The organism is Nocardia paucivorans NBRC 100373 (genome assembly GCF_000308675.1).
Taxonomy (GTDB): domain Bacteria; phylum Actinomycetota; class Actinomycetes; order Mycobacteriales; family Mycobacteriaceae; genus Nocardia; species Nocardia paucivorans.
Genome location: NZ_BAGE01000039.1, coordinates 57,017 through 106,763, shown reverse-complemented (window position 1 = coordinate 106,763; position 49,747 = coordinate 57,017). Strand labels below are relative to the sequence as shown.

Genomic DNA, 49,747 nt, shown 5'->3' with positions numbered 1-49,747 from the left:
ACACGGCCTCGCGGGAGCGCGCGAACTCGTCCGCCACCACATCGCGACCTCGGGTCAGCGCCGTCGCGAGCGTGACGACCTCGTGCACTTTCTCGTCGCCGAAGGCCAGCCACGACCGCAGTCCGGCGTCGAGCCCGGTCTCCGCCTCGAGGGTGTAGGGCACATGCAGTAGCGAGCACGATGTCGATACGGCCAACGTTCCCACGCTGCCCAGCAGGGTGCCGAGTGTTCCGAGGGCGGCATCGAGGTCGGTGCGCCAGACATTGCGACCGTCCACGACTCCCGCCACGACATGTTTGCGCGTGAGCGCGGGCACCGTGGCGAGGATGTCGGAACCGGCGACCAGGTCGACGGCCAAACCCTCCACCCCGGTCTCCGCGAGAGCGGGCAAGGCGTCGCCGAGGCCGCCGAAATACGAGGCCACCAGGATCGCCGGACGTTCGGGGACCGCCGACAGCCGGTCGTAAACCCGTCGGGCGACCGCGATTTCCTCCGCCGTCCGGTCGGCCACCAACGCCGGTTCGTCGATCTGCACCCACTGGGCGCCCGCCGCGGCGAGTTGGCCGAGGAGCTCGACATACAGGGGTAGTAGTTCGTCGATCCGGGTGAGCAGCGACGCATCCGTGCCCACCGCCTTCGAGAGCAGCAGAAATGTCACCGGGCCGAGGACCACGGGCCGGGCGGGAATATCCAGCGACCGGGCCTGCGCCAATTCGTCCAGGAGCTTCGTGGCGTCCAGGGTGAACACCGTGGTGGGGGTGATCTCGGGGACGAGATAGTGGTAGTTGGTGTCGAACCACTTGGTCATCTCGAGCGGGGCCACGGTGTCGGTGCCGCGGGCCGCCGCGAAATACCGGTCGAGTGGATCGGCGATCCCGGCCACCCGGTCGGGTAGCGCGCCGAACATGACGGCGGTGTCGAGGACATGGTCGTAATACGAGAACGTGCCCACCGGAATCGAGTCGAGGCCCGCCTCCCGCAGATGTATCCATTGAGCGCGGCGCAGTTCGGCCCCGACGGCTTCCAGTCCGGCGCGGTCGAGCCGACCGGCCCAGTAGGCCTCGACGGCCTTCTTGAGTTCGCGATTCGGACCGATACGAGGTGAGCCCGGTACGGTCGCGGTGAAAGTAGCAGTCACGGTGTCTCCATGTGCTGTTGCGTGAAGGACCACCACCGGCAAACGGGTACACCCCATGGCCGCGGCACGAACCGCGGCGCACGAAGATCTACGCGCCTATTCCCCGAGGCGGTGGACCGACGGGCACGGCGTGCCCGCCACAGCGGGCAGGTCTTCGGACTCGCGGGCACCCGACGTTTCCGCCGGAACCTACTGGCCGTCGCTTCCCAGGCCGAATGCCCAGTGCTGATGACGGCGGTCGTTCCCACTCACCGCTGCGGGACAGTCCCGGACTCTCACCGGGTTCCCTCTCACACCCGACCCACGGACCGGGTGCTTCGACGCTCGATCCGGTCTTCGGGGCTCCTCACGACCGGGCCGGGCGAACCAGCTGCACCGATCAGCGTAGGCCACCGCTACTCGATATCGATACCTCCCACCCGGAACGAACCCCGTTTGCGGAGCGAGGTCCGTGCGATGCACTTCGGCGCGACTTTTGACAGACTCCTCTGTGATTGCCGATTGCCACGGGCGATCCGCAGGACGAGAGGAAGGGACTGAGCATGGGCGTCTATGCGGTAACGGGGGCCGCCTCCGGTATGGGCAAAGCCGTCGCCGAGAAGCTGACGGCCGAGGGACATCGGGTCATCGGGGTCGATGTCCAGGAATCCGATATCGTCGCCGACCTCTCGACACCGGAGGGGCGGCGCGCCGCCGTCGAGGGCGTGCTGACCGCCACGGACGGCCGACTCGACGGCGCCGTGCTGGCCGCCGGACTGGGCCCGGTGCCCGACCCGACGCGGCTGCCGTTGATCGCGAACGTGAACTATCTCGGCGTGGTGGAGTTGCTGGAGGGTTGGCGCGAGGCCCTCGCGGCGACCGGTTCCGCCCGGGTGGTCGTGTTCGGCAGCAACTCGACCACCACCACACCGCTCGTACCCCGCCGGATGGTGCGCGCCTTCCTCGCGGGAAATACCGCGAAAGCGGTGCGGACGGTGCGGATCCTCGGCAAGAACGCGGCTCCGTTCGTCTACGCGGGTTCCAAGATCGCGGTGAGCCGCTGGGTGCGCCGCCACGCGGTGAAACCCGAATGGGTGGGGGCGGGTATCCGGCTCAATGTCATCGCGCCCGGCGCGATCCTCACCCCACTGCTCGAGCGACAGCTCGCGACCCCGGCCGAGGCCAAGGCCATCAATTCCTTCCCGGTTCCCACCGGTGGATTCGGCAAACCCGACCATATCGCGGACTGGGTACTCATGATGCTGTCCCCGGCGGCCGAATTCCTTTGCGGCAGCGTGATATTCGTCGACGGAGGCTCGGACGCCTATTTCAGGGCGAACGACTGGCCACGTAACGTTCCGCTGCGTCGCATCGTCGGCTACCTCAGGAAGTTCACGGGGTTCGCCGCGAACCGCTGAGGACACGGAACGCCGCAACGACAGCCACGATGTATGCGGTGAGCCGCTTACCGACCGAGAGGCGAGCCGAATGGCCGATTCCGACTGCAGTAGGTTCGAAAGGTTCGATGCGTCAGTAGGGCTCAACACGTTGACCGCAGTGCACGGTATTTCCGTCGATATCCGGACACCCGATGGTGTCGCCGACGCGTATGTCGCCTACCCCGACGACGGCGCCGCCCATCCGGGAGTGCTGGTGATCCAGGACGGGTTCGGACTGCGGCCGAGTCTGCGGGCGCTGGCCGATCGTATTGCCGCCCACGGCTACACCGTTCTGACGCCGAACGCCTATTATCGGCACGGTCGGGCACCGGTGATCGAACTACCGGACCTCATCGACCCGGCGGAGCGGCCGGAGATCTTCCGACAGGTCTTCCCGATGATCCGCGAGCTGACACCGGAGCGCCTGCGTTCCGATGTCGGCGCCCACCTCGAGTGGCTGGCAGCGTCGCCGCAGGTAGCCGCGGGGAAAGTCGGCCTCACCGGTTACTGCATGGGTGCGCGGCCGGCGGTGCCGGCCGCCGCCATGTTCCCCGATCGGGTCGCGGCGGTGGCCGGATTCCATGGCGGACCGCTTGTCACCGACACCCCGGACAGTCCCCACCTGACCGTCGGGAACATCACGGCGGAGCTGTACTTCGCCCACGCCGGCGAGGATGACCACATGACTCCGAAGCACATCGCCCAGTTCGACGAGGCACTCGATGCCGCGGGCGTCCGCTACCGCACCGAGGTCTACGAGGGGGCCCAACACGGCTACACCCAGGCCGATACCTCCGCCCACGACCCCGAGGCCGCCGACCGGCATTACCGCGAACTACTGGCCCTGTTCGACCGCAATTTGCGCGGGTAGTCGAGCCGGGCCGCACCCGAGGTCGTTACGCACCGGCACAGCGGTACCGACACGGCACTACGGCGGACACCGCCCCGCGAGCCGTCAGCGGACCGCCGGCGGGCTCTCCACATGTACGACCTTGACGGTGGTCATCTCGTCCAGCAGCTCGGGGCCGTGGCCGAACCCGGTACCGGAACGGCCCCGAGGCTGGGCCGCACCGCCCGGCGCACCGCCGAATACCGCGTTCACCTTCACCGTCCCGACCGGGAGCATTCGCCACGCCCGCTGGGCATTCGCCATCGAACCGGTCAACACCGTGGCCGCGAGACCGTGGGTGTCGGTGCGCGCCTCATCCAGGGCCGCCGCGAAATCCGGCACCACTCGCACCGGCGCCACCGGCCCGAATGTCTCCTCGCGCAGCACCCGCATTTCCGGCAGGCATTCGGTGAGCACCGTCGCCGGGTATACCGCGGCATCCCCTTCGGGGATGTATCCGCCCACCAGCGCACGCGCCCCGCCCGCGACGGCGTCGACGACGTGTTCGTGCACCTGGGCCCGATGCCGGGCGTCGACCAACGGCTGCGGGTCGGCGTTCCACCGTTCGGCATGCTCGCACAAGGCCCTGATAAAGGGGGTGGCGACCCCGGAGTGGACATAGATCCGCTCCACCGAGGTGCAGATCTGCCCGGCGTTGGCGAACGCACCGAGCGCCGCCTGCTCGGCGGCCCATCCCGGGTCCACATCCGCGTCGATCAGCAGCGGATCGTTACCGCCGTTCTCCAACAGCACCTTCGCTCCCGTGCGTGCCGCGGCGGCCGCGATGCGACGGCCGGTGTCACTGCCGCCGACGTGTGCGATCACATCCGTCTCCGGCGATGCGGCCAGCAGGGAGCCTACTTCCCCACCGCCCGGCAGGGTTTGCAACACATCCTCCGGAACACAGTCGGCGATCAGTTCCCCCAACAGCATTCCGATGCGGGGACACCGCTCACTCGGCTTGTGCACCACCGTGTTTCCGGTGACCAGCGCCGCCCCGAGCAGACGGCACGCGGTGGCCACCGGATCGTTCCACGGTGTCAACGCGACCACCACCCCTCGCGGCTCGGGGATCATCAGATCGGTGGCGTCCTGGCTGCCATGCAGGGAACGACCTCGGTGGAGCGGTCCGAGTTCGGCGTACTGTTCCAGCGTTCCGGCTCCCGCCGCGATACTCGTCGATCCCGACGTGCGCGACCATCCGATCTCCCGTTCCAGCGTCGCGACGAGATCGTCGGCCCGAGCGCGCACGGCGGTCGCCGCCGCGCGCAGTATCGCACCTCGGCGCGCCGCCGGTACCCGCGCCCACTCCGCTTGCGCCGCACGTGCCCGACGCAGCGCCGCCGCGATCTCGTCGGCCGCGGTGGTCACGGGTGGCCGCACGCCGTCGACCGTACCGGGCAGCGGTGTCGAAGCATCGGTGATGTCGGTCATGACGCTCGGATACCGCCGCCTCCGCACGGGAAACCCCGTCGATGCCATCCGGGCGGGCATCGGCCGGTCCACACCTCGGAGACGTGTTCACCATCACGCTCGGTCGGGCACCCACCGGGTTCGGCAGACCTACTCGAGCCCGGCCTGTACGACACCACCCCGTATATGGCGGCACAACCGGGGCCACCGAGTACCGACGAGTACCGAATCGAGCAGAACCGTTCCGATACCGACCCCAGCTCGACCATGAAGAAGGCCCCCGACACCCGCCATCAGGCCGCTGTCACGGCCGTACTGTTCGAGGAAGACGAGCACACCCGAATGGCAGACGGTCATGATCGGCATGAACCCGCCGATGCGCGGTACGGCCGGGGTCAGTATGCCGCCGGGCCGGAGACCGCGCAGCCGCGCCCGCTCCGCCGCGACAGAAGTTCACCACCCACGCCGATACCGGCCATTCCCGTCCGCAGCTTCCGGCCGGCCCGTTCCATACGACTCCTTCCCTGCCGATTTCGCCAGGGATGCGAAACCCGCGAAATCACCACATGAAAAGAGGCGATATGCCTTCTATGAGAATCGCCATACCGGCCCTGGCTTGCGCGATGCGCGAGATGACGCTCTCGAATGCGGGACGAGGAGGAACGCACCGGCCGCGGGGACCGGCTCGATGATTCCGAGCGTTGCCGGCACGTTGCGGTATCACTCCGACAAACGGTAGTTTTGACCGCCAACGAAAATGTGTTCTTCGAGCAAGTTTCTGCCTTTGTGTTCGACCGTGCCCCCCGCAGTACCGATCTTCCCCACGGCCGTGATCCGCAGGAGGAGATACCCCGGCAACGAGCGCGCTGTGCGGTGGTGTCGAACGAGCAGACAGCTCTGAGGAAAACCTTCGAGCATTCGCCGGTTTTCCGTTTCCCACCTCTGGAGTCATGTCCTTGACCAGCCAACCTTCCCCTTTGCCCCGCCATCCGCTTGCCGCGAGCGGGCTGTGTCCCGTGCGGCACGGTTCACCGGTCGGCCCCGACGAGGAGCGGGTGCCGTTGTACGTTCCCGAGTTCTCCGCCGACCCGCATCGCGCCTACCAGGAGATGCGGCGGCGGTACGGCTCGATGGTTCCGATCGAACTCGCCCCCGACGTACCGGCCACCCTGGTGATCGGCTACAAGGCCGCGGTGCGCATCCTCAACGATCCCGATCATTTCCCGGCCGATCCGCGTGCCTGGCAGAACACCATTCCGGCGGACTCTCCCGTCCGCCCGATGATGGAGTGGTATCCGGCCGCGCGATACAACACCGGAGAGGCCCACGCCCGCTATCGGCAGGCCTCCGTGGACGCCATCGACGGGATCGACCTGCACACTCTGCCGTCCACGGTCCAGCAGGTCGCCGAACCGCTGATCAACGATTTCTGCGCGGCCGGTTCCGCCGACCTGGTGAGCCAGTACGCGTTTCCGCTCGTGCTACAGGTGCTCAACCATATGGTCGGCTGCCCCACCGACCTGGGGGAACAGGTGGCTTCCGGGATGGCCGCGCGCTTCGACACCGTCGATACCGCCAAGGCCGCCCGGGGTATGGGGATGATCAAGGAAGCACTGTTGGAGTTGATCCGACTCCGACGCGAACGGCCCGGCGACGATGTCACCTCCCGATTGGTCCGGCATCCCACCGAACTCGACGATGTGGAGATATTCGCGCAGCTGATGAGCTTCTACGGTGCGGGATTCGAAGCGCAACGCAACCTGATCACGAACGCGCTGCTGTTGATGCTCACCGATGACCGGTTCGGGTTCGGGGACGACTACGGCAGGAATCTGTCGACGATCGATGCCCTCGACGAGGTCTTGTTCGACGACCCACCGATGGCGAACTTCTGCACCACCTATCCGCGGCAGCCGATCATGGTCGAGAACACCTGGCTGCCCGCGAATCAACCGGTCGTCATCAGTCTCACCGGCTGCAACAACGATCCGGAGATCCGCAGCGATCCGGAGGTGACCGGGGGCAGTCATATCGGCAACCGCTCGCACCTGGCGTGGAGCACCGGACCGCATACCTGCCCGGCGAAGTCCGTCGCATACCTGACCGTTCAATACGCCATCGACACGCTGCTCGACGCTCTCCCCGAGATGCGGTTGGCCGGGCCCGCGGAGCGCCTGGCCTGGCGGCCGGGGCCGTTCCATCGGGCGCTGGCCGCGCTTCCGGTCGTGTTCCCACCCTCCCCGCCATTGTCCTTGGGATAACGCCCTTGGGATAACGCCTTGGGATAACCCTTGTCCAGGAGACGGTGGGGACGAACCACGATGGAGCGGAACCGGATCGGCTTTCCGGCACGCGTGGACGTAGTGTGCGATAGTCGAAACACATCGGTTGCCCGCGTCGCGAAATACCGCTCGAACAAGGCTTTTTCGGTTTTCGACCGAGAACCCTCCTCGAGTGGGGTTTCGAGGGTGGGCGCGATCGTATCGGAGCGAGCAAGGAGTCGTTGATGTCCGAACGCCGCGCACTACTGGTCGGCACACTGCCCGGAGACACCGCCGAGGACGCCATGCGCGCCGCGGTCGAGCGGTTGGGCGCGAGCCTGCGATATCTGCCGGATGGGGAGACCGGAGACCGCCGGGACTGGGTGGCGGGTCTGATCACGAGTTTCGCCGACCATACCGATCTGGAGATCGCCCGGCCCGGTAATTGGTCGAACTACAAGGATCAGCAGAACTACCGGGTGCGCAAGGGACATCACCTCCGTGGCGAGAACCTGGACCTGAAATATCTGAGCTGGTATCGGACCAACCGAAAGGTGTTCGACCGCTTGAAGAGCGAGCGGCCGGAGCTGTCCGATGTCGATTTCCAGGTGGGTATCCCCGGCGATCTCGACCTGACCATGTTCACCATGGGGCCCACACGAATGTTCGGTCATCGCGCCGCATTCGCCGAGGCCACCCTGCGCGATATCACCGCGATCCGCGAGGAGGGCGGTGACGATGTGCTGTTCCAGCTGGAACTGCCGGTGGAGACGGTGTTCGTCGCCAAGTCGGGGCCGCTGGGTGGGTTCGTCGCGAACCGGATGGCGGCCGGTGTCCACCGCTTGGTCGCTGCGACCCCGGCCGGTACCCGCTTCGGTGTCCACCTGTGCCTGGGCGACCTCGGGCACAAGGCGTTGACCGGAATCGGCTCCGCTCGTCCCCTGGTGCGCCTGGCCAATGCGCTGGCCGCCGCCTGGCCGGAAGGTCGCACACTGGAGTACGTGCACGCGCCGTTCGCCGCCGGAGACGAACCGCCGCAATCCGAACCGGCGTTCTACCGGGCCCTGTCGGGTCTGCGGTTGCCGGAGCAGACCAGGTTCGTCGCCGGGTTCCTGCACGAGAGCAGCACCCTCGACGAACAACGTCGCCTGCTCGACACGATCGAGACCGCCGTGGGCCGGCAGGTCGATGTGGCCGCCGCCTGCGGGCTCGGTCGCCGCACCCCCGCCGACGCGTACAAGACCATGGACCAGGCGCGCACCCTGTGTGAGCAGGACTGACCCCGTTGACGGGCGTGGGCCGATCGCCATCCGCACAACCGGCGACCGGCGACCGGCCCATGATCCCGCCTCCGTCGCCGACCGTAGGATGGTGGCCCGCCTCGGTACGTCGTCAGTGCAGCCGCGACGACCACCCCCTACCGGGATGTCACAGTTCGCCGGGCTGCGTCGTCGACCTCGGGACAGCGTAGCTCCCCGAAAGGATGGTGCCGTCGGCCATGGCAATCGATTTCATCAACCCGCCCGAACTCCACGATCCCCTCCCGTTCGGGTACAGCCATATCGCTCGCACCCGAGGTGAACTGGTGTTCATTGCGGGGCAGTACGACTCGGATTCGCAGGGGAATCCCACGAGTGACGACTTCGTCGAACAGGTCGATCACGCCTTCGCGAATCTGGGTATCGCGCTGACCGCGGCGGGGGCCGGCTTCGGTGATGTGGCCCAGTTGCGCACCTATGTCGTCGACCACGATCCCGGCAAACTGGCGATCCTCGGAAAAAAGGTCACCGAGATCTGGGGCGATCGACCACCCGCGCAAACCCTGCTCGGCGTCGCCACCCTGGCGTTGCCGGACATGCTGTTCGAAGTCGACGCGGTGGCCATCCGCCCCTCGTAGCCGCACACGACTCGGCCGCCGTTGTACGGCGGCCGAGTCACCGGCACGACACCGTGAGTTGCGGTGTCAATCCGCGGTCTTCGGGGTGTACTGGTAGGGGCGTTCGGTTCGGTCGATCCGCTCCTGCACGATACTGTCGTCGACGGGCGAATCCGGGTCATGCCATTCTTCGGCCGGACCGGCCCGGTTGGCGCGCGGTGTGCCCTGTAGTTCGTGGGCGAGTTCATCGTCTCGGGCGGGTCCGTGCTTACTACTTCCTCGCTGCATGGAGTCCTCCTTGTTGATGCGTCCTTGTTGATGCGTCCCGTGCGATACCGATTGCGATCACGGGGTCTCTGCTCGTGATCACGCTGCTCGCGGTGTCAGTTTCCGCAGCTGTTCGTCCAGTTGCTCGTGATAGAAGTCGAGGAAACCGTCCGGGTCGGGCCCGGCGTTCAGCATGACCAGATGATCGAACCCGGCATCGACATAGGGCTGGGCGGCAGCGAGGAAACGCTGCGGATCGGGGCCGCAGGCGAAGGCGTCGAGGATGTCCTCCTCACGCACGGTGCCGCTCGCCGCCGCGAAATTGGCCGGATTGGGCAGTTCGCTCATCACCTTCCATCCGGTTATCGCCCATCGGGAGGTTTTCAACGCGGCCTGTGCGGCGGTGTGTTCGTCCGGTGCCCAGGCCACGGGCACCTCGGCGTATCGGGGCCCGGTTCCACCCGCCTCGTGGTAGCTCGCGGTGATCGCCGGCTTCGGCTCGGTGGCGAACAGGCCGTCACCCAGTTCGGCCGCCAGCCGGGCCGCCCGTCGCCCACCGGCGGCTATTGCGATCACCGGCGGTTCGTCGGGCAGATCGAAGACCCGAGCCTCGGACAATCGCAGATACCGACCCTCGTACGATCGGTGACCGCCCTCCCACAGCAGTCGGATGATCTCCACCGCTTCGCGCAGCATGCGCTGTCGTTCCGCGACATCGACACCGAAGCCTGCACCCACCACATGCTCGTTGAGCCGCTCTCCGGAACCGAGACCGAGCGTGAACCGCCCCTCCGACAGTACGGCGAGGGTGGCGGCAGCCTGGGCGATGATCGCCGGGTGATAGCGCACGGTCGGGCAGGTGACCCCGGTGGCCAGGCCGATACGTTCGGTATTGGCGGAGATCGCGCCGAGCACCGTCCAGGCGAACGGGGAGTGCCCCTGCTCATCGAGCCATGGATGGTAGTGGTCGCTGATCTCCACGAAATCGAACCCGACCTCTTCGGCCCGGATGGCCTGCCGAACGAGCTCGGCGGGCCCGAAGGCCTCAGCGGCGAGCTTGTATCCGATCCGCATGGTTCCTCCGCGCTACGCAGGTGGTGTTGTCGGACGGGTACGCGGTACCCGCGGTGCGCCGCGGGAAACAGGCAGCCGGGTACCGCGACGAAGATATCCCCGGGCTCGATGCCCGCAGTCGGATGGGCAACCACGGCCGCTTCGGTGGCGACGATCGCACCGAGCGGTGGTGGGGTCACCGGCCGGCCCACAGTGCCGCATTGTCCGGGGGCGCCGGCCGCGTCGACCGATGCCGAGTCCGTAGAGCACGAAGTGAGCACCTCCGGTCGGAGTGACTCCGGTGGTATCGAACACTCCGCCCGACAGCAGCATCCCCTCGACCGCGGTGGGCCGGGAGCCGGCCTCCGATAGCCACCGGAGGTCGCGCCGGAGGATCGACGGGTGCGCGCCCACGATCCTCGTGGGTGCGGCGCGTAACACGGTAGGGTGTCGGTATTCGTCCACATATTCGTCCGCATTGGTATACCGCCCCGGGAGGGCCCTGTGGATTCCAACTCATTGCCAGGTCGCCTCGCACGCGGTTTCAATGCCGGTGTGGTGGGTTTGCTCGAAGCACCGATCGTCGGATCCCTGATGGGAAAAGGCTTCACGGTGATCACCTATGTGGGGCGGCGGTCCGGTAAAACGTTCAGCACACCCGTGAACTACCGTCGGCGTGGCGACGAACTCCTCATCGGTGTCGCCATACCGGACAAGAAGAGTTGGTGGCGGAATTTCCTCGGGGAAGGCGGCCCGATCACGGTGCGCCTGAACGGAGTCGACCGCACCGGGCACGCGGTGGCACGACGCGACGAGCGCGGCCGGGTCATCGTACGGGTACAACTCGAGGCAGAGTGATCCGAAAAGCTTCGTGCACAACGATTTACGGTATTTCGTTCAGCTGTAACGGTTCTCGGATCGAGCGAGCAGGAACTGTTCGAACGTGACTGTGCCATAGGGATTTTCGATTACGAGGTTCCACCCTTCGGAGTAGCCGCGTGCAATCGCGCCCGGAATATGCGGCGACACCACCGGCCGATGCCGCTTGACGATCGAGTGGTAGGCGCGGGCCAGTTCACGCATGGTACGCACCTGCGGCCCGCCCAGATCGGTTGCGCGACCGACGGGTTCACCCACGGCCAGGGCGGTCAGCCGATCGGCGACATCACCGATATCGATCGGCTGGAACCGAAAACCGGACGGAGCGACAGTGATCGGTAACCATCGCTGCCAGTGGAAGACGGTGGCCAATAGATCGTGAAATTGGGTGACACGCAGGGTCGTCCACGGTAGACCGCTGCCTGCGATCACTTCCTCGGCCGCGAGCTTGGCGCGATAGTAGGGCAGCGGAATCCGATCCACCCCGACGATCGATATGTTCACCACATGCGGTTCGCTGCCCCCGTGGCGCGCCGCCTCGACGAGCCGGCGGGCCGCCACCACATCGCCGCGACCGTTGGTAGTGGCGCAGTGCACGATCACCTCGACTCCGGCGACGGCCACATCGAGCCCGGTGCCCATACGCAGGTCCCCTACCACTCGTCGCACCGATGGCGAGTCCGCGGCCGGGGCGCGACTCAGCACGCGAATCTCGTGTCGTCCGTCGTTCAACCGTTCGACCACCGCGCGGCCCAGTTTCCCGGTACCACCGGTTACCAGCACCGTCGTCATTACTCACCTCGTTCCTCGGAGGCGGCGGCGCGGGTCGCCGTCCCGATACCGAGCGGCAAAGATCCGGTCACACCGCATGATCTTTCGGTCTTCCGGGCACAGCGGGGCGGAAAAAGCGTCGCGATTCCATATCGGGTGTCGGGTCGGGTTCAGGTATTTCGCCATCGCTCTAGACTTTGTTGATCGCGGGGACGGCCCACTCCCGACGGAATCGACGGGCGAGTCACCGTTGCTTCCTCGGCGCCACGTTCATCGTTACCGGCGTTTCCCATACCGACCGTAGCTCGGATAGACCACTTCGAACCGAAGGAGAATCCGATGTCCAGCTTCGACTCGACCCCCGGCTTCCGCGCCTCCACCACACTCGCCACCCATCTGCAGCGGGTCCTGGTCAACCTCATCGCACTCCATCTCAATGCCAAACAAGCGCATTGGAACGTCGTCGGCCACAACTTCCGCGACCTGCACCTACAACTCGACGAGATCGTCGACGTGGCCCGCGGCGCGAGCGACACCATCGCCGAACGGATGCGGGCTCTCGACACCGTGCCGGATGGCCGCCCTCGCACCGTCGCGGGGGCCGAGCAACCCATGATGGACCCGGGTGAACTCGACACCGCCGTCATCGTGGACGTGATCACCACGCAACTGCGGCACACCGCGGGGGTGCTCCGAGAAGTCCACGACGAGGTCGACGCCGAGGATCCCTCCACCTCCGATCTGCTTCACACCATCATCGATGACCTCGAAAAGCAGGCATGGATGCTGAGCTCGGAAAATCGCGTACGAGTCGCGCGATGACACCCTCAGCGTCGATTCGGCGCCCGAGGCCCGGCAGGCCGTAACCGATCGGGATGACCCACCGTTCGGGCACAGGCAAGGGAGGGAGCAATCCATGCGGATAGCGATCATCGGATCGGGCAGGATGGGCCACGTGCTCGCCGAGCGGTTGCTCGACACGGGCCACACCGTGCGCGTGTGGAACCGGACCCCGGGTCGGACCACACCCTACGGGCGCAAGGGGCCCGCATCATGCGCTCGCCGGACGATGTGGGCGATGAGCGAGATGTCGTCTTCTCTGTCCGGCCGACGACGAGAGCACCCTCGAGGTGGCGATTCCGAACGGTGAGGCCCGAGCGGGATGGGCGCAGACCTTGGTGGTCGATACGGCGACCGTCGCTCCCGAGGTCGTCACCGCTTTGGCGGATACCCATGGCGACAGATTCGTCGACGCACCGATCCTCGGCACCCCGCAGGAACTCCGCTCGGGCACGGCAGGCTTCGCCGTCGGCGGTCCGGCGGCGGCCCGGATGGCCTTGGCGCCCGTGTGGCAGGGATTCGCCGGCGCATTCGACGCGGGCGACAGTCCGCAGCGCGCGGCGGGGGTCGACGATGCCGGCCCGGCGGCCACCTTGCGCACATCGCCGCTGATGGCGGCGGGTCTGAGCAACCGTATCGACGGTTTCTTCGATCCCACCCACGCCGGTTGGTTCACCAGCACCCAGGCCGCCAAGGACGTGACATCGGCCTCGAGGCCGGCGGAAGGAGACATACCGCTGCCCGTCACCGAGGCCGCACGAGACACCTATCGGCAGCCGGCTCGGGACGGTTGGGAAACCGCAGGACGTCACCGCCCTTGTCGAATACGGACGGCAGCCCGCCACCGCAACGAGGTGAGCGGGCCGCTTCGGGGATGGATACCCGAAGTTCACGTCGGGAGACATGGCCGAAACACAACGGCCATACCGTACTCAGTGTGTATACGGCGTTGTATACAACGAATTCGATGAGGGAGCAGCGCATTCCGGCCCGCCCCCGAGCCGCCTCGGCGGCCGGCGCGGGTGCGGATTCGATCGGTTACGGGTGGTCGCCCGGGACCGGTCGGGTCGCCGCTGGTGCGAGAAAGCGAAAACCGAGCAGTCATGAGTGCAGGCCGAACCGAGCAGCCCACATCTGTCGAAACCAACCATCCCCCGCATGGCAACGATTCGCCACGCCGCGCACGGAAATTCGCACCGGTCCTGTCGGTGACACTGTGCGTGACCGCGTTGCTGGCCACCGCATGCGGTAGTTCGGCCACCGAGGATACCGCCCGTACCACCACCTCCTGCGTCGATACCTCGGGCGACACCATCAAGGTCGGCTCGCTCAACTCGCTGTCGGGCACAATGGCGATTTCCGAGGTCACCGTGCGTGATTCGATCGCCCTGGCCGTCGAGCAGATCAATGCCGACGGTGGTGTGTTGGGTAAACGGATCGAACTCATCGGCGAGGACGGAGCCTCGGAGCCGACGGTCTTCGCGGAGAAGGCCGAAAAGCTCATCAGCAGTGACTGTGTCGCGGCGGTTTTCGGCGGATGGACCTCATCGAGCCGCAAGGCCATGCTGCCGGTGTTCGAGGACAACAACGCGCTGCTCTACTACCCCGTCCAGTACGAGGGCCTGGAATCGTCGCCGAACATCTTCTACACCGGGGCCACCACGAACCAGCAGATCGTTCCCGCCCTGGACTATCTGAAACAGCGCGGCGTCAAATCGCTCTACCTGGTGGGCAGCGACTATGTCTTCCCCCAGACCGCGAATCGGATCATCAAGGCGTACGCGGCGGCGAACGGAATGGAGATCAAGGGCGAGGACTACACGCCACTGGGTTCCACCGACTTCTCCACCATCGTGAACAAGGTGCGCGCGGCCGATGCCGACGCCGTGTTCAACACCCTCAACGGCGATTCCAATGTGGCGTTCTTCCGGGAATACCGCAGCGTCGGCCTGACACCGCAGGACATGCCGGTCATGTCGGTATCGATCGCCGAAGAGGAGATTGCCGGTATCGGGCTGCGCAATATCGTCGGACAGCTCACCGCCTGGAACTACTACCAGACCGTCGACAATCCGGTGAACACCGCGTTCGTGCGCTCCTACCAGGCCAGATACGGGGCGAACAAGCCCACTTCCGACCCGATGGAGGCGGCCTACGTCTCGGTCCATCTGTGGAAGAACACCGTGGAGAAGGCGGGATCGTTCGCGGTCGCGGATGTGCTCGCGGCCGCCGACGGAGTCACTTTCGCGGCCCCCGAGGGCACGGTGACCATCGATGGCGAGAACAACCACATCACCAAGACCGCCCGGATCGGTGAGATCCGCCCGGACGGACTCATCCACCCGGTGTGGGACTCGGGACGGCCGATCGAACCGGATCCGTATCTGACCGACTATCCGTGGGCCGAGGGGCTCGGAGGCTGACGTCGCATACCGGCCGCCGCGCTCGACGAGAAACGAGATCTGACGTGGAAACACTGATCGGACAGATGTTCACCGGATTGAGTCTGGGTTCCATCCTGCTGCTTGCCGCACTGGGACTGTCCCTCACGTTCGGCCAGATGGGCGTTATCAATATGGCCCACGGTTCCTTCATCATGATCGGCTCGTACACCGCGTACACGGTGCAGCAGTACCTGATTCCCGATGCCGGTGTCTCCCTGATCGCCTCGCTGGTCATCGGTTTCCTGGTGGGCGGCCTGTTGGGCGCGCTGCTCGAGGTGACACTGATCCGACGAATGTACGACCGCCCCCTGGACACCCTGCTGGTGACCTTCGGGGTGGGGCTGATCCTGCAGCAGGCGGCCCGGGACATCTTCGGCGCACCGGCGGTGCGGGTGGTAACACCCGAATGGCTGGGCAGCGGCGTCGAGATCCTGGGCGCGGTGGTACCCAGAACCCGGATCTTCATCATGCTGCTCGCCGTCACTTGCGTGGTCGCTGTCGCGGTGACCATGAAATACACCCCGGTGGGGCGGCGGATCCGCGCGGTGGTGCAGCATCGCGATCTCGCCGAGGCCAGCGGAATATCCAGCCGCGCAACGGATATCACCACATTCTTCGTCGGTTCCGGATTGGCCGGGGTCGCCGGGGTGGCGCTCACCTTGATCGGTTCCACCAGTTCCAACACCGGGATGAGCTATCTGGTCGACGCGTTCCTGGTGGTGGTGATCGGCGGCCTCGGGCAGATCAAGGGCGCGGTGATCGCGGCGGTGGCGCTGGGGCTGCTCAATTCGTTTATCGAGTACAGCACGACGGCCTCGGTCGCGAAGGTTGCGGTTTTCGTCATCATCGTGGTCTTCCTGCAGATCCGGCCGCAGGGGCTGTTCACGGTCCGGTCGAGGAGTCTGGTGTGAGGAACTATTTCGCAACGCGCTGGAAGGTCTATTCGGGATTCGCCGTCGCGGCTGTCGCGCTCTTCGTGGTGGCGCCGGCGGCGCTCTCGGACTTCCGCCTCGCCCTGCTCGGCAAGTTCCTGTGCTTCGGCATCGTCGCCGTGGGCATCGGCCTGGCCTGGGGCCGGGGCGGAATGCTCACCCTCGGGCAGGGTGTGTTCTTCGGTCTCGGCGCCTACATCATGGCGATGCACCTGAAGATCGCAGACGCACAACTACGTGGTGACGCCGTCCCCGATTTCATGCGGATCGCCGGTATTCGGGAACTACCCGCCTACTGGGTTCCGTTCACCTCGCCGGTGGTGACGGTGCTGGGCATCGTGCTGATCCCGACCCTGGTGGCGGTTTTGCTGGGGTTCGGGGTGTTCATCCGCCGGGTCAAGGGCGCCTATTTCGCGATTCTCTCGCAGGCGCTGGCGGCTGCTTTCGCAATACTGCTGGTGGGACAGCAGAGCACCGGCGGCAGCAACGGCCTCAACCGTTTCCGCAGCTTCTTCGGGCTGGCACTCAACGATCCGGTCAATCGCCGACTGCTGTTCTTCATCGCGGCCGCGACACTGTTGGTGGTGGTCGCGATCGCCCGGCAACTCATGGACAGTCGCTACGGGGAGTTGTTGGTCGCGGTGCGTGATCAAGAGGAACGCGTCCGGTTCCTCGGCTACGACCCGGCTGTGGTCAAGGTGGTCGCCTATGCCGTGGCGGCGTTGTTCGCCAGTGTGGCCGGGGCGCTGTTCGTGCCGATTGTGGGGATCGTCTCCCCCGCCGATGTCGGCGTCGTGCCCTCCATCGCGTTCCTGATCGGGGTCGCGATCGGAGGCCGTACAACCCTGCTGGGTCCGGTGCTGGGGGCCGTCGCGGTCTCCTGGGCACAGACCGGCCTGTCGGAGAACTTTCCGTCGGGGTGGACCTACGCGCAGGGTGTTCTCTTCATAGTCGTGGTCGGGTTCTTCCCAGCCGGTCTTGCAGGACTTGCCACCCTGCGGCGGCGACGCGGGAAGGACGCCGATCGGCCGGCTCCAACCGATGAGGGGCTGGAGCCGGCACTCACCACTCCGGTAGGAGCGTCGTCATGACCGGACAGCGAACGAGTCTTACCAAGACCGTGGACCGGGGACCGACCGCCGGCGGTAACGCCGGTATGGGCAGCGAATACCTCCAGGTCCGGGGGCTGACCGTCGAGTTCGACGGGTTCAAGGCGGTCTCCGATGTGGATCTCACGCTGCTGCAGGGTGATCTGCGTTTCCTGATCGGCCCCAACGGCGCCGGTAAGACGACGGTCATCGATGCGATCACCGGCCTGGTGCCCGCGACCGGCTCGGTGCAGAAGTCGGGGGTCGAGCTCCTGGGCAAGAAGGTGCATCGAATCGCGCGGCTGGGAGTGGGTCGCACCTTCCAGACCGCCAGCGTTTTCGAACAGCTGACCGTCGCGCAGAACCTGGATATCGCCGCGGGGGCCGGGCGCTCGTGGTGGACGATGCTGCGCCGGCGGCCGGCCGACGTCTCCGAATCGATCGAGCGGGCCCTGGAGACCATCGGATTGGGACACCTGCGGGACCGGCCCGCAGGGGTATTGGCGCACGGGCAGAAACAGTGGTTGGAGATCGGCATGCTGCTCGTGCAGGACGCGTCGGTGTTGCTGTTGGACGAGCCGGTGGCGGGGATGAGTCACGAGGAGCGGGAGGAGACCGGTCGACTGCTGCGTCGGATCGGCGCCGAACGCACCGTGGTGGTGGTCGAGCACGATATGGACTTCATGCGCTCCTTCGCCACCTCGGTGACCGTACTGGCCCGCGGCCGGGTGCTCGCCGAAGGATCGGTCGCCGAGGTCCAGGCCGATCCGAGGGTGCAGGAGGTCTATCTCGGGAGCGCCGGGGGCGAGGAGACGGAACGGATCACGGTATCCGAGCGAAAGGGAGCGTGACACGATGCTCGAACTCGTCGACGTACACGCCGGTTACGGCCGCACCGAGGTCGTCCACGGCGTCGACCTCGAGGTGCCCGCGGATGGTGTCGTCGCCGTCATGGGACACAACGGCGCGGGTAAGACCACCCTGTTGCGGGCGGCAGTGGGGCTGGTGAAGACCACCCGGGGCAGAATCCTCTTCGACGGCGCGGATATCACCTCGCTGCGGCCGAGCGCCCGTGTCCGCCGCGGCCTGGCCTATGTACCGCAAGGGCAGCAGTGCTTCGGTCATCTCACCACGGCGGAGAACCTGCGGGTGGTGGCCGACGGGCGTAAGCGCGGTGGAACCCTGATCGACGAGGCACTGGATCTGTTTCCCGCCCTGCGGGAACTGCTCGATCGTCGCGCCGGGCTGCTGTCGGGCGGGCAGCGCCAGCAGCTGGCCATCGCCCGGGCCCTGATCACCGAGCCGCGCATGCTGATCCTCGACGAACCGACCGAGGGCATCCAACCGTCGGTGGTCGCCGAGATCGAGGACACCATCACCGCGCTCACCGCTCGCGGCGATCTCGGAGTCCTGTTGGTCGAACAACACATCGGGTTCGCGCTCCGGGCGGCCCGCCGCTACTACGTACTCGCCGGCGGTCGGGTCACCTCCTCGGGCGAGGGCGGAGCGGCCGCCGTCGCCACGGTGCGTTCCGCCATGACCCTCTAGGCTGCGCCCGTGTCAGAACTACGACCCAGACGACAATCGCGTGCCGACAGCGTGTATCGGGCATTGCGGGACGAACTCATGGCGGGCGGACTGTCACCCGACGAGCGGTTGGGGGAAGAGCGCCTCGCCGAACGGTACAACGTCTCCCGCACCCCCGTCCGGGAGGCACTGGCCCGACTCCAGGCGGACGGTCTCGTCGAACGCCGCGATATGGGCCTGTTTCCGTACCGGCCGCGGCTCGACGCTCTCGGGGACTACTACGAACTGCGCATCACCCTCGAGTCCCGGGGCATCGAACGCATACTCGCCGACCCCGATCTCGCACACGACCGAGCCGTGCTGTTACCGGAAGTGGAGCGCTGGCGGGCGTTCCGCGCCGCACCGCCCGACCCCGACGCGGGATTCGTCGACGCGGACGAGCAGTTCCACATGGTGCTGCTCGCGGCCTCCGGCAATCACGCGCTCACCGAGGCGCTCGCGACGGTGAACGCACGCATTCGGCCGGTCCGAATGTTCGACTACCTCACGCCCGATCGCATGCTGGCGACGATCGAGGAACATATCGCCATCGCCGAGGCCGTGCTCGACCACGATCTGGTCGATGCCAGGACCCGGTTGCTCGCGCATATCGACCAGTCGCGTCGGGTTGTGACCGACCGGGCCGGTCAGGTGCTGCAGCTGACCAGGTTGGCCCGCGCCACCAAGACCTGATTGTCGATTCCGATACGGGGCGCCCACGGCCCCGTTCCACGTCGAGAGGACCGCTCGTGACCGCATCCCCCCAGCAGCTGTATACAACGATGCATGCACCCCTGCCCGATCGTCTGCTGGTGGCGAATCGGGGCGAGATCGCCTGCCGTGTCCTGCGCACCGCGCGCCGGCTGGGCATCGAGACGGTCGCGGTCTTCTCCGACGCCGACGAGGGCGCCCCCCATGTCCGGATGGCCGAGCGGGCAGTCCGTCTCGGACCGGCACCGGCCGCCGAATCCTATCTGCGGAGCGACGCCGTGATCGAGGCGGCGCTGGCAGCAGGCGCGACCGCCGTCCATCCGGGCTACGGTTTCCTCTCGGAGAATGCCGACTTCGCCGCCCGGATCGAGGCGGCGGGTCTGACATTCGTCGGCCCGTCCGCCGAACACATCCGGTTGTTCGGCGACAAGCACAGCGCCCGGCAGGCCGCCGCGGCGGCCGGGGTTCCCCTGGTCGTCGGCAGCGGACTGCTCACCGGACTCACCGAGGCATTGGCCGAGGCCGAACGCATCGGCTATCCGGTCATGCTCAAGGCGGCGGGCGGCGGTGGGGGTATCGGCATGGCCGCGTGCACCGGACCGGACGAACTGTCGGACGCCTACCGTCGGGTGATACGGCTGGCCCGGAGCAACTTCGGTTCCACCGAGGTGTATCTGGAACGGTTCGTCACTCGGGCCCGCCATATCGAGGTGCAGATCTTCGGCGACGGCCGGGGTCGCGTGCTATCCCTGGGCACCCGGGACTGCACCCTGCAACGCAGGAACCAGAAGGTGATCGAGGAAGCACCCGCACCCGCTCTCCCCTATGCGGTGTCCGAACGGTTGCTCGAGTCGAGCCGCGCCCTGCTCGGCGCGGTCGGGTACCGGTCCGCCGGCACCGTCGAGTTCATCTACGACGTCGAACGCGCCGAGGCGTCGTTCCTCGAGGTGAACACCCGGCTCCAGGTGGAGCACCCGGTGACGGAAGCCGTGACGGGTATCGACCTCGTCGAATGGATGCTGCGTCTGGCCGGCGGCGACACCGGGTTCCTCGACGGCATACCCGACTCCGGACCGGCGCTCACCGGATGCGCGGTCGAAGCGCGGGTGTACGCCGAGGACCCGGGTAACGACTACCGCCCGGATGCGGGCATGTTGACCGAGGTGACCCTGCCAACCGCCACCGCGCGGGTGGAGACCTGGGTCGAAACCGGTAGCGAGATCACCCCCTTCTACGACCCGATGATCGCGAAGATCATCACCCACGGGGAAAGCCGCACCGAGGCCCTGCACCGACTTCGGTCCGCGCTCGACGAAACCCGTGTATTCGGTATCACGACCAACCTCCCCCAGCTGCGCGCGGTCGTCACCAGCACTCCCATGCTCGACGCGCGCCATACGACGACGACATTGACTGGTCTGTCCTCGATTCGACCGAGAATGGAGATTCTGCGCGCCGGTGTCTCCACCACCATTCAGGACCATCCGGGACGCCTGGGACTGTGGAGTGTCGGGATCCCGCCATCGGGCGCGTTCGACGATCTGTCCTTCCGACTCGCCAACCGGGCGGTGGGGAACCCATTGGGCGAGAACGGCCTCGAGGCGACCCTACAGGGCCCGAGAATCCGTTTCACCGATACGACGGTCATCTGTGTGGCCGGAGCCGAGGCCCCGGTCACCGTGGACGACCGGCCGGTCCCCATGTGGGAACCCGTCACCGTACCCGCGGGCGCGGTGGTGGATATCGGCGCACCCGTGGACACCGGTCTGCGGACCTACCTCGCGGTACGCGGCGGAATACTCGCACCCGACTACCACGGAAGCGCGGCCACCTTCACCCTCGGCGGGTTCGGCGGCGTCACGGGGCGGGCCGTCGCCACCGGTGACATCCTCGGTATCAAACCGGATGCCGGCGGTCTCCTCGCCCCCGAGCCGATACCCCCCGCCGATCGACCGGAATTCACCCACACCTGGTATGTCGGTGTCGGAGAGGGACCTCAGCCGGCCCCCGACTATTTCACCCCCGCGGATATCGATCTGTTCTACGAGACCACCTGGCGTGTGCAACCCCACGCGAACCGCACCGGTTTGCGCCTGGACGGACCGAAACCGACCTGGGCGCGTTCCGACGGTGGCGACGCCGGACTGCATCCGTCGAATCTGCACGACTGCCCCTACAGCGTGGGAGCGCTCAATCTCTCCGGCGACACCCCCATCCTGCTCGGACCGGACGGACCGAGTCTGGGTGGTTTCGCATGCCCGCTGACCGTGATCTCCGCGCATCGCTGGAAACTGGGACAGATGCGTCCCGGCGACAGCGTTCGCTTCGTCCCGGTGGCCGACGACCGCACCGCCACGTTCCGGTCGTCGCCGGCGTTGCGCGGCCGCAATCTGCCGACACCCGATCTGCTCGGAACCAGGGAAAGCGATAACGGTGTGCTCGACCGGCGGGAGGCGGGCACCGGCACCCCCGAGGTCAAATATCTACGCGGCGGGGACGACAATGTCCTGGTCGAGTACGGCCCGATGGAACTCGATCTGGGACTGCGCATGCGCGTGCAGGCGTTGCACGACCGACTGCACGAGGCCGGTATCCCGGGCCTGATCGATATCACCCCCGGGGTGCGCTCCCTACACATCCACTTCCATCCGGATGTCATCGATCAGCGCACGGTGGTGCGGTTGCTCGACGAGCTCGAGGATGAGATCCCCGATACGGCCGACCTGCGCGTGCGCAGCCGACTGGTGCGGCTGCCACTGTCGTTCGACGACCCTGCCATCCGGCAGGCGATCGAACGTTACGAGCACGGGGTGCGGCCCCATGCGCCATGGCTGCCCTCGAATATCGAGTTCATCCGGCGGGTCAACGGACTCGACAGTGTCGAGGACGTACGCCGAATCGTCTTCTCGGCGCAGTACATGGTGCTGGGTCTCGGTGATGTCTATCTGGGTGCGCCACTGGCGGTTCCGTTGGACCCGCGGCATCGTCTGGTGACGACGAAATACAACCCTGCCCGCACCTGGACCCCTGCCGATGCCGTCGGTATCGGTGGTAAATACCTCTGCGTCTACGGTATGGAGTCCCCGGGCGGATACCAGCTGGTGGGCCGCACCGTGCCCATCTGGTCGGGTTATCGGCAACGACCTCCGTTCGAGAGCGGCAAACCGTGGTTGCTGCGGTTCTTCGATCGCATCGAGTGGTATCCGGTGGCCGCGGACGAACTGACCGAGCTGCGGGCGGAGATGGTGGCCGGTCGATACGACATGGAAACGGTCACCGGTGAATTCGCCTTCGCAGAACATCTCGAATTCCTGCGGGAGAACGAACGGGATATCGCGGACACCGAGGAGCGCCGCCGGGCCGCTTTCGCGGACGAACGTCGCCGTTGGGAGGAGAGCGGTGAATTCGGCGGGGCGGGCACGGCCGAACCGATCGCGATTACCGAGAGTCCGACCGGACCCGTCATACCACCGGATCTCCCCGACGACTGCCATCTCGTCCCGGCGCCCATGATGGCGAGTGTGTGGCGCGTGGAGGTCGCCGAGGGCGAGCGCGTCGAAGCCGGCAGCACCCTCCTGCTACTCGAGGCGATGAAGCTCGAATTGCCGGTTGTGTCAAAGGTGGCCGGTACGGTCCGAAAAGTCACCGTGACGGCAGGCGAACAGGTTACGGCGGGGGCGCCACTGGTGGCGATCGATACCCGAGGAGAGCTATGACAGTGGATCACGTTCTCGATGAATTCTCCGCGCAACGGTCCGAGGCCGCGATCTGCGACCGGGTGATCCGCGCGTATCGGACCATTCGCGAACACCACCGGCCCGAGGTCTGGATCACCCTGCGGGAAGAGGACGAGGTGCTCGCCGAGGCGAGGACGATCGCCGTCCGGGTGGCGACGGGGGAAACCCTGCCGCTGGCCGGGCTGCTCGTCGCGGTCAAGGACAATATCGATATCGCCGGAATACCCACCACCTGTGCGTGTCCGGACTTCGCGACCACCCCGACACACACCGCCCCGGCCGTGGCTCGACTGATCGAGCAGGGCGCCCTGATACTCGGAAAGACGAACCTCGACCAGTTCGCCACCGGTCTCGTCGGAACGCGCAGTCCCTATGGAGCGGTGCGCAACAGCATCGCGCCGGAGCGGGTCTCCGGCGGCAGTAGTTCGGGTTCGGCGGTTGCGGTCGCGCTCGGTATGGTCGACGCCGCCGTCGGGACCGATACCGCCGGCTCGGGCCGGGTCCCGGCCGCGTTGAACGGTATCGTCGGCATCAAACCGACCCGAGGTCTGGTCTCCACCACCGGTGTCGTACCCGCGTGCGTCGACTACGACACCGTCACCGTTTTCGCCCGGGACCTGCCCCTGGCCACCATCGTGGCCAGGGCGATGATCGGCGCCGACCCCGGTGATCCCCGTTCCCGATCGTGGCCCGTCGACGCTCCCCAGGCGGCCCCGCCGCACGCCACGATCGCCGTTCCGACGGAACACAATCTGACGGCCCTCACACCGGCCTACCGCGCGGCGTTCCACGCGACGGTCGAGCGGTGGCGGGAACGCGGCGGACGTATCGAGACGATCGATGTGACCGAACTGTTGGATGCCGCGAAACTGCTGTACGACGGGGCTCTCGTGGCGCAACGCTACGCTGCCGTGGGCGAATTCGTGCGCAGCCACCCGGACGGCACCGATCCGGTCGTGGCCCGGATCATCAATGCCGCCGCCCAACCACCCGCCTATCGGTACTCCGAGGATCTGGATCGGCTCGCTCATGCGACGGCGGCCGCCCGCCGCATATTCGAGAACTGTTCCGCGCTGCTGTTGCCCACGACCACCGAGCATCCGACGATCGCCGAGGTCGCGGCGGAACCGGTGTCGATCAACCGCCGGATGGGCACCTTCACGAATTTCTGCAATCTGCTCGATCTGGCGGCGGTCGCGGTACCGGGGGTCGAGACCACGAGCGGCGATCCGTTCGGGGTCATGCTGATAACCCCCGCCTTCGCCGACCAGGTGGGGATCGATCTGGCCGCCGAACTGCTCGGCGAACCGGCCCCGCCACCGCTGACCGATCAGGGCACCGACCTGCTCGTCGTGGGCGCGCATCTGCGTGGTCTGCCCCTGCATCATCAGCTCGTCCGGGCATCGGCCCGGTATCTGGGGGAGGTCACGACCTCCGATGCGTACCGCATGGTCGAACTCGCCGCCGCACCACCCAAACCGGGGCTGCTTCGCGTCGGACCCGGCGCGGGCAGAGCACTTCCCGGCGAACTGTATCGCCTCTCCCCCGCCGCCCTCGGCTCGTTCCTGAACGATCTTCCCGCGCCCATGGCGCTCGGCAAGGTCGAGCTCTCCTCGGGCCGATGGGTCACCGGCTTCGCCTGCGATTACGAATCCGCCGGTAACGCAACGGATATCACTTCCTACGGCGGCTGGCGTCGATACCTCGCCGCCACCACCGGCACCGGACTGCACGGATAAGCACCGATTTGCCCCGGTCGGCGCCGGCCGGGGCAAATCACGGGGCGAATCAGGAGCCGTGGTCGGGGGCAGCGGGCCAACGGGTGCAACCGAGTTCACGGGAGATGGTACGGGCCGTGGCCCGAACCGCGTCGACGGTCGCCGTGGAAACCGGCCATTCCGATGTGGGTACGACCACGCCCACCGCACCCGCAACGTCGCTGTCGCCATCGAAGATGGCTCCGGCCACACCGGACTCGCCGAGCACCGCTTCGTCGCATTCGAAGGCCAGGCCGGTATCCGCGACCGAGCGCAGATGCTCGCGTAGGGCGAGCGCGGAAGTGATCGTTTCCCCGGTCATACTGCGCAGTGGCGCGTCGTCGAGCACCGGCCGGAACGCGAGCATGGCCTTACCCAGAGAGCAGGCGTGCGCGGGTATCTCGATTCCCACCTCCGGCATCTGCCGACTGCCGTCCGGTCTGGCCTCGTGATGGATCACCACCACGGCGTCGCCGAAGAGCACACCGACCCGCACGGCCAGTCCGGTACTGCGCGCCAGGTCGTGGGACCAGGTCAGCGCGCGGGCCCGCAGGTCGAGCGTATCGAGATAGACATTGCCGAACCGCAGGACGGCGGGACCGAGCCGATAGCGGCCCCCACCGGATTCCTGGACCACGACACCGTGCGCGGCCAGGGTCCGGACGATGCCGTGCACCGTCGTGGCCGGAAGCCCGAGCTCTGTCGCGAGCTCGGACAGTGTCATTCGCCGCGCGCCCTGGAGCGCGAACAGGATGCGGATGGCCCGGTCGACCGACTGGATCACGCGACTGCCCCCATCAGATTTCCCCTGGCTCTTGTGAACGGCACCACACCGACGTATTCTACGAACCTCGTTCGACAATGTCGAATATTGTTCGAAATCATCGGAATTCCCCATGAGTGAACCACGGAAGTCACGACCGTACAGCTCACGACGTGCCCATGGTGCGGCGTGACAGGAGAACCATGAAGAAACTGATCAACGACCCGGCCGATATCGTCCGCGACGCCCTCTCCGGAATGGCCGGGGCCCATCCCGAGTTACGCGTCGACCTGGACAACAGGATCGTCTTCCGCGCCGAAAAGCCCCGACCCGGCAAGGTCGCGCTGGTCTCCGGCGGCGGTTCCGGCCACGAACCGCTGCATGCCGGCTTCGTCGGCCCCGGCATGCTCGACGCCGCCTGCGCGGGTGAGATCTTCACCTCCCCCACCCCGGACCGGATCCTGTCCGCCACCACAGCCGTCGACTCGGCCGCCGGTGTTGTCCACATCGTCAAGAACTACACCGGTGACGTCATGAACTTCGAGATGGCCGCCGAACTCGCGGCGGATACGGGGATCGAGGTCGCGGCGGTCGTGGTGAACGACGATATCGCTGTCCAGGACGGCCTGCACAGCGCGGGCCGGCGCGGAGTGGGCGCGACGGTGGTGGTGGAGAAGATCGCCGGAGCCGCCGCCGAACAGGGGCGGACATTGACCGGAGTGGCCGATATCGCCCGCGCCGTCAACGACCGCTCCCGAAGCATGGGGATGGCCCTGACCTCCTGCACCGTCCCCGCCGCGGGCAAACCGACCTTCTCGCTGTTCGAGACCGAGATGGAAATCGGTGTCGGCATTCACGGCGAACCCGGGCGGCGCCGGGAGCTGCTGGCACCGGCCCGCGAGATCGCCGCGATGTTGGTGGAACCGATCCTCGCCGATCTGCCGTTCGTCGCGGGCGACGACGTGATCTGTTTCGTGAACGGAATGGGCGGTACGCCACTGCTCGAGCTGTACCTGATGTTCGACGAGGTGGCCCGCGTCCTCGACGCACACGGGATCGGTATCGCCCGCTCCCTCGTGGGCCCGTACATCACCTCTCTGGAGATGGCCGGATGTTCGGTGACATTGACCAAGGTCGACGACGAGCTGCTGAAACTGTGGGATGCGCCGGTGCGCACGCCCGCCTTGCGTTGGGGAGTATGACGATGATCGATCCGATTCACTGGATGCGCTGCTTCGCCGAGTTGATCGACGAGCATGCCGACGAACTCACCGGACTCGACGCCGCCATCGGCGACGCCGACCACGGCAGCAATATGCGGCGCGGAACCGCCGCAGTGGTCGCCGAATTCTCCGAGTCCGTACCCGTGACCGCGGCCGACCGACTGAGGCAGATCGGTATGACACTGATCCGCACCGTCGGCGGCGCGAGTGGTCCGCTGTACGGGACGTTCTTCCTCTGCTGCGCCACCGTCGCGGCCGGCTCCGAACTCGACACGCCGAGTTTCGCCGCGGGTTTCCGGGCCGGGGTCGACGGGATCGTGACCCGAGGCAAGGCGGAATCCGGGGACAAGACGATGTTCGACGCGCTGCTGCCCGCCGCCGACGCCCTCGACGAGCGGCTCGCAGCGGGCGCTTCCCTCGCCGACGCCTTGGACGCCGCCGTCGCCGCCGCCGAGGCGGGACGCGCCGCAACCATCCCGATGATCGCCCGCAAGGGCCGCGCCTCCTACCTCGGCGAGCGCAGCATCGGACATCAGGATCCGGGGGCGACCAGCGCGGCACTGCTGGTGCGCGCTGCCAGGAAGGCGGTCCGATGATCGGTATCGTCGCCGTCTCGCACAGCCACGCGCTCGCCACCGCGGCCGTCACATTGGCCACCGAAATGCTGCACGGCCAACCGGTTCGACTCGAGGTGGCAGCCGGCCTCGACGAACACACGCTCGGCACCGACGCGGTCGCAGTCTCGGCGGCGATCGCGGCTGCCGATACCGGTGACGGAGTGCTGGTGCTGATGGACCTGGGCAGCGCCGTGCTCTCGGCCGAGCTCGCGGTGGACCTGCTCACCGCCCCGCACCGGGTCCACCTGTGTCCTGCTCCCTTCGTGGAGGGCCTGATCGCGGCGGCCGTCGCCGCGGCCGGTGGCGCGAACCTGGACGAAGCCGCGTACGAGGCGCGTAACGCGTTGTCGGGCAAACAATCCCACTTTCACGACACGGAGGAATCGGCGCAGCCGGTGCAGGCGACCACCGATCCGACCACGACGGCGACCTTCGTCGTAACGAACGAGCACGGGCTGCACGCGCGCCCGGCGGCACGGCTCATCGCCGAGATCCGTGACACCACGGCCACCGTGCGGTTACGCAATCTGACCACCGGCGCCGGCCCCGTGCCGGGCACGAGTCCGAGCCGACTCGCGACGCTGGGGGCGCGATCCGGACACGAAATCGAGGTCACAGCAAGCGGTCCCGGTGCGAGCGAGGCGGTGAGCCGTGTCCTGGATCTCGCCGCTCGCCGTTTCGACGAGACCCCCGCATCCGACAGTGCCGAAAAGGACACGACCGATCGCGATATCGGCCCACTTCCCGCCTCGCCGGGTATCGGCACCGGACCGGTCCGGCACCTCGGTTCCGCCGAACTCGTCGTACCCGACCGACCCGCCGGTGCGCCGGAAACGGAGTCCGCGCTCATCGAGACCGCGCTCGCGACGGTACGCGCCGATATCCGGCGCATCCGTGCGCATGCGGGGAAAGAGGCGGACATCTTCGATACCCATCTGCTGTTGCTCGACGACGAAGAGCTGATCGGCGCGGTCCGCCGAGCCATAGCCGCCGGCAACTCCGCCCCCACCGCGTGGACCCGAACGCTGGAATCCGCCGCCGCCGAACTGGACCGACTCCCCGACGACTATCAACGGGCCCGAGCGGGCGACCTGCGAGCGATACGCGACCAGGTGCTCGCGGCCATGCTCGGTCGGTCCACCGCAACGGTCTCGCGCCCGGGGGTGCTCGTCGCCGCCGATCTGACGCCCGCCCAGGCGGCGACCCTGGACCCCGAAGTCGTCACGGGAATCGTGCTGGCACAAGGAAGCCCGACCTCGCACAGCATGATCCTGGTCCGCTCGCGCGGTATCCCGGCCGTGGTGGGCACCGGGACGCGAGTGCTGACCATCCCGGAGGGCACCGTCGTCGCACTCGACGGCACGGCGGGTCGGCTCGTGGTGGATCCCGACCCGGCGACCCTCGCCGATTTCACCGAGGCGGCGACCCGGCACCGCGAACAACGCCACGCCGCGGAGGTCGCGGCCGACGAACCGGCGATCACCCGCGACGGTGTCACCGTCCATATCGCCGCCAATGTGGGCAGTGTGGCGGATGCGACCGAATCCGCTTGTCATGGAGCCGATCTCGCGGGACTGGTACGCACCGAGTTCCTGTTCCTCGGCCGTGACGACGCCCCGTCCGTCGACGAGCAGGAGCGGGCGTACCGATCGGTGGCCGAGGCGTTCGCGGGGCGACGCGTCGTACTGCGCACCCTGGACGTGGGTGGGGACAAACCGCTCCCGTATATCGCCCAACCACCCGAGGACAACCCCTACCTCGGTGTCCGCGGTATCCGCCTCGCCCTCGCCCGCCCCGAACTGCTGCGCGACCAGTTGGCCGCCATCTGCCGGGTCGCCGCCGACCATCCGGTCGGCGTCATGTTCCCCATGGTCACACGGCTCGACGAATTACTCGAGGCCCGACGCATCCTGGATGAGGTCGCCGCACCGGACGCCACACCGGAGGTGGGCATCATGGTGGAGGTCCCCACCGTGGCGGCGAAAGCGGCCGTTTTCGCCGAACACGTCGACTTCTTCAGCGTCGGCACCAACGATCTGACCCAGTACACCCTGGCGGCCGAACGCGGCAACACCGCCCTCGGCGACCTCGCGGACCCCCTCGATCCCGGTGTGCTCCGGCTGATCGCAATGCTGTGCGAGGAGGCGGGCACCACCCGCGTGGCGGTCTGTGGGGAAGCGGCCGCCGACCCGGTGGCGGCGGCGCTGCTGCTCGGTCTCGGCGTGCGGGAACTCAGTGTCGCGCCACCGGCGATCCCGCTGGTCAAAGCGGCGGTGCGAAACCTCGACCTGAACGAATGCCACAAGATGGCGATCGCCGCCCTGCACTGCGCGTCGGCCGGCGAGGTGCGGGCCTTGGCCGGGACGGAGACGTCCTGAGCGGACGGTCTGCCCACCCGGCCGGTCATCGGACATATGCCGCTCGGGAGCCGCTGAGAACCGGACCGGACACAGCACCGATCAGGGTCTCGAGCGAGCGGGTGGGCGGTAATATTGCGACCGCCCACCACCCCCCTGGCCGAGGAGCACGGTGATGTGTCCTTCGTTCGGCAGGTGCTTTTCCATCCGGTCACCGGCGCGGCCTTCGGTGTCATGCCGTATCACGAGTTCGTCGACAATCACTTCCCGATCCGTTTGTCCGAACCGCCACGACGACACCCCGTTACACGCACCACACCGTGATGGTGGATCCATCGCGGCGGATGAGACCGCTGTCGCGTAGGCCGTGGCGATACCTATCCGCGCACCACGCAGCCGAAGGAGACCCCTCATGTGGTTACCGAAAGCACTCCTACGGGCACTGATCACCTCGGGTGTCGTCCTCGCCGGTGCCGCACCGGCGGCGGGCGCGGCGCCGCAACCACCGACCGTGGTCCTGGTGCACGGCGCGTATGCCGACCCCACCAGCTGGGACGGTGTCGCCGAGCAATTGCGCGCCGACGGCTATCGGGTGGTGGCCCCCGACAATCCGCTACGCGGACCCGCCCATGATGCGGCGGCGGTGGAGCGTGTCCTCGCCGATATCGACGGCCCGGTCGTATTGGTGGGCCATTCCTACGGCGGCACGGTCATCACCGATGTCGAGGCCGACAATGTCACGGACCTCGTCTACATCGCCGCGTTCGCCCCACAGGCGGGCGAGCCGACACAGCTCGCGCTCGACCCGTTCCGGTTTCCCGGCAGTAGGTTGCTGCCACCCGCCCTGGCAGTGAAACCGGCCGATACGGGCCCAGGACTCGACACCTATATAGAGCCCGCCTACTTCCACGATGTCTTCGCCCAGGATGTCGACGCGGCCACGGCGGCGGATATGGCGGCGCGCCAACGGTCATTGGCACTCACCGCCACCCTCGAACCCCCCGGATCCGCCCTGTGGTCGACAACGTCCACCTGGTACCTGGTGGCCGGCGAAGACCGGGTCATCCCACCCGCTTCGCAACGCTTCATGGCCCAGCGGATCAATGCGCGTACCAGTGAGGTGCCCACCTCACATGCCGCACCGGTGTCTCGACCCGATGTGGTCGCCGCACTGATCGATCAGGCCGCCCGCGAGTAGGAAAGCCGGTCAACGGCTCGCCGTGCCGTCGACCGCCGACCGGTGTGCCTCGATGAACGGTTGTAGGCCGTCGAGGAGCCGTTGCACCCCGAAGTCGAACGCGCGCTCGGGATCGTAGGCGGCGCCATATTCGGAGCCGGCGGTGCCGCCGACCCGGATCGCGGTGGGATACCGGCCGGGATCGAGCACCCGACCGAGCGCGGGGCCGAACCTCTCCCACCACTGCCGGTCGCTCAAGCCGGTCTCGGTCTCGGCGCGCAAGGTGTCGACGGCGGCGCGCGCGGCGCCGCGCACGTAGTCGTTGACGAAACTCACGACGAGGTCCATATCGATATCGCCGAGGCCGAGCCCGTCGACGGCGCGGAGTTCGTAATCGTATTTGGCGGTGAAATGGGGACCGGGCAGGGGGCGACCGGCGGCGATCTGCAACAACCACGGATGGGCGAGGTAGATCGTCCAGTTCGCGCGGGCAATGGCCTCGATCCGGGTCCGCCAGTCGGCACCGATATCGTCGGACATCGGGTAGTCGCGATAGGCACGGTCGGCGACCAGGTCGAGAAGTTCCGCCTTTCCGGGCACATACCCGTACAGCGACATGGCGGTGACACCGACCGCCTCGGCGACCCGGCGCAGGGTGACAGCGGACAGCCCCTCATCATCCGCGATACGTAGTGCCGCCGCAGCGATATCGTCCACGGATAGTTTGGGTTTCGGACCGCGCCGCGGCGGCTGCCGGGTACCCCACAGCAGTTCGAGGGTGCGTTGCGGATCGCCACGTCCGATGTAGTCCATGTCGATATCCTCCCCATCCCGCCACGGCGGTTCGCGGACACCCATGAAACCCACGCATCACCTTCCCTGTCGACTCCATTCGAATACGAAGCCGGAACCGGACGATAGAGGCGATCACCCGTTATCGAGACGGGCACGAGAACCACCACAGCGATGCGCACACCGTCACGGGCGATGTCGAGCAATGCGGCCACGGCGCCCTACAGATAATCAAAGTATCGATAGTTCTACTATCGGATAGCGGTACCCGACAGTGCCAACTTCCGGTTGGCGATGGCCGCACCGTCCCCGAGGCGAAAAGCCCCATGCGGATAGCCGAACTCGGCCGCATCAGCGGTGTCCCCTCCGCCACCATCAAGTACTATGTGCGCGAAGACAGCCCGGCACCGCAGGCGTCACGGCGCGAAACGAAGAAACCGGTATCGACGGTGTGGGTCGCGACACCGCAATCCTCGACCATCTTCCGCGCCCGACCCAGTTCCTCGACCTGGAGGGTCGATGCTGCCAGTTAGGAAGACGCCGGGGCCGGCTCGTCGGGAAGTACGTCGGATGCGGCGGAGGCGGGCACGATCTCGATACGGGTGGTTCCCCGTTCCACCACTGTCTTCGGACCGGCGACGGTCGCTCCGGCACCGAGGATGTGCTCGTAGCGGTGAGTAATGACCGAGAGCTCCGCATCGGAGGCGGCGATCAACACGGCGGCCACACCGAACGGGCGCTCAGTACGGCGGGACCGTTCTCGGCCTCGACCGTACGTTCGAGTTCCAGGACTCCGGAGGGGCGCAGGCCGACCGCACCGAGTCACGCGTCGGTGTTCGCGGTGTCGAGAACGAGAATCCGCAACCCTTCGAATCGAGCCACCACCTGTTTCGTATGCCAGGTGTCCGGTGCGGTCTCGTCCACGATCCCGAGCAGTTCGATATACGAGTTCTCGAACAACGCACACATATTGGCGGTGCAGCCCGCCCGCCGTGAGCGGCGCTCCCGGGCGCTCCGTGAGCATATGCCGCGATCCCGGACTGAGCGTGAGCCCGAAACCTCGATAGGTACGCTCCATCGCATCCAGGTCGTGGTTCACTATGCCCACGTGGTGAAAACCGGTGATGTCGTTGGTCATATCGACGATGGCGGTGGGCGATGAGCGCTGCGCCGACCCACAGCGGTCACAACGCCGCAATCCGACATCGACGAGGCACGTGGTGACGGAATCGGACACCCGTCCCGCCTCGGACCGTCCGGATGCGCTCCGAGCGACGGCATACCGCACGGACTTGCCCCTGGACCGACTCCTACCGCGAGGGGAAGCAGCCACGCCAATAAATATTCCTTGACAGGAATATTCCTTTAATGGAATATAAAGAGGTGGTACGTGATGTCTTCGAGGTGCTCGCCGACCCCACCCGGCGACGGCTCCTCGATCTACTGAGAGACGGAGAGCGCACCGTCGGCGAACTCGTGGAGGCGCTCGGCACCGCGCAGCCCACGGTGTCGAAACATCTGAAGACCCTGAACGCGGCCGCGCTGGTACGGGTGCGGGTCGACGGTCCGCGCCGACACTATTCACTGACCCCGGCACGACTCCGGGAGGTCGACGCCTGGCTGGCCCCGTTCCGGGAGATCTGGGCCGACCGACTCGACGAATTCGAACGCTATCTCGACGCCCTGCCCGACGAACCCGAGGAATGACATGACCCAATCGACCGAGCGACTCGGAGATGTTCTGCGTGATGGCGACCGCATCGGCGTGCGCTACGAACGACACATGGCGCATCCACCCACGAAGGTGTGGCGAGCGCTCACCGAATCCGAGCACCTACGGCACTGGTTTCCCGCAGATATCATCGGCGAACGTCGAGCGGGCGCCGATATCCGGCTGCGGTTCTGGCCCGAATCGGTGAAACAGGCCGATACACAACTCGAACAGGTGGGGGTGGATACGGAGGACCCGGTCCTGCCGGGGCGAATCCTCACCTGGGATCCACCGCGGATATTCGAATTCCTCTGGGATACCGAGCATCTGCGGTTCGAACTGATACCCGTCGAGACCGGCACCCGCCTGATCTGCACAGTCCTGCTCGGGGAGCCGGGCCCGCACGGCCCGGAAGGAACAGCCGCGGGCTACCACATCTGCCTCGACGCGCTGCGGGATCTGCTCGACACCGGCTCGACCGATATACCGGACACCGACACCATCGCCGAACTCGAACGGCGATACACCGAGCCGATGAGGTCGCACTGAACCCATCCTCGTTCCGCCCGGCAACTCGCCCACCGCGCGTATCACCCGAAAAGTGGACGCCGGTGGATGAATCGTCCACGAGATCGGTTACAGAACAACCATACTCGCAAACCGTAGGAGTCCAGTTCCCTCGGACTCCTACGGCAGCGTGGCCGGACATACGGCCGAGGGGCACAGCGGTGGTCTCGTCGCAATGGGCGAGCGCATCGAACCGGCCGGCGGAACGGACGCAAAAGTATCGTCATCGCCTTTGCCTGGTCGGAACCGCCCAATGCCGCACGGGCTCGAACGCGATCAACACATCCCGATACGACATCGACCGTATCGGGATGTGAGCGGCCCGCGTAGCCGATACGCCGGCGTTCGGTGGGTGCCGAACACCGGCGTATCGAAGGAAGGTCAGGGCTGGCGAGGGGGTACCCCGGGCGAGTTCCCTACGGCACGGGGCTGGTTTCGACGCATCAGCCCGGCCAACCCGCCCAGACCGAGCAGCCCCAGCAGGCCCCACAGGCCGGTCTTGTCGCTGTCCTTGTCATTGTCGTCCGGGTCGTTCGTGGTCTGGGCCATTCGATCGGCGCTCTGGGTCGCCTGGGCAACCGGCTCCGTGAGATGGGTGGGAGCCGCCTGCGCCGCACCGACGCCGCCCATTGTGATAACGAGGGCCGTAATCGGAACTGCCATGGCTTTACGCATGTTCTCTTGCTCCTTTCCTCGTCGACCCTGCCGCCTTACCCCATGAGGCCGCGCGAAAACACCCGCGACGCATATCCCGGAATTCGTTTGTCCCCTGCCCCACCGGGTACCGCCGGATCGAATACTCGTCTCGAATACTCGTCGAAGCTGTCGCGGTGTCGGATCCTCGTTCGAAGGGATACGCGATGCACCACTACATGGACAAAGCGAAAGAGCACCTGACCACGCTGATCGGCAAGGCGGCCGGTGGTGGCGCGAACGGTCCGAGCCGCCAGACGGTGACCATCGAACGCCCCCGACCGGAGGTGGAACGTTTCTGGCGTGAACCCGAGAACCTGGCTCGAGCACTCGACGGGATCGCCGAAATTCATCCGACCGAATCCGGTCGTCTCGAATGGACGTTCGCTCCCGACAGCGAGCACCCGATCACCTGGGAAAGCACCTCCGTTGTGGAGGAGAACGGGCTGCGATTCGTCGACGCCGACGAACCCGATACCGCGGAAATCGCGATCGACTTCGCCGATGCCCCGCACGACCGGGGCACCGAGGTGACCATCCGGGCGGCCACACCGGCGCCGAATCTTATCACCGGCGCGGCGGCGTTCACGGCGCTCTACCGGGCCCGTGCCTTGTTGCAGACCGGGGAGGCGCCCACGCTCGCGCACAACCCGAGTGCGCGCGCCCATTCGACGGATCAGGAGGAATGATGCACGCGCTCTGTTGGAACGGCGTCAACAATCTGTCGGTGGAAACCGTCCCCGACCCCGAATTGGTCAACCCTCATGATGTGCTGGTACAGGTCCGACTGTCCACGACCTGCGGTTCGGATCTGCATTTCATCGACGGTTACCTGCCCGGTATGCGCGAAGGGGACGTATTCGGGCACGAGTTCATGGGTGAGGTGGTGGAAGTCGGCTCCGAGGTCACCGCGACGAAGGTCGGGGATCGAGTGGTCGTTCCCTCGTTCATCGGATGTTCCTCCTGCTGGTACTGCGAGCACGACCTGTATTCGGTGTGCGACACCACCAACCCGAACGCCGCCCTCCAACAACCGATATTCGGGTACCCGACCGGTGGAATTTACGGCTACACCCATCCTTTCGGCGGTTATCAGGGGTCGCACGCCGACTACATTCGTGTGCCGTTCGGTGACGTCAACTGTTTCGCCATCCCCGACGGGATCACCGACGAGCAGGCGCTGTTCTGCTCCGATGCCGTACCGACCGGACTCATGGGAGCGGATTTCTGCGATATCGCCCCCGACGACACGGTGGCAGTATGGGGCAGCGGTGGTGTGGGTCTGATGGCCGGGCATTCCGCGCGGCTCCTCGGCGCGGGCCGCGTCATCGTGATCGACCGGTTCCCCGAGCGGCTGGCCCTGGCCCGGGAACGGTTCGATGCCATAACGATCGACTACACCGACGTGGACAGCGTCCAGGAGACCCTGCGCGAGATGACCGGCGGCCGTGGGCCCGACGCCTGTATCGACGCCGTCGGTATGGAAGGGCACGGCACCGGTGTGCAGCAACTCTACGATCGGACCAAGCAACTGCTCCGCCTGGAAACCGACCGTGCGACCTCCTTGCGGGAGGCGATCCTGGCCTGCCGTAAGGGAGGTGTCGTCTCCGTGCTCGGCGTCTACGGTCTCACCGACAAGTTCCCCATGGGCGTACTGACCAACAAAAGCCTCACTCTGCGCACCGCCCAGCAGCACGGTCAGCGCTACATGCCTCGAATGTTCGACTACATCCAACAGGGCGATCTGGATCCCTCCTACCTGATCACTCACGATATGCCGCTGGATGATGCCGTCCACGGCTACGACCTGTTCAAGAACAAGAAGGATGGATGTATCCGGGCGGTGTTCCGGCCATGAGCGAGAATCGACGCCCACTCGGTGGCTACCTGGTGACAATCCTCGCCTACAGCACACTCGTGGCCGCGGCCGCCCTACTCGGTGGTTTGACCGGTCGACGACTGCCACACGCCATGAGCGTCCACGATCTGCTCCTCACCGCACTGGCGGCGCACAAACTGTCGCGCCTGGTGACCAAGGGCGCCGTCACCGCACCGGTCCGCGCGCCGTTCACGCGTCCCACCGGGGATGGTGGACACGGGGAAGTGATGGAACAGCCGAAGTCCGATGCCGGGGTGGGACACACTATCGGTGAACTGCTCAGTTGCCCGTTCTGTTTCGATGTCTGGCTCATCACCGCCCTGACCATTGGACAGGTTTTCGCTCCTCGGGCGACGCATATGGTTAAGGACGCAGCCGCCGCCCTGACCGGCGCCGACTTTCTTCACCTGGCCTACGCCACCGCCCAGCAGATCGCCGAAGGCGAATATCCGGGGGTGCCCCACTGACCGACCGATGTGTGGTGGTCCCACGACTCGGCGCGGATCTCGCGAAACGGCCTTCCCGAACGGATTGTTCGGGAAGGCCGTTTCGCATGTTCGGAACCGTTTCGTCAGGCCGGGCTGTGCTGTTCGTGGGTGAACGGCTTGCTCCCCAACACCGCGGGACTCCCCTGAGGGTTGGCGCTGCTCCCCCGGTTCTCCCGCTTCTCGGTGCCGAGCCAGTCGTGCACCGGATCCGCGACGTACTGCCATTCCACGCCGTCGGGCCACGGCCCCTGCCCCTCGTTCCACGGACCCCGAGCAGAGGCGTCCCCATTGGACATGTTGAACGCCAGGTTCTGGAAGCGGTCGTCACCGGGCAGGATGCCGGGCGGGAAGTTCACCGGAAGTTCGTTGAGCGCCGCGGTGAACTGTTGGAAATGCGCGACTTCGCGGGTCATCAGGAACGACAGGGTGTCCTGGACGCCGGGATCGTCGGTGTACTGCTTGAGATATTCGTAGACGATCTTGGCGCGCGATTCGGCCGCGAGATTGCTGCGCAGGTCGACCGAGGGCTCACCATTGGAGTTGACATAGGCACCGCTCCACGGCACTCCCGCGGAGTTGCCGACATCGGGGCCACCGCCACGCAACGCCAGGAACAGCGGATCGGTGGCGACCTGATGGATGGCCTGTTCCCGACCGTCGGCATCGGCCACCACCGGCATCCAGTCGCAATGCTCGTTGGCCTGCTTCAGATCATCGTTGAGGCCGTCCAACAGCATGGTGATCATGGAGCCGACCATTTCGAGATGGCTGAATTCCTCGGTGGCGATATCCATGAACAGGTCGTACATCTTCGGGTGCTTGCGCCGCAGCACGAATGCCTGACTGAAGTACTGCATTGCCGCCTTGAGCTCGCCGTTGGCGCCGCCGAACTGCTCCTGCAACAAAGTGGCGAACCGCGGGTCGGGCCGTTCCACACGCACATCGAACTGCAGATCCTTGTTATGGATGAACATCGCACTCCTCTGTGTGGTCGTCGTGGCAAACGTCGGCGACCTACCCCGGTAGCGGCTCGCCAAACAAGAGGCACCGCCCGATACGGCGAACCGGCCCTCCCCCTGTCCGAACGGGTCGGAAGGCCGGGGAGGGCCGGTTCGCCGGAGCGTCTACATCGGCGGGAGCTGTTCTCCCTGTACCACTTCGATATCCAGTTCGAGCTTGACCGTGGTGCCGACGGCGGCCACCCCGGCCCGAACCACCGCGTTGTAGTCGATCGCGAAGTCGTTGCGGTGCAGGACGGTCTCGGCATGGAAGGCGGCGCGCACACCACCCCACGGATCCGGACCGAAACCACCGTAGGTCACTTCGAGATCGACCGGACGGCGATGCCCGTGCAGGGACAGCTCACCGGGCATGATCCAGGTATCACCGCCGGTCCGACGGAACCCGTCGCTGGTGAAGGAGATCAACGGATAGTTCTCGACATCCAGGAAATCGGCGGAACGCAGATGGTCGTCGCGCATCGCGATCCCGGTGTCGATACTGGCCGCTTTGATCTCCGCGTGCCCCGAGGACCGTTCGAACGGCTCGGCGATATCGAGTCGTCCGCTCACCTCGGCGAAGCGCGCCTTGATACTCGCGATACCCAGGTGGCGCGCGGTGGCCATCACCGTCGAGTGCACCGGATCGATCGTCCACGGGCCGGGCGGCGGCAGTTCGACCGCGCTCGCCATGGAGGTGAGCGTGATCTCACCGAGCGAGCCCTTACCCGACGAGGAGATCTGAGCGGTCCGGGCCAGGGGCTGATATCCCGGCGCGGTGAACACCGCAGTGTGGAAACCCGGTGGCAGCGGCTCGGTGGCCACCAGCCCGGTCTCCTCGGCGACCGCACGCCCGATCTGCCGACCTCGGCTGTCGGTCACGGTCAATACCGCGTTCGGTACCGGCCACCCCTCGGTGCTGCGCACATGAGCGGTCAATCCGGTCATGAACGATCCTCCGTCCCATAGCCGAGCCGCACGTCGTAGCCGACCTCGTCACCGGATACGACAACCTGTCCGGTGACCGGCGGGTACCCACGGGCGACGACGGTGTACTGCCCCTCGGGCAGATCGGTCACGACATAGCGTCCGTTTTCGTCGGTGTGCGCCGAGGCGACCACATCACCGGCCGCGTCGAGCACGGTGATCTGGATATCCTGCACCGCCCGTCCGCCGTCGGCCAACGCCGACCCGGTGAGCAGGGCCATCGGGGTCAGCTCGATATCGTGCCGCAACAGACCGGTGTCCGGGACGGTGAGGGTGGTGGCGCTGGGCCGCATGTGGTCGGCCACGGCCACCAGGGTGTAGATGCCCGGGACCACACCGTGGCAGACATAGGAACCGTCGCCCGCCGAGGAAGCGGACCCGACGACCTCACCGCGCTGGTCGGTCACCGTGACGGTCGCGCCGGCAAGCGGCTCACCGCTGCGAGCCGAGCGGACCACGCCCGACAGCTCACCGAGCCCGGTGAGGGTGAGATCCAGCCGCTGCGACTGCTGCGCCAGCATCACATTGACGGCCGTGGGCTGATGACCCGGCGCCGAAACGATCAGCACATAGCTGCCCGACCGGGGCGCGCCGATCGTATAACCGCCGTCCGAGCCTCCGGTCGACCGCGCGACCTGATGACCGTACTGGTCGATCAGGGTCAGCGCGGCGCCCGGCACCGGGCTTCCGTCGTCACGGCCGATACGACCGCCGACCGACCCACCGTCGAGATCGGCCCCGGAGAACTCGGTGACCGACAGGGTGGGCGCCGGGGCCGCGGCCCCGTACGCGCCGTGGCCGTTGCGTTCGGCCGCGACGTGTCCCGCCATCACACCGACCGGAACCGGCTCGGGCCGCACCTGCGGGGTGTCCTCCCGCTCCCCGTTTCGGACCGAGGAACCGACGCCGGCGGTGACCATGGTGTCGAGCTCGGCGAGATCGTCGGGGATCTGCTCCTTCGATTCCGCGGAGACGGGCGCGGTGGGGTCGGCCGCCGGTTCGAGATCGATGGTGCGCCGCAACGGCCGGTTCGGCAGCAGGGCCACGGCGACGAACGCCACCGCCGTCGCCACCGCGGCGATGAGGAAGATACGCCCGGTCGCGTCGCCGTAGGAGAAACGGATGACCTCGGCGATCGGTGCGGGCAATGCGGAGAGGTCGAGATTGGCCCCGCCGGACGAGGAGGGACGCAGACCCATTTCGGCGAAACGCTCGGTCGACAGGTCGCTCACCCGGGTGGCCAGGACCGAACCCAGCACGGAGACGCCGATGGCGCCGCCGAAGGTACGGAAGAAGGCGACGCTACTGGACGCGGCGCCGATGTTCTGCACGCTCACCGTGTTCTGCACGGCCAGCACCAGGTTCTGCATCATCATGCCGACACCCGCGCCGGTCACGGTGATGAAGGCGCCGATCACCCACATATGGGTCTCGTGATCCACGGTGGACAGCAGGGCGAAACCCACCACCAGCAGTGCGGCACCGCTGACCACGAAGCTCTTCCACTTACCGAACCTGGTGATCAGCGCACCGGAGGCCACGGAGGAGATGAGCATACCGGCCACCATCGGCGTCGACAGCAGACCCGCGGCGGTCGGCGAGTATCCGCGCGCCGTCTGGAAGTACTGCCCCAGGAAGGTGGTGGCGCCGAACATACCGACACCGACGGCGATCGAGGCGATGATCGCCAAAGCGGTGGTGCGTTCGGTGACGATCTTCAGCGGGATGACCGGGTCCTTGGCCAGGGCCTCGACCACCACCGTCGCCACCAGCAGCAGGACACCGCCTCCGACGTACAGCGCGGACTCGGTGGAGAACCACTCGTAGTACCCGGCCTTACCCGCGAACGAGACCCAGATCAGGAGCACGGACACACCCGCGGTGAGCAGGAGGGCACCCGGCCAGTCGATCGACACGTTCTCCTTGCGTACGGTCGGCAGCCGCAGGGTGCGCTGCAGCAGAAGCAACGCGATCACGGCCAGCGGAACGCAGATGTAGAAGCACCAGCGCCACCCCAGCGGGCTGTCCACGATGACACCACCGAGAATCGGGCCACCGGTCATGGACACCGCCATCACCGCGCCCATATAGCCCGAATAGCGTCCGCGTTCGCGCGGGGGGATGATGCTGCCGATGATCGCGACGACCAATGCGGTCAGACCACCCATACCGATACCCTGCAGGGCGCGGGCGACGAGCAGTAGGGCCACATTGTGCGCGAGACCGGCGATCACCGAGCCCACGACGAAGATCACGATGCTCGTCTGGACCAGTATTTTCTTGTTGAACAGGTCCGCGAGCTTGCCCCAGATCGGGGTCGAGGCCGCGTTGGTCAACAGCGCAGTGGTGATAACCCAGGCATAGGCCGTCTGTGAGCCCTGCAGGTCCGCGATGATGGTGGGCAGGGCATTGGCGACGATCGTGGTGCTGAGCAGCGCCGTGAACAGCGCGGCCAACAACCCCGTCATCGCTTCCAGGATTTGGCGATGGCTCATGGCGAGCGAATCGCGAGAGGCGTGTGCCTCGGTATCAGACATCGTTTCTCACTTTCGAAATCTGCTGTTTCTCGTTCGCTGCGCCACAGCGAGCTCGAGAGTTGAGGGAGTCTCGGAGCCGGCGCATGAACCGGTATGCCTGTTCGGCATCCTCCTCGGTCCAATCGGTGAGGGTTTCCTGCAGGTGCTGGGTGTGGAGATCCCGAACGCGGTACAGGAGTTCGCGGCCCTCGGGGGTGACCTGGACGAGGGTGGCGCGACCGTCGCTGGGATCGGCCTGTCGGCTGATGTAGCCGGCGGCGGCCAGGTCGGTGATATGCCGACTCATCGCCGAGGGCGTGATACAGAGACCGGCCGCGAGATCTACCTGCCGGCAGGGTCCCGTCGTCTCGAGGGCGCTGAGGACACCGAGACCACCCGGCAGGAGTTGACCCGCATCCGTATGAATCAGGTTCGCGCGAAGAACTCGGCCGACATGGAACAGCTCGCCGAGTAGGTTCTGCGCAACATCGGGGGAGATGGGCACGGTGACTCCAAAGAGGGGAATTAGTTTCCTTCGCTAATTAACCATATTTCGGTTGTTTGCGCTAATCAATTAACCAGTGGTGTTGCTCACGCCCCCGTCGGAACACCCGATCCACCGTCCGTGTTACGAGTAGGGGTATCGCACCGGCGGACGGTTGACCCGCCCTACCGGCACACCGAACCCCACGCCCGAGGCGACGGAAGGAGCCCCATGACGAACCTGCACGCGGTACGGCCCACGGCCGAGGCCGGTGTCGGCTCGTCGCGGGCCTGGTTCGGCCTCGGCGTGCTCCTCCTGCCGGTACTGCTCGTATCGATGGATATGTCGGTGCTGTTTCTGACGCTCCCCACCCTCACCGTGGATCTCGAACCCACCGCAGCCCAGCAGTTGTGGATTCTGGATATCTACGGTTTCCTGATCGCCGGACTGCTGATCACCATGGGCAATCTCGGCGACCGAATCGGGCGACGCATCATCCTACTGACCGGTGCCACCGTATTCGGCGTGGCCTCGGTGCTGGCGGCCTTCGCACCGAACGCCGTCGTGCTGATCGCCGCGCGGGCGTTGATGGGAGTCGGTGGGGCGACGCTGTTACCGTCCAGTCTGGCGCTGATCTCCACCCTGTTCCCGAACGAGAAACAGCGTTCCACCGCCATCGGGGTGTGGACGGCGTTCTTCGCCGGCGGATCGGCCCTCGGCCCGATCATCGGTGGATTCCTCCTACATCACTTCTGGTGGGGTTCGGTGTTCCTGATCAATGTCCCGGTATTGCTGGTCTTGCTGCTGTTCGGCCCACTGTTGCTACCGGAACACCGCGCGCACACCCTCGGACCCCTGGACCTGCCGAGCGTGGCGCTATCGATCGGCGGAATCCTGCCGGCCGTATACGCGGTCAAACACGCGGCCGAGCACGGACTCGACGGCAGGGCGCTGGTGAGTGCGGCGTTCGGCGCCGCGGTCCTGACACTGTTCGTACGCCGACAGCGGCGGCTGGCGGAACCGCTGCTGGATCTGCGGCTGTTCGGCCGGGCGCAGTTCTCCCTCGCCATCGGATCGAGCACGACGGGCATGATGTCGCTGGCCGGCCTCAGTTACCTGAGCAGTATCTGGTTGCAGTCGGTGACCGGCCGCGATCCCCTGGCGGCGGCGGTACTGGGCATCCCGATGGCAATCGCGGTATTCGTGTTCTCCATGACCGGATCGGCGGTGGGACGCCGACTGGGGGTGCGCTGGGCGTTCGCCTCCGCGCTGGCGGTGGCGGCGGTCGGCAATCTGGTCCTGCTCGGGGTGGGGGTGGATGGCGGCGTCGGGTGGTACATCGCCGGTTCGGCGATCGCCGGTATCGGTTATGGCGTGATGTTCACCCTGGTATCGGAGGTCGCGGTCGCGTCGGTTCCCCCGGAACGGGCCGGATCCGCGGTCGGCATCTCCGAGACGAGCTTCGAACTCGGCAATGCTCTCGGACTCGCGCTCCTGGGTTCGCTGGCGGCGCTGGTATTCCGCTCCGGCGGTGATTTCGCCCCGACACTCGGTGAGACGATCCAACGCGCCGGCTCCGACACCGCCGTGATCACCGCGGCGCGCGAGTCGTTCGTCACCGGGCTCCACCTGGCGGTGACGGTCGGTGCGGCGGTACTACTGCTGATGTCGGTGACCGCCTTCCTCCTGTCCCGGGGTGGACGCACCGAAAACGAGCGGCACCGGACGACCGCCTGACCCGGAGCCGTCGACCACGCGCCGGTCCGGTGCCCCTACCATCCGCTACGAGCAGTCCGCATACCCCACCGGCGCCGCATACACGCGAGTCGGGCGATGGGTCGAGCCGAGGAGAGACCGATGACGAGCACACCCGCTCCCGGCGAGCGCACTCCGAGTCGTTGGGAGGAGATCACCGCCGCCGATCCGATGCATTCGACGTGGTATGTGGAGCGGTTCCGCACGATGGCGGCGGAGGGCCGGGACATCGTCGGGGAGGCGCGGTTGATCGACGCCATGCTCGGCCGGGGCGCTCGGGTGCTCGACGCGGGCTGTGGTCCGGGCCGCGTGGGCGGTTACCTCAACAAGGTCGGTCATGTGGTCGTCGGGGTGGATATCGATCCGGTGTTGATCGCCGCCGCGGAGGAGGACCATCCCGGCCCGACCTGGTTGGTCGGTGATCTCGCCGAACTGGATCTACCGGCCCACGGTATCGCGGCGGATTTCGACGCCATCGTGTGCGCAGGGCAGGTGATGACCTTTCTGGCACCGTCCACTCGCACGGCGGTACTGGCGGGATTCGCCCGTCATCTGGCCCCGAACGGCCGGGTGGTCATCGGGTTCGGCGCCGGCCGCGGCTACGAGTTCCCACAGTTCCTCGACGATGCCGCGGCCGTCGGGCTGGCGGTGGATCTGCTGCTGTCGACCTGGGATCTGCGCCCGTTCACCGAGGATTCCGAATTCCTGGTGGCGGTGTTCTCGCACGCGAACTCGTCCGCGGCATCGACCGACACCACATCGACGAGTTCCTGACCCCGGGGACCCGCACCGATTCTCGCGCCCGACTCGAAACCGGCGCCGAACCTCTTCGGAGTGAGCTCGCCTTCCGAACCGGATCCATACCGCCTGTGTGGCGTGCCGACTCGGAATCCACCGGGCGTACGGCGCAATGTCGCCATATAGGCGAAGGTGGCCAGGCGCCGTATCATGTGGGCGGGGAGTCGGCCACTCGGGTGTACCAGGTAGCCGGCCGAGAGAACGCGGTGACGACCCCGTAGACGGTATCGGTGTACGCGCAGCATGACCGGACCGAGACCCGGTGAGAGGGTTATCGGGGTTCCCGGCGGATCGGCCACCGGCGTCTACGCGTGCCCGAGAATACGCAGGCCGCGTTGGATTCGGTAGGCCAGTACGGCATCGCCGAAACGGGTGAGGTCCTCGTGGCCCCGGCCCACGGACAGCGCAGTCGCAGATGGTGATAGCCCGATGGCAACGCATTCCGGGTGGCGCCGACCTCCGCATAGGTGAATTCGGCGCGATCCCGGTGTTCCGACACACCTCCATTCTGCTTCTGTCGGTGGTATCCGGTCCAGGCCGGATACCACCGACGTCGGGCCTATTCGAAGAACTGCCGATCGGGGATGACGTTGAGCGCCACCGTCAACCGGTTCGCCGCCGCGAACACGGTGATGACGAGCAGGGCTTCGAAGATCTGCTCCGGGCTGTAGCCGAGCTCCTGTAGCCGCTGATAATCGGCGTCGGTGACCTCGTGGGTGTGCAATGCCACCTTGGAGGCGAACTCGGCAAGCGCCCGCTGCCGCTCGGTCAGCTCGGGAACCTCGCGGTAGTCCAGACCGATGCGGGTGGCGAGGATCTTGTCGCCCAAGGCCGCGGTCAGTGATTTCGTGTGATTGAGCCGGCAGTACGAGCAACGGTTCTCGGCCGAGGTGACCGTGGCGAGCAGTTCCCGGTCGGCATAGCTCAACTCACCGTGGGACGGGTCGAGCAGGGGGAGGATGTAGTCGATCAGGCGGACGGTGTTCTCACCACCCAGTCCCCAGGAATTCGCCCAGTTCGGCAGGTATCCGAGTTGCTTTTCCAGTGCGTCGAATCGGTCCTGCAGTTGCGGTGGCAAGGTGGCGCGATCGGGCACCGGTAGACGTGAGATGCGGACATCGCTGTCGATATGGGTTGTCATGGGTCTCTCCTGATTCTTCGGTTCCGAGAGGCGAATCCCGCCGCGCCCGTTCGGCTACGAAACCGAACGTCGATGTCGCCGCGGCCCGGTCGCACCGTGCACATGATGCGTACTCCGAGCAGAACGGGACAGGCTTCTGCTCACGGTGAATCAGATGATGTGCTCCGGTCACGGTTCGGCCGGCACATACCACGAGAAATTCGGTGGCCCCATACCATCGCGTGCTCTATGGTGCGCTCCATGGACGCGGACGAACCGTTTTCATAGCAGGGCGGTTTTCACAGCAGAGCGGTGGCGGATGGTGACACCACGATCTTCGAGCGCTCGACTCGTATCGACCCATATTCCCCGCACCGATGAGTTTCGGCGCCGCCGGCCGTCCGAAGAACTGTCCGCTTCACCGATCGCCGTCGAGCAACGCTTGACCTGAACCATTGTCGAGGTTGTCGAGTATGAGCATGAAAGTCACACGAAGGACCGCCGAACGCCTCGACTTCGGCGATCCCACCGTCCGCACATTCATGCATCTGTTGGTGAACGTGCTGCTGGTGTCGTTCATCAACTTCACGATCTGGTTCGCCCTCACGTTCTTCGTATATCTGCGCACCCGTTCCGTCTTCGCGACCGGCGTGATCGCCGGTGTCTTCCTGGTCGCCATGGCCGGTACGGGCGTGTGGTTCGGCGGTATCGTCGACCACCATCGCAAGAAGAGCGTGCTGCAGGCGTCCGCGCTCATCTCACTGGCGATCTACACCATCGGCCTGATGCTCTACCTGGCCACCCCGACCGAGGAATGGCACGATCCGACGAGTGCGCGGCTGTGGGTTCTCATCGTGCTCCTGATGGCCGGCGTGACCACCGGTGGTCTGCGAACCATCGCGTTGCCGACCGTTGTCACGGCCATGTTCGACGAGGGGGTTCGGGACCGGGCCAATGGCCTGGTGGGGACGACCACGGGAATCGCGCAGCTGGTGACCTCGGTGGTCAGCGCGCTGTTGGTGGGGTGGAACGGCATGCTCGGCGTGCTGGTCCTGGCCGTCGTCGTACTCACCGGGTCGATACTGCATCTGCACCGACTGCGGTTACCCGAGGTACTGGCCCACACCGCTGCCGAGGGCGAACCGAAGCGCGTGGACGTACGTGGCACCATCCGGATGGTCCGTGGGATTCCGGGTCTGGTCGCGCTCATCGTGTTCTCGTCGTTGAACAACCTGCTCCTGGGCGGGCTCACGGCCCTGATGGACCCCTATGCCCTATCGATGATGTCGGTTCAGGCCTGGGGCATCATCTGGGGCGCGTTGAGCGGTGTGATGATCGTCGGCGGCCTGCTGGTCGCCCGTGTGGGGACCTCGTCGAATCCGGTGCGGTTGATCCTGACGGCCAATATGGCGCTGTGGGTGCTCACGATAGCGTTCCCTCTGCGGGATTCGGTGATCTGGCTGGTCACCGGATTGGTCGTGTTCATGGCGATCATGCCGTTCGTGGAGGCCGCCGAGCAGACCGTGCTGCAGAAGGTCGTGCCGTACGAACGGCAAGGTCGCGTCTTCGGATTCGCGCAGAGCGTCGAAGCGGCCGCGGCACCGCTCACCGCATTCCTGATCAGCCCGATGACCCAGTTCCTGTTCATTCCGTTCATGACCACCGGAGCGGGAGCCCGATGGATCGGCGGCTGGTTCGGCAGCGGAGAATCACGTGGTATGGCACTGGTTTTCGTGCTGTTGGGGATCCTCGGTCTATTGTTCACCGGTTACGCACTGTCCAGTAGGCACTACCGTCGACTGGGCCGAAGCTATCGCGACCACGCCCCGGTCGATACCGCTATCGAACCCACCTGCCCGTCTCTCGACAGCGAGTTCGCCGAGATCACCGCGCACTTGGCCCCGGAACCATCCAAAGGCCCGTGTGACCGTCCCGCGGAAGCGCTGTGATCACATTCGCGATTCGGCGAGGGATGCACCGAGCGTATCCCGGACGCAGGCGACCGAAACCCTCAGGCGGGAAAGGCGTGGCGCAGTTCGTCCCAGACAGCGATTCCACCGGGGAGCGGCCATGCGACGGTTCGACCCGATTCATAGGGCATACCGGCCGCTACCCGGGCGAGTTGCCGCGAGAACACCTCCTCGGCCCGGGGGTCGGATGCTCGCGTCAGAACGTGCTCCTGATGCCGGGCGACCGCGGTGATCACGGCGGTCTGCTCCCGGACATCCGCCCCGCGGGACAGCACCACCGCCGCGGGTTCCCGCCCTTCGGCCAGGGCGGCCACCGCCCGGTCGTGGCCGTCCAGCAACAGCCACCCGTCGAACGCGGACACCCACCACAGCAATACCGGGGGCACGATCCCCTCCCGGCAGCGACGCCGATAGGCCTTGACGCGCGGAGCGTCCACAGCGGACAGGGGGCGCAGCGGGATGATCGGGGTGCAGCCGACCATCCAGTCCACATACGCGGTGGGCCAGGAATGGAACAGTTCCCGGGTCCAGGTGGACGGGGCCAGGGCCGGTTTCGACCGCAACAGCGTCCGGCCGGCGTGGAGTGGACCGTTGTGCGCGGTGATCAGATGGTCGGCGAACCTGTGCAACCAGTCGGGTCCGCGCCGGCACAGTTCGGCCGACAGCGGAGGAAGCGGCGAGCGGAAACCGGGCCGCCGATGGATGCGCACCCCGCTGTGGTCGTCGTCGACCCGAGCAAGCAATATCGGGTTCCCGCTCTGCCGCAGCAGCATCCGACCGCCACCGGCGATCTCCATGCGCAGCGGTGGCGGAGACAAAGATCCGTCCACGGTGACCGCAACCGCACCGCGCAGGTTTTCCCGCCTCACCACGATATGAATCGCCTCCGCCGTCGCCACAGCCGTTGCCCTGCCCGCTCCGAACCCAGGGCATCGGCGTCATGTATACGGAACCTCGGACCGTTCGGCGACCGTGTTTTCTATCGGCTCGACAGGCCACCATCGGTATCCGGGGGCTCCCATGCCATTACCGAGCCCATTCCGCGCATGAGCGCACCGGCCGGTATCAACCGCAGTGCGGAGTCCCGGATTCTGGAAAGAATCGAATCCCATTGCGCCACGACGCCTATGTAGTGAGAACGGGTGGCGATCGACCGAGCACGAGGGCGCCGGACCCGATCGTATTCGGCGAGGGCGTTCTCGATGCCGACCGACCGGTCGAGTAGGGCCGCGAGGGTGACGGCGTCCTCGAGGGCCTGGTTCGCCCCCTGACCCATATTCGGGGTCATGGCATGTGCGGCATCGCCGAGTAGGGCGACCCGACCGCGGACGTAGGTCGGCAGCGCCGGCAGTTCGTAGATGTCATGGCGTAGGACGTCCTTCTCATCGATGGCGTCCAGCAGTGCCGGAATCGGGTCGTGCCAACCACCGAATCGGCGGCGCAGCTCGGCGAGTTCTCCGTCGGGTCCGCGTTGTCCCGCCGGGGCGTCGGCCGCTCCGAACATGTACACCCGACCGTCGGCCAGTGCGACGATGCCGACCCGCTCCCCACGGCCCCAGGTTTCACCGCCTTCACGCAGCGCCGGCACCGGCCGAGAGGTGATCATGCGCCACGCGGTGTATCCCGCATAGCGCGGTTCCCGCGCCTCGGGACAGACCCAGCGTCGGACCGCACTGCGAATTCCGTCGGCGCCGACGACGAGATCCGCTTCGGAGGACCCCGCGCTGTGCACGACGCGGACCCGGTCGGCGCCGGTCTCGATCCCCGAGACCGTGACCCGTAGCCGGAGCCCCGCCTCGGGCACGGCCCGGT

The 49,747-nt window shown here is 66.5% G+C and carries 45 protein-coding genes, 1 pseudogene and 1 riboswitch (1 of these 47 only partly in view); of the genes and pseudogenes, 29 read left to right on the top strand and 17 right to left on the bottom strand.

The window, feature by feature from the left end:
* Positions 1-1,138: pseudogene (locus ON32_RS11075) on the bottom strand (5-methyltetrahydropteroyltriglutamate--homocysteine S-methyltransferase); the annotation flags it as partial.
* Positions 1,139-1,266: 128 nt separating this feature from the next.
* Positions 1,267-1,466, bottom strand: a riboswitch (cobalamin riboswitch).
* A 214-nt stretch (positions 1,467-1,680) separates the two neighbouring features.
* Between ON32_RS11075 and ON32_RS11070 the strand changes: the two are divergent.
* Positions 1,681-2,535 (top strand): SDR family oxidoreductase, encoded by an 855-nt coding sequence (locus ON32_RS11070; protein ID WP_040790790.1) that lies wholly within the window; start codon positions 1,681-1,683, stop codon positions 2,533-2,535.
* 139 nt (positions 2,536-2,674) lie between these two features.
* Positions 2,675-3,427, top strand: coding sequence for a dienelactone hydrolase family protein (locus tag ON32_RS11065; RefSeq protein ID WP_083874321.1), 753 nt, complete (start codon positions 2,675-2,677; stop codon positions 3,425-3,427).
* Positions 3,428-3,511: 84 nt separating this feature from the next.
* Here ON32_RS11065 and ON32_RS11060 read toward each other — a convergent pair whose 3' ends face one another.
* Positions 3,512-4,879, bottom strand: a complete 1,368-nt coding sequence (locus ON32_RS11060; protein ID WP_040790756.1) for an aldehyde dehydrogenase family protein — start codon at positions 4,877-4,879, stop codon at positions 3,512-3,514.
* A 929-nt stretch (positions 4,880-5,808) separates the two neighbouring features.
* Here ON32_RS11060 and ON32_RS11050 point away from each other — a divergent pair.
* From ON32_RS11050 to ON32_RS11040, 3 genes are all read left to right on the top strand, one after another.
* On the top strand, positions 5,809-7,119 hold the full coding sequence (locus ON32_RS11050; RefSeq protein WP_051133117.1) for a cytochrome P450 family protein: 1,311 nt from the start codon (positions 5,809-5,811) through the stop codon (positions 7,117-7,119).
* A 245-nt stretch (positions 7,120-7,364) separates the two neighbouring features.
* Positions 7,365-8,399 (top strand): hypothetical protein, encoded by a 1,035-nt coding sequence (locus ON32_RS11045; protein ID WP_040790754.1) that lies wholly within the window; start codon positions 7,365-7,367, stop codon positions 8,397-8,399.
* A gap of 218 nt (positions 8,400-8,617) precedes the next feature.
* Positions 8,618-9,016: a RidA family protein gene (locus ON32_RS11040; RefSeq protein ID WP_040790788.1), complete on the top strand. Its 399-nt coding sequence runs from the start codon at positions 8,618-8,620 to the stop codon at positions 9,014-9,016.
* Positions 9,017-9,082: 66 nt separating this feature from the next.
* Here ON32_RS11040 and ON32_RS11035 read toward each other — a convergent pair whose 3' ends face one another.
* Together ON32_RS11035 and ON32_RS11030 are read right to left on the bottom strand one after the other, a co-directional pair.
* The gene (locus ON32_RS11035; protein ID WP_040790753.1) at positions 9,083-9,283 is read right to left on the bottom strand and encodes a hypothetical protein; all 201 of its coding nucleotides are present in this window, start codon (positions 9,281-9,283) and stop codon (positions 9,083-9,085) included.
* A 78-nt stretch (positions 9,284-9,361) separates the two neighbouring features.
* Complete coding sequence (locus ON32_RS11030; RefSeq protein WP_040790752.1) at positions 9,362-10,336, bottom strand: TIGR03557 family F420-dependent LLM class oxidoreductase; 975 nt, start codon at positions 10,334-10,336, stop codon at positions 9,362-9,364.
* A 483-nt stretch (positions 10,337-10,819) separates the two neighbouring features.
* Here ON32_RS11030 and ON32_RS11020 point away from each other — a divergent pair, with 483 nt between their 5' ends.
* The gene (locus ON32_RS11020; protein ID WP_051133116.1) at positions 10,820-11,173 is read left to right on the top strand and encodes a nitroreductase/quinone reductase family protein; all 354 of its coding nucleotides are present in this window, start codon (positions 10,820-10,822) and stop codon (positions 11,171-11,173) included.
* Between the two features lie 39 nt (positions 11,174-11,212).
* Here ON32_RS11020 and ON32_RS11015 read toward each other — a convergent pair whose 3' ends face one another.
* Positions 11,213-11,986: an SDR family oxidoreductase gene (locus ON32_RS11015; protein WP_040790750.1), complete on the bottom strand. Its 774-nt coding sequence runs from the start codon at positions 11,984-11,986 to the stop codon at positions 11,213-11,215.
* A 318-nt stretch (positions 11,987-12,304) separates the two neighbouring features.
* Between ON32_RS11015 and ON32_RS11010 the strand changes: the two genes are divergently transcribed.
* From ON32_RS11010 to atzF, 11 genes are all read left to right on the top strand, one after another.
* On the top strand, positions 12,305-12,787 hold the full coding sequence (locus ON32_RS11010; protein WP_040790749.1) for a Dps family protein: 483 nt from the start codon (positions 12,305-12,307) through the stop codon (positions 12,785-12,787).
* A gap of 94 nt (positions 12,788-12,881) precedes the next feature.
* Positions 12,882-13,115, top strand: coding sequence for an NAD(P)-binding domain-containing protein (locus tag ON32_RS30515; protein WP_083874319.1), 234 nt, complete (start codon positions 12,882-12,884; stop codon positions 13,113-13,115).
* Positions 13,096-13,776 carry an NAD(P)-binding domain-containing protein gene (locus tag ON32_RS11005; protein ID WP_040790748.1) on the top strand — a complete coding sequence of 227 codons (681 nt, stop codon included), beginning with the start codon at positions 13,096-13,098 and terminating at the stop codon, positions 13,774-13,776. The genes ON32_RS30515 and ON32_RS11005 overlap by 20 nt, the downstream gene beginning before the upstream one ends.
* Positions 13,777-13,908: 132 nt before the next feature.
* Complete coding sequence (gene urtA, locus ON32_RS11000) at positions 13,909-15,228, top strand: urea ABC transporter substrate-binding protein (RefSeq protein ID WP_083874318.1); 1,320 nt, start codon at positions 13,909-13,911, stop codon at positions 15,226-15,228.
* Between the two features lie 44 nt (positions 15,229-15,272).
* The gene (gene urtB, locus ON32_RS10995) at positions 15,273-16,160 is read left to right on the top strand and encodes an urea ABC transporter permease subunit UrtB (RefSeq protein WP_040790747.1); all 888 of its coding nucleotides are present in this window, start codon (positions 15,273-15,275) and stop codon (positions 16,158-16,160) included.
* The gene (gene urtC / locus ON32_RS10990) at positions 16,157-17,272 is read left to right on the top strand and encodes an urea ABC transporter permease subunit UrtC (RefSeq protein WP_040790746.1); all 1,116 of its coding nucleotides are present in this window, start codon (positions 16,157-16,159) and stop codon (positions 17,270-17,272) included. Before urtB ends, urtC begins: the two co-directional genes overlap by 4 nt.
* A complete protein-coding gene (gene urtD, locus ON32_RS10985) occupies positions 17,269-18,120 on the top strand; it encodes an urea ABC transporter ATP-binding protein UrtD (protein ID WP_040790745.1) in 852 nt (283 codons plus the stop codon). Before urtC ends, urtD begins: the two co-directional genes overlap by 4 nt.
* Positions 18,121-18,124: 4 nt before the next feature.
* Positions 18,125-18,817 carry an urea ABC transporter ATP-binding subunit UrtE gene (urtE, locus tag ON32_RS10980; protein WP_040790744.1) on the top strand — a complete coding sequence of 231 codons (693 nt, stop codon included), beginning with the start codon at positions 18,125-18,127 and terminating at the stop codon, positions 18,815-18,817.
* Between the two features lie 9 nt (positions 18,818-18,826).
* On the top strand, positions 18,827-19,528 hold the full coding sequence (locus ON32_RS10975; RefSeq protein WP_040790743.1) for a GntR family transcriptional regulator: 702 nt from the start codon (positions 18,827-18,829) through the stop codon (positions 19,526-19,528).
* An 89-nt stretch (positions 19,529-19,617) separates the two neighbouring features.
* On the top strand, positions 19,618-23,262 hold the full coding sequence (uca, locus tag ON32_RS10970) for an urea carboxylase (protein ID WP_040790785.1): 3,645 nt from the start codon (positions 19,618-19,620) through the stop codon (positions 23,260-23,262).
* Positions 23,259-25,022, top strand: a complete 1,764-nt coding sequence (atzF, locus tag ON32_RS10965) for an allophanate hydrolase (RefSeq protein WP_040790742.1) — start codon at positions 23,259-23,261, stop codon at positions 25,020-25,022. Before uca ends, atzF begins: the two co-directional genes overlap by 4 nt.
* A gap of 49 nt (positions 25,023-25,071) precedes the next feature.
* Here the strand turns inward: atzF and ON32_RS10960 are convergent, their stop codons facing one another.
* Positions 25,072-25,824, bottom strand: coding sequence for an IclR family transcriptional regulator (locus tag ON32_RS10960; protein WP_040790741.1), 753 nt, complete (start codon positions 25,822-25,824; stop codon positions 25,072-25,074).
* 182 nt (positions 25,825-26,006) lie between these two features.
* Between ON32_RS10960 and dhaK the strand changes: the two genes are divergently transcribed.
* The 4 genes from dhaK (at position 26,007) to ON32_RS10935 (ending at position 31,198) form a co-directional block, all read left to right on the top strand.
* Positions 26,007-27,005, top strand: coding sequence for a dihydroxyacetone kinase subunit DhaK (dhaK, locus tag ON32_RS10955; RefSeq protein WP_040790740.1), 999 nt, complete (start codon positions 26,007-26,009; stop codon positions 27,003-27,005).
* 2 nt (positions 27,006-27,007) lie between these two features.
* Positions 27,008-27,622 (top strand): dihydroxyacetone kinase subunit DhaL, encoded by a 615-nt coding sequence (gene dhaL, locus ON32_RS10950; RefSeq protein ID WP_245550950.1) that lies wholly within the window; start codon positions 27,008-27,010, stop codon positions 27,620-27,622.
* The gene (gene ptsP / locus ON32_RS10945) at positions 27,619-30,021 is read left to right on the top strand and encodes a phosphoenolpyruvate--protein phosphotransferase (RefSeq protein WP_040790738.1); all 2,403 of its coding nucleotides are present in this window, start codon (positions 27,619-27,621) and stop codon (positions 30,019-30,021) included. Before dhaL ends, ptsP begins: the two co-directional genes overlap by 4 nt.
* A 391-nt stretch (positions 30,022-30,412) precedes the next feature.
* Positions 30,413-31,198 (top strand): alpha/beta fold hydrolase, encoded by a 786-nt coding sequence (locus tag ON32_RS10935; RefSeq protein WP_040790736.1) that lies wholly within the window; start codon positions 30,413-30,415, stop codon positions 31,196-31,198.
* 9 nt (positions 31,199-31,207) lie between these two features.
* Here the strand turns inward: ON32_RS10935 and ON32_RS10930 are convergent, their stop codons facing one another.
* From ON32_RS10930 to ON32_RS30825, 3 genes are all read right to left on the bottom strand, one after another.
* Positions 31,208-31,990, bottom strand: a complete 783-nt coding sequence (locus tag ON32_RS10930; protein WP_040790784.1) for a TetR/AcrR family transcriptional regulator — start codon at positions 31,988-31,990, stop codon at positions 31,208-31,210.
* A gap of 508 nt (positions 31,991-32,498) precedes the next feature.
* Positions 32,499-32,696 carry a hypothetical protein gene (locus ON32_RS10920; protein WP_040790734.1) on the bottom strand — a complete coding sequence of 66 codons (198 nt, stop codon included), beginning with the start codon at positions 32,694-32,696 and terminating at the stop codon, positions 32,499-32,501.
* Positions 32,697-32,791: 95 nt separating this feature from the next.
* Positions 32,792-32,938: a VOC family protein gene (locus tag ON32_RS30825; protein ID WP_373284288.1), complete on the bottom strand. Its 147-nt coding sequence runs from the start codon at positions 32,936-32,938 to the stop codon at positions 32,792-32,794.
* Positions 32,939-33,337: 399 nt separating this feature from the next.
* Here ON32_RS30825 and ON32_RS10910 point away from each other — a divergent pair, with 399 nt between their 5' ends.
* The gene (locus ON32_RS10910) at positions 33,338-33,676 is read left to right on the top strand and encodes an ArsR/SmtB family transcription factor (protein WP_040790732.1); all 339 of its coding nucleotides are present in this window, start codon (positions 33,338-33,340) and stop codon (positions 33,674-33,676) included.
* A 1-nt stretch (position 33,677) separates the two neighbouring features.
* On the top strand, positions 33,678-34,229 hold the full coding sequence (locus ON32_RS10905) for an SRPBCC domain-containing protein (protein ID WP_040790731.1): 552 nt from the start codon (positions 33,678-33,680) through the stop codon (positions 34,227-34,229).
* Between the two features lie 399 nt (positions 34,230-34,628).
* Here ON32_RS10905 and ON32_RS10900 read toward each other — a convergent pair whose 3' ends face one another.
* Positions 34,629-34,922, bottom strand: a complete 294-nt coding sequence (locus tag ON32_RS10900) for a WGxxGxxG family protein (protein WP_157224159.1) — start codon at positions 34,920-34,922, stop codon at positions 34,629-34,631.
* Between the two features lie 185 nt (positions 34,923-35,107).
* Here ON32_RS10900 and ON32_RS10895 point away from each other — a divergent pair, with 185 nt between their 5' ends.
* From ON32_RS10895 to ON32_RS10885, 3 genes are read left to right on the top strand one after another with little or no spacing between them, the layout of a single operon-like run.
* Positions 35,108-35,629 (top strand): SRPBCC family protein, encoded by a 522-nt coding sequence (locus ON32_RS10895; RefSeq protein ID WP_040790782.1) that lies wholly within the window; start codon positions 35,108-35,110, stop codon positions 35,627-35,629.
* Positions 35,629-36,798: a zinc-dependent alcohol dehydrogenase gene (locus ON32_RS10890; RefSeq protein WP_040790781.1), complete on the top strand. Its 1,170-nt coding sequence runs from the start codon at positions 35,629-35,631 to the stop codon at positions 36,796-36,798. Before ON32_RS10895 ends, ON32_RS10890 begins: the two co-directional genes overlap by 1 nt.
* Complete coding sequence (locus ON32_RS10885; RefSeq protein WP_245550948.1) at positions 36,795-37,286, top strand: DUF1360 domain-containing protein; 492 nt, start codon at positions 36,795-36,797, stop codon at positions 37,284-37,286. Before ON32_RS10890 ends, ON32_RS10885 begins: the two co-directional genes overlap by 4 nt.
* 104 nt (positions 37,287-37,390) lie before the next feature.
* Here ON32_RS10885 and ON32_RS10880 read toward each other — a convergent pair whose 3' ends face one another.
* The 4 genes from ON32_RS10880 to ON32_RS10865 all read right to left on the bottom strand — a co-directional run bounded on the left by ON32_RS10880 (position 37,391) and on the right by ON32_RS10865 (position 42,313).
* Positions 37,391-38,281 (bottom strand): manganese catalase family protein, encoded by an 891-nt coding sequence (locus tag ON32_RS10880; RefSeq protein WP_040790730.1) that lies wholly within the window; start codon positions 38,279-38,281, stop codon positions 37,391-37,393.
* Positions 38,282-38,431: 150 nt separating this feature from the next.
* Positions 38,432-39,253, bottom strand: a complete 822-nt coding sequence (locus ON32_RS10875; RefSeq protein ID WP_040790729.1) for a YceI family protein — start codon at positions 39,251-39,253, stop codon at positions 38,432-38,434.
* Positions 39,250-41,829, bottom strand: coding sequence for an MFS transporter (locus tag ON32_RS30820; protein WP_083874316.1), 2,580 nt, complete (start codon positions 41,827-41,829; stop codon positions 39,250-39,252). The genes ON32_RS10875 and ON32_RS30820 overlap by 4 nt, the downstream gene beginning before the upstream one ends.
* A complete protein-coding gene (locus ON32_RS10865) occupies positions 41,822-42,313 on the bottom strand; it encodes a MarR family winged helix-turn-helix transcriptional regulator (protein ID WP_040790728.1) in 492 nt (163 codons plus the stop codon). Before ON32_RS10865 ends, ON32_RS30820 begins: the two co-directional genes overlap by 8 nt.
* Before the next feature lie 210 nt (positions 42,314-42,523).
* On the opposite strand from ON32_RS10865, the gene ON32_RS10860 reads away from it, so the two are divergent.
* Together ON32_RS10860 and ON32_RS10855 are read left to right on the top strand one after the other, a co-directional pair.
* Positions 42,524-44,029: an MFS transporter gene (locus ON32_RS10860; protein WP_040790727.1), complete on the top strand. Its 1,506-nt coding sequence runs from the start codon at positions 42,524-42,526 to the stop codon at positions 44,027-44,029.
* Between the two features lie 120 nt (positions 44,030-44,149).
* Positions 44,150-44,821 (top strand): class I SAM-dependent methyltransferase, encoded by a 672-nt coding sequence (locus tag ON32_RS10855; RefSeq protein WP_051133113.1) that lies wholly within the window; start codon positions 44,150-44,152, stop codon positions 44,819-44,821.
* Positions 44,822-45,404: 583 nt separating this feature from the next.
* Here the strand turns inward: ON32_RS10855 and ON32_RS10850 are convergent.
* Positions 45,405-45,986, bottom strand: coding sequence for a peroxidase-related enzyme (locus tag ON32_RS10850; protein WP_040790726.1), 582 nt, complete (start codon positions 45,984-45,986; stop codon positions 45,405-45,407).
* A 452-nt stretch (positions 45,987-46,438) separates the two neighbouring features.
* On the opposite strand from ON32_RS10850, the gene ON32_RS10845 reads away from it, so the two are divergent.
* Positions 46,439-47,914, top strand: a complete 1,476-nt coding sequence (locus tag ON32_RS10845) for an MFS transporter (protein ID WP_083874315.1) — start codon at positions 46,439-46,441, stop codon at positions 47,912-47,914.
* A gap of 62 nt (positions 47,915-47,976) precedes the next feature.
* On the opposite strand, the gene ON32_RS28490 is transcribed toward ON32_RS10845, so the two are convergent.
* Together ON32_RS28490 and ON32_RS10835 are read right to left on the bottom strand one after the other, a co-directional pair.
* A complete protein-coding gene (locus ON32_RS28490; protein WP_157224158.1) occupies positions 47,977-48,807 on the bottom strand; it encodes a hypothetical protein in 831 nt (276 codons plus the stop codon).
* 107 nt (positions 48,808-48,914) lie between these two features.
* Positions 48,915-49,747, bottom strand: the 3' portion of a protein-coding gene (locus ON32_RS10835; RefSeq protein WP_051133111.1) for an FAD-dependent oxidoreductase. It continues 352 nt past the right edge of the window; only the last 833 of its 1,185 coding nucleotides appear in the window; its start codon lies off the right edge, out of view; its stop codon occupies positions 48,915-48,917.

Coding starts and splice junctions, on each gene's coding strand:
- ON32_RS30515 (WP_083874319.1), top strand. CDS start 12,882: ATGCGGATAGCGATCATCGGATCGGGCAGGATGGGCCACGTGCTCGCC.
- ON32_RS30820 (WP_083874316.1), bottom strand. CDS start 41,829: ATGTCTGATACCGAGGCACACGCCTCTCGCGATTCGCTCGCCATGAGC.
- urtA (WP_083874318.1), top strand. CDS start 13,909: ATGAGTGCAGGCCGAACCGAGCAGCCCACATCTGTCGAAACCAACCAT.
- urtD (WP_040790745.1), top strand. CDS start 17,269: ATGACCGGACAGCGAACGAGTCTTACCAAGACCGTGGACCGGGGACCG.
- ON32_RS10850 (WP_040790726.1), bottom strand. CDS start 45,986: ATGACAACCCATATCGACAGCGATGTCCGCATCTCACGTCTACCGGTG.
- ON32_RS10910 (WP_040790732.1), top strand. CDS start 33,338: ATGGAATATAAAGAGGTGGTACGTGATGTCTTCGAGGTGCTCGCCGAC.
- ON32_RS10875 (WP_040790729.1), bottom strand. CDS start 39,253: ATGACCGGATTGACCGCTCATGTGCGCAGCACCGAGGGGTGGCCGGTA.
- urtE (WP_040790744.1), top strand. CDS start 18,125: ATGCTCGAACTCGTCGACGTACACGCCGGTTACGGCCGCACCGAGGTC.
- ON32_RS11035 (WP_040790753.1), bottom strand. CDS start 9,283: ATGCAGCGAGGAAGTAGTAAGCACGGACCCGCCCGAGACGATGAACTC.
- ON32_RS10880 (WP_040790730.1), bottom strand. CDS start 38,281: ATGTTCATCCATAACAAGGATCTGCAGTTCGATGTGCGTGTGGAACGG.
- ON32_RS11060 (WP_040790756.1), bottom strand. CDS start 4,879: ATGACCGACATCACCGATGCTTCGACACCGCTGCCCGGTACGGTCGAC.
- ON32_RS11010 (WP_040790749.1), top strand. CDS start 12,305: ATGTCCAGCTTCGACTCGACCCCCGGCTTCCGCGCCTCCACCACACTC.
- ON32_RS10905 (WP_040790731.1), top strand. CDS start 33,678: ATGACCCAATCGACCGAGCGACTCGGAGATGTTCTGCGTGATGGCGAC.
- ON32_RS11070 (WP_040790790.1), top strand. CDS start 1,681: ATGGGCGTCTATGCGGTAACGGGGGCCGCCTCCGGTATGGGCAAAGCC.
- ON32_RS10900 (WP_157224159.1), bottom strand. CDS start 34,922: ATGCGTAAAGCCATGGCAGTTCCGATTACGGCCCTCGTTATCACAATG.
- ON32_RS11030 (WP_040790752.1), bottom strand. CDS start 10,336: ATGCGGATCGGATACAAGCTCGCCGCTGAGGCCTTCGGGCCCGCCGAG.
- ON32_RS30825 (WP_373284288.1), bottom strand. CDS start 32,938: ATGTGTGCGTTGTTCGAGAACTCGTATATCGAACTGCTCGGGATCGTG.
- ptsP (WP_040790738.1), top strand. CDS start 27,619: ATGATCGGTATCGTCGCCGTCTCGCACAGCCACGCGCTCGCCACCGCG.
- ON32_RS10890 (WP_040790781.1), top strand. CDS start 35,629: ATGCACGCGCTCTGTTGGAACGGCGTCAACAATCTGTCGGTGGAAACC.
- dhaK (WP_040790740.1), top strand. CDS start 26,007: ATGAAGAAACTGATCAACGACCCGGCCGATATCGTCCGCGACGCCCTC.
- ON32_RS10845 (WP_083874315.1), top strand. CDS start 46,439: ATGAGCATGAAAGTCACACGAAGGACCGCCGAACGCCTCGACTTCGGC.
- ON32_RS10855 (WP_051133113.1), top strand. CDS start 44,150: ATGACGAGCACACCCGCTCCCGGCGAGCGCACTCCGAGTCGTTGGGAG.
- ON32_RS11045 (WP_040790754.1), top strand. CDS start 7,365: ATGTCCGAACGCCGCGCACTACTGGTCGGCACACTGCCCGGAGACACC.
- dhaL (WP_245550950.1), top strand. CDS start 27,008: ATGATCGATCCGATTCACTGGATGCGCTGCTTCGCCGAGTTGATCGAC.
- ON32_RS10895 (WP_040790782.1), top strand. CDS start 35,108: ATGCACCACTACATGGACAAAGCGAAAGAGCACCTGACCACGCTGATC.
- ON32_RS10860 (WP_040790727.1), top strand. CDS start 42,524: ATGACGAACCTGCACGCGGTACGGCCCACGGCCGAGGCCGGTGTCGGC.
- ON32_RS10885 (WP_245550948.1), top strand. CDS start 36,795: ATGAGCGAGAATCGACGCCCACTCGGTGGCTACCTGGTGACAATCCTC.
- ON32_RS11040 (WP_040790788.1), top strand. CDS start 8,618: ATGGCAATCGATTTCATCAACCCGCCCGAACTCCACGATCCCCTCCCG.
- atzF (WP_040790742.1), top strand. CDS start 23,259: ATGACAGTGGATCACGTTCTCGATGAATTCTCCGCGCAACGGTCCGAG.
- ON32_RS10930 (WP_040790784.1), bottom strand. CDS start 31,990: ATGGACTACATCGGACGTGGCGATCCGCAACGCACCCTCGAACTGCTG.
- ON32_RS11015 (WP_040790750.1), bottom strand. CDS start 11,986: ATGACGACGGTGCTGGTAACCGGTGGTACCGGGAAACTGGGCCGCGCG.
- uca (WP_040790785.1), top strand. CDS start 19,618: ATGCATGCACCCCTGCCCGATCGTCTGCTGGTGGCGAATCGGGGCGAG.
- ON32_RS11050 (WP_051133117.1), top strand. CDS start 5,809: ATGTCCTTGACCAGCCAACCTTCCCCTTTGCCCCGCCATCCGCTTGCC.
- ON32_RS10935 (WP_040790736.1), top strand. CDS start 30,413: ATGTGGTTACCGAAAGCACTCCTACGGGCACTGATCACCTCGGGTGTC.